The sequence below is a fragment of the Exiguobacterium sp. s64 genome (assembly GCF_018618035.1).
In the GTDB taxonomy this organism is placed as follows: Bacteria; Bacillota; Bacilli; order Exiguobacteriales; family Exiguobacteriaceae; genus Exiguobacterium; species Exiguobacterium mexicanum_A.
Map to the genome: position 1 here is coordinate 55,969 of NZ_JACSLH010000003.1, position 56,181 is coordinate 112,149.

The 56,181-nt window shown below is 53.4% G+C and carries 60 protein-coding genes (2 of these 60 cut by a window edge); 45 read left to right on the forward strand and 15 right to left on the reverse strand.

What is annotated here, in order from left to right:
- The 5 genes in view from KNP64_RS06235 to KNP64_RS06255 are tightly spaced (at most 56 nt apart) and all read right to left on the reverse strand, a layout consistent with a single transcriptional unit that may run on beyond the window.
- On the reverse strand, positions 1–904 hold the 5' portion of the coding sequence (locus KNP64_RS06235; protein WP_214792155.1) for an RNA-guided endonuclease InsQ/TnpB family protein. It extends 173 nt beyond the left edge of the window; only the first 904 of its 1,077 coding nucleotides appear in the window; its start codon is at positions 902–904; the stop codon falls past the left edge of the window.
- Positions 905–908: 4 nt separating this feature from the next.
- Positions 909–1,307, reverse strand: coding sequence for an IS200/IS605 family transposase (tnpA, locus tag KNP64_RS06240; RefSeq protein WP_138858715.1), 399 nt, complete (start codon positions 1,305–1,307; stop codon positions 909–911).
- 25 nt (positions 1,308–1,332) lie between these two features.
- Entirely contained in the window at positions 1,333–1,665 is a 333-nt protein-coding gene (locus KNP64_RS06245; RefSeq protein WP_214792159.1) for a hypothetical protein, read from the reverse strand.
- A gap of 56 nt (positions 1,666–1,721) precedes the next feature.
- Positions 1,722–2,567, reverse strand: a complete 846-nt coding sequence (locus KNP64_RS06250) for a DegV family protein (RefSeq protein ID WP_214792161.1) — start codon at positions 2,565–2,567, stop codon at positions 1,722–1,724.
- A 4-nt stretch (positions 2,568–2,571) separates the two neighbouring features.
- Positions 2,572–3,420 carry a lipoate--protein ligase family protein gene (locus KNP64_RS06255; RefSeq protein WP_214792163.1) on the reverse strand — a complete coding sequence of 283 codons (849 nt, stop codon included), beginning with the start codon at positions 3,418–3,420 and terminating at the stop codon, positions 2,572–2,574.
- A 100-nt stretch (positions 3,421–3,520) separates the two neighbouring features.
- Between KNP64_RS06255 and KNP64_RS06260 the strand changes: the two genes are divergently transcribed.
- The 3 genes from KNP64_RS06260 to KNP64_RS06270 all read left to right on the forward strand — a co-directional run bounded on the left by KNP64_RS06260 (position 3,521) and on the right by KNP64_RS06270 (position 6,870).
- The gene (locus KNP64_RS06260; RefSeq protein WP_214792164.1) at positions 3,521–4,816 is read left to right on the forward strand and encodes an HD domain-containing protein; all 1,296 of its coding nucleotides are present in this window, start codon (positions 3,521–3,523) and stop codon (positions 4,814–4,816) included.
- A gap of 23 nt (positions 4,817–4,839) precedes the next feature.
- A complete protein-coding gene (locus KNP64_RS06265) occupies positions 4,840–6,426 on the forward strand; it encodes a Na/Pi cotransporter family protein (protein ID WP_214711073.1) in 1,587 nt (528 codons plus the stop codon).
- A gap of 132 nt (positions 6,427–6,558) precedes the next feature.
- On the forward strand, positions 6,559–6,870 hold the full coding sequence (locus KNP64_RS06270; protein WP_214792166.1) for a hypothetical protein: 312 nt from the start codon (positions 6,559–6,561) through the stop codon (positions 6,868–6,870).
- Between the two features lie 52 nt (positions 6,871–6,922).
- Here the strand turns inward: KNP64_RS06270 and KNP64_RS06275 are convergent, their stop codons facing one another.
- Positions 6,923–7,111: a 2-hydroxymuconate tautomerase gene (locus KNP64_RS06275; RefSeq protein WP_138858730.1), complete on the reverse strand. Its 189-nt coding sequence runs from the start codon at positions 7,109–7,111 to the stop codon at positions 6,923–6,925.
- A 164-nt stretch (positions 7,112–7,275) separates the two neighbouring features.
- Between KNP64_RS06275 and ypfJ the strand changes: the two genes are divergently transcribed.
- The 9 genes from ypfJ (at position 7,276) to KNP64_RS06320 (ending at position 15,642) form a co-directional block, all read left to right on the forward strand.
- Entirely contained in the window at positions 7,276–8,130 is an 855-nt protein-coding gene (ypfJ, locus tag KNP64_RS06280) for a KPN_02809 family neutral zinc metallopeptidase (RefSeq protein ID WP_138858731.1), read from the forward strand.
- 107 nt (positions 8,131–8,237) lie between these two features.
- A complete protein-coding gene (locus tag KNP64_RS06285) occupies positions 8,238–9,086 on the forward strand; it encodes a MurR/RpiR family transcriptional regulator (protein ID WP_034779356.1) in 849 nt (282 codons plus the stop codon).
- Entirely contained in the window at positions 9,083–9,538 is a 456-nt protein-coding gene (locus tag KNP64_RS06290; protein ID WP_214792168.1) for a GNAT family N-acetyltransferase, read from the forward strand. The genes KNP64_RS06285 and KNP64_RS06290 overlap by 4 nt, the downstream gene beginning before the upstream one ends.
- 144 nt (positions 9,539–9,682) lie before the next feature.
- Positions 9,683–10,576, forward strand: coding sequence for an N-acetylmuramic acid 6-phosphate etherase (gene murQ / locus KNP64_RS06295; RefSeq protein WP_034779351.1), 894 nt, complete (start codon positions 9,683–9,685; stop codon positions 10,574–10,576).
- A gap of 12 nt (positions 10,577–10,588) precedes the next feature.
- Entirely contained in the window at positions 10,589–11,962 is a 1,374-nt protein-coding gene (locus KNP64_RS06300; protein ID WP_214792170.1) for a PTS transporter subunit EIIC, read from the forward strand.
- Positions 11,963–12,016: 54 nt separating this feature from the next.
- Positions 12,017–13,069, forward strand: coding sequence for a DUF871 domain-containing protein (locus tag KNP64_RS06305; RefSeq protein ID WP_138858735.1), 1,053 nt, complete (start codon positions 12,017–12,019; stop codon positions 13,067–13,069).
- 57 nt (positions 13,070–13,126) lie between these two features.
- Complete coding sequence (locus KNP64_RS06310) at positions 13,127–13,630, forward strand: YwhD family protein (protein WP_034779343.1); 504 nt, start codon at positions 13,127–13,129, stop codon at positions 13,628–13,630.
- Between the two features lie 157 nt (positions 13,631–13,787).
- On the forward strand, positions 13,788–15,050 hold the full coding sequence (locus KNP64_RS06315; protein WP_138858736.1) for a dicarboxylate/amino acid:cation symporter: 1,263 nt from the start codon (positions 13,788–13,790) through the stop codon (positions 15,048–15,050).
- Positions 15,051–15,108: 58 nt separating this feature from the next.
- Positions 15,109–15,642: a TVP38/TMEM64 family protein gene (locus KNP64_RS06320; protein ID WP_138858737.1), complete on the forward strand. Its 534-nt coding sequence runs from the start codon at positions 15,109–15,111 to the stop codon at positions 15,640–15,642.
- On the opposite strand, the gene cls is transcribed toward KNP64_RS06320, so the two are convergent.
- On the reverse strand, positions 15,618–17,147 hold the full coding sequence (cls, locus tag KNP64_RS06325; RefSeq protein WP_214792172.1) for a cardiolipin synthase: 1,530 nt from the start codon (positions 17,145–17,147) through the stop codon (positions 15,618–15,620). The genes KNP64_RS06320 and cls overlap by 25 nt on opposite strands.
- A 132-nt stretch (positions 17,148–17,279) precedes the next feature.
- Between cls and KNP64_RS06330 the strand changes: the two genes are divergently transcribed.
- Positions 17,280–17,423 carry a hypothetical protein gene (locus tag KNP64_RS06330; protein ID WP_161787553.1) on the forward strand — a complete coding sequence of 48 codons (144 nt, stop codon included), beginning with the start codon at positions 17,280–17,282 and terminating at the stop codon, positions 17,421–17,423.
- A gap of 39 nt (positions 17,424–17,462) precedes the next feature.
- On the opposite strand, the gene KNP64_RS06335 is transcribed toward KNP64_RS06330, so the two are convergent.
- Positions 17,463–18,383, reverse strand: coding sequence for an EAL domain-containing protein (locus tag KNP64_RS06335; protein ID WP_251126335.1), 921 nt, complete (start codon positions 18,381–18,383; stop codon positions 17,463–17,465).
- 205 nt (positions 18,384–18,588) lie between these two features.
- On the opposite strand from KNP64_RS06335, the gene speE reads away from it, so the two are divergent.
- From speE to KNP64_RS06355, 4 genes are all read left to right on the forward strand, one after another.
- Complete coding sequence (gene speE / locus KNP64_RS06340; protein ID WP_214792174.1) at positions 18,589–19,428, forward strand: polyamine aminopropyltransferase; 840 nt, start codon at positions 18,589–18,591, stop codon at positions 19,426–19,428.
- Positions 19,425–20,306, forward strand: a complete 882-nt coding sequence (speB, locus tag KNP64_RS06345) for an agmatinase (RefSeq protein ID WP_034779331.1) — start codon at positions 19,425–19,427, stop codon at positions 20,304–20,306. Before speE ends, speB begins: the two co-directional genes overlap by 4 nt.
- 2 nt (positions 20,307–20,308) lie before the next feature.
- Positions 20,309–20,677, forward strand: coding sequence for a Na-translocating system protein MpsC family protein (locus KNP64_RS06350; protein ID WP_034779329.1), 369 nt, complete (start codon positions 20,309–20,311; stop codon positions 20,675–20,677).
- A gap of 193 nt (positions 20,678–20,870) precedes the next feature.
- Entirely contained in the window at positions 20,871–21,821 is a 951-nt protein-coding gene (locus KNP64_RS06355; RefSeq protein ID WP_214711079.1) for a sodium-dependent bicarbonate transport family permease, read from the forward strand.
- A gap of 36 nt (positions 21,822–21,857) precedes the next feature.
- Here KNP64_RS06355 and KNP64_RS06360 read toward each other — a convergent pair whose 3' ends face one another.
- On the reverse strand, positions 21,858–22,610 hold the full coding sequence (locus KNP64_RS06360; RefSeq protein WP_034779320.1) for a homing endonuclease associated repeat-containing protein: 753 nt from the start codon (positions 22,608–22,610) through the stop codon (positions 21,858–21,860).
- A 418-nt stretch (positions 22,611–23,028) separates the two neighbouring features.
- Between KNP64_RS06360 and KNP64_RS06365 the strand changes: the two genes are divergently transcribed.
- The 6 genes from KNP64_RS06365 to KNP64_RS06390 are packed head-to-tail and all read left to right on the forward strand — an operon-like array spanning position 23,029 to position 29,276.
- On the forward strand, positions 23,029–24,948 hold the full coding sequence (locus KNP64_RS06365; RefSeq protein ID WP_214764381.1) for a polysaccharide biosynthesis protein: 1,920 nt from the start codon (positions 23,029–23,031) through the stop codon (positions 24,946–24,948).
- Between the two features lie 30 nt (positions 24,949–24,978).
- The gene (locus KNP64_RS06370; protein ID WP_167491737.1) at positions 24,979–25,830 is read left to right on the forward strand and encodes an NAD-dependent epimerase/dehydratase family protein; all 852 of its coding nucleotides are present in this window, start codon (positions 24,979–24,981) and stop codon (positions 25,828–25,830) included.
- A complete protein-coding gene (locus tag KNP64_RS06375; protein WP_214711082.1) occupies positions 25,827–26,969 on the forward strand; it encodes a DegT/DnrJ/EryC1/StrS family aminotransferase in 1,143 nt (380 codons plus the stop codon). The genes KNP64_RS06370 and KNP64_RS06375 overlap by 4 nt, the downstream gene beginning before the upstream one ends.
- A gap of 12 nt (positions 26,970–26,981) precedes the next feature.
- Positions 26,982–27,566 carry a hypothetical protein gene (locus KNP64_RS06380; protein WP_214764378.1) on the forward strand — a complete coding sequence of 195 codons (585 nt, stop codon included), beginning with the start codon at positions 26,982–26,984 and terminating at the stop codon, positions 27,564–27,566.
- Positions 27,567–27,585: 19 nt separating this feature from the next.
- Positions 27,586–28,587 (forward strand): polysaccharide deacetylase family protein, encoded by a 1,002-nt coding sequence (locus KNP64_RS06385; protein WP_138858745.1) that lies wholly within the window; start codon positions 27,586–27,588, stop codon positions 28,585–28,587.
- A gap of 35 nt (positions 28,588–28,622) precedes the next feature.
- Positions 28,623–29,276 carry a hypothetical protein gene (locus KNP64_RS06390; protein ID WP_214792176.1) on the forward strand — a complete coding sequence of 218 codons (654 nt, stop codon included), beginning with the start codon at positions 28,623–28,625 and terminating at the stop codon, positions 29,274–29,276.
- A 26-nt stretch (positions 29,277–29,302) separates the two neighbouring features.
- On the opposite strand, the gene KNP64_RS06395 is transcribed toward KNP64_RS06390, so the two are convergent.
- Positions 29,303–30,067, reverse strand: a complete 765-nt coding sequence (locus tag KNP64_RS06395; protein ID WP_138858747.1) for a MerR family transcriptional regulator — start codon at positions 30,065–30,067, stop codon at positions 29,303–29,305.
- 47 nt (positions 30,068–30,114) lie between these two features.
- On the reverse strand, positions 30,115–30,579 hold the full coding sequence (locus KNP64_RS06400) for a GNAT family N-acetyltransferase (RefSeq protein WP_138858748.1): 465 nt from the start codon (positions 30,577–30,579) through the stop codon (positions 30,115–30,117).
- Between the two features lie 214 nt (positions 30,580–30,793).
- Here KNP64_RS06400 and KNP64_RS06405 point away from each other — a divergent pair, with 214 nt between their 5' ends.
- The 6 genes from KNP64_RS06405 (at position 30,794) to KNP64_RS06430 (ending at position 36,980) form a co-directional block, all read left to right on the forward strand.
- The gene (locus tag KNP64_RS06405) at positions 30,794–32,503 is read left to right on the forward strand and encodes a glycoside hydrolase family 13 protein (protein WP_214792178.1); all 1,710 of its coding nucleotides are present in this window, start codon (positions 30,794–30,796) and stop codon (positions 32,501–32,503) included.
- A 127-nt stretch (positions 32,504–32,630) separates the two neighbouring features.
- The gene (locus tag KNP64_RS06410) at positions 32,631–33,050 is read left to right on the forward strand and encodes a YwiB family protein (RefSeq protein ID WP_138858749.1); all 420 of its coding nucleotides are present in this window, start codon (positions 32,631–32,633) and stop codon (positions 33,048–33,050) included.
- On the forward strand, positions 33,047–33,475 hold the full coding sequence (locus tag KNP64_RS06415; RefSeq protein WP_138858750.1) for a hypothetical protein: 429 nt from the start codon (positions 33,047–33,049) through the stop codon (positions 33,473–33,475). The genes KNP64_RS06410 and KNP64_RS06415 overlap by 4 nt, the downstream gene beginning before the upstream one ends.
- A 46-nt stretch (positions 33,476–33,521) precedes the next feature.
- Positions 33,522–34,037 (forward strand): GNAT family N-acetyltransferase, encoded by a 516-nt coding sequence (locus tag KNP64_RS06420; protein ID WP_138858751.1) that lies wholly within the window; start codon positions 33,522–33,524, stop codon positions 34,035–34,037.
- A 6-nt stretch (positions 34,038–34,043) separates the two neighbouring features.
- The gene (locus KNP64_RS06425; RefSeq protein ID WP_138858752.1) at positions 34,044–34,760 is read left to right on the forward strand and encodes a hypothetical protein; all 717 of its coding nucleotides are present in this window, start codon (positions 34,044–34,046) and stop codon (positions 34,758–34,760) included.
- A 90-nt stretch (positions 34,761–34,850) separates the two neighbouring features.
- Positions 34,851–36,980 (forward strand): (Fe-S)-binding protein, encoded by a 2,130-nt coding sequence (locus tag KNP64_RS06430; RefSeq protein ID WP_214792180.1) that lies wholly within the window; start codon positions 34,851–34,853, stop codon positions 36,978–36,980.
- 41 nt (positions 36,981–37,021) lie between these two features.
- Here the strand turns inward: KNP64_RS06430 and KNP64_RS06435 are convergent, their stop codons facing one another.
- Positions 37,022–38,320: a methyl-accepting chemotaxis protein gene (locus tag KNP64_RS06435; RefSeq protein ID WP_214792182.1), complete on the reverse strand. Its 1,299-nt coding sequence runs from the start codon at positions 38,318–38,320 to the stop codon at positions 37,022–37,024.
- A 171-nt stretch (positions 38,321–38,491) separates the two neighbouring features.
- Here KNP64_RS06435 and KNP64_RS06440 point away from each other — a divergent pair, with 171 nt between their 5' ends.
- From KNP64_RS06440 to KNP64_RS06465, 6 genes are all read left to right on the forward strand, one after another.
- Positions 38,492–39,532, forward strand: a complete 1,041-nt coding sequence (locus KNP64_RS06440; protein ID WP_205729348.1) for a hypothetical protein — start codon at positions 38,492–38,494, stop codon at positions 39,530–39,532.
- Positions 39,508–39,777, forward strand: coding sequence for a hypothetical protein (locus KNP64_RS06445; protein ID WP_205729349.1), 270 nt, complete (start codon positions 39,508–39,510; stop codon positions 39,775–39,777). Before KNP64_RS06440 ends, KNP64_RS06445 begins: the two co-directional genes overlap by 25 nt.
- Before the next feature lie 149 nt (positions 39,778–39,926).
- On the forward strand, positions 39,927–40,406 hold the full coding sequence (rpoE, locus tag KNP64_RS06450) for a DNA-directed RNA polymerase subunit delta (protein ID WP_214708420.1): 480 nt from the start codon (positions 39,927–39,929) through the stop codon (positions 40,404–40,406).
- 235 nt (positions 40,407–40,641) lie between these two features.
- Positions 40,642–42,237, forward strand: a complete 1,596-nt coding sequence (locus KNP64_RS06455) for a CTP synthase (protein WP_034779284.1) — start codon at positions 40,642–40,644, stop codon at positions 42,235–42,237.
- A 138-nt stretch (positions 42,238–42,375) separates the two neighbouring features.
- Positions 42,376–43,206: a TVP38/TMEM64 family protein gene (locus KNP64_RS06460; protein ID WP_214792184.1), complete on the forward strand. Its 831-nt coding sequence runs from the start codon at positions 42,376–42,378 to the stop codon at positions 43,204–43,206.
- A 232-nt stretch (positions 43,207–43,438) separates the two neighbouring features.
- The gene (locus KNP64_RS06465) at positions 43,439–44,773 is read left to right on the forward strand and encodes a polysaccharide deacetylase family protein (RefSeq protein WP_214792186.1); all 1,335 of its coding nucleotides are present in this window, start codon (positions 43,439–43,441) and stop codon (positions 44,771–44,773) included.
- Between the two features lie 35 nt (positions 44,774–44,808).
- Here KNP64_RS06465 and KNP64_RS06470 read toward each other — a convergent pair whose 3' ends face one another.
- Entirely contained in the window at positions 44,809–45,924 is a 1,116-nt protein-coding gene (locus tag KNP64_RS06470; RefSeq protein ID WP_214792188.1) for an NADH-dependent flavin oxidoreductase, read from the reverse strand.
- Between the two features lie 260 nt (positions 45,925–46,184).
- Between KNP64_RS06470 and KNP64_RS06475 the strand changes: the two genes are divergently transcribed.
- Entirely contained in the window at positions 46,185–47,840 is a 1,656-nt protein-coding gene (locus KNP64_RS06475; protein WP_138858759.1) for a glycerol-3-phosphate dehydrogenase/oxidase, read from the forward strand.
- Positions 47,841–47,882: 42 nt separating this feature from the next.
- Here the strand turns inward: KNP64_RS06475 and KNP64_RS06480 are convergent, their stop codons facing one another.
- On the reverse strand, positions 47,883–48,305 hold the full coding sequence (locus KNP64_RS06480; protein WP_214792190.1) for a hypothetical protein: 423 nt from the start codon (positions 48,303–48,305) through the stop codon (positions 47,883–47,885).
- Positions 48,306–48,417: 112 nt separating this feature from the next.
- Here KNP64_RS06480 and KNP64_RS06485 point away from each other — a divergent pair, with 112 nt between their 5' ends.
- From KNP64_RS06485 to KNP64_RS06525, 9 genes are all read left to right on the forward strand, one after another.
- Positions 48,418–48,768 (forward strand): YxeA family protein, encoded by a 351-nt coding sequence (locus KNP64_RS06485; RefSeq protein WP_214764367.1) that lies wholly within the window; start codon positions 48,418–48,420, stop codon positions 48,766–48,768.
- A gap of 80 nt (positions 48,769–48,848) precedes the next feature.
- Positions 48,849–49,208 (forward strand): response regulator, encoded by a 360-nt coding sequence (locus KNP64_RS06490; protein ID WP_034779266.1) that lies wholly within the window; start codon positions 48,849–48,851, stop codon positions 49,206–49,208.
- Between the two features lie 160 nt (positions 49,209–49,368).
- Positions 49,369–50,223, forward strand: coding sequence for a class II fructose-1,6-bisphosphate aldolase (gene fba / locus KNP64_RS06495; protein ID WP_214759561.1), 855 nt, complete (start codon positions 49,369–49,371; stop codon positions 50,221–50,223).
- Positions 50,224–50,320: 97 nt separating this feature from the next.
- The gene (locus KNP64_RS06500; protein ID WP_214792192.1) at positions 50,321–51,151 is read left to right on the forward strand and encodes a hypothetical protein; all 831 of its coding nucleotides are present in this window, start codon (positions 50,321–50,323) and stop codon (positions 51,149–51,151) included.
- Positions 51,152–51,230: 79 nt separating this feature from the next.
- A complete protein-coding gene (gene fsa, locus KNP64_RS06505; protein ID WP_128123504.1) occupies positions 51,231–51,881 on the forward strand; it encodes a fructose-6-phosphate aldolase in 651 nt (216 codons plus the stop codon).
- A 26-nt stretch (positions 51,882–51,907) separates the two neighbouring features.
- Positions 51,908–53,161 carry a UDP-N-acetylglucosamine 1-carboxyvinyltransferase gene (gene murA / locus KNP64_RS06510; protein WP_214792194.1) on the forward strand — a complete coding sequence of 418 codons (1,254 nt, stop codon included), beginning with the start codon at positions 51,908–51,910 and terminating at the stop codon, positions 53,159–53,161.
- Between the two features lie 17 nt (positions 53,162–53,178).
- Entirely contained in the window at positions 53,179–54,147 is a 969-nt protein-coding gene (gene glpX, locus KNP64_RS06515) for a class II fructose-bisphosphatase (protein WP_029594665.1), read from the forward strand.
- A 102-nt stretch (positions 54,148–54,249) separates the two neighbouring features.
- On the forward strand, positions 54,250–55,176 hold the full coding sequence (locus KNP64_RS06520) for an ATP-binding cassette domain-containing protein (protein ID WP_214792197.1): 927 nt from the start codon (positions 54,250–54,252) through the stop codon (positions 55,174–55,176).
- On the forward strand, positions 55,166–55,936 hold the full coding sequence (locus KNP64_RS06525) for an ABC transporter permease (RefSeq protein ID WP_138858765.1): 771 nt from the start codon (positions 55,166–55,168) through the stop codon (positions 55,934–55,936). The genes KNP64_RS06520 and KNP64_RS06525 overlap by 11 nt, the downstream gene beginning before the upstream one ends.
- A gap of 10 nt (positions 55,937–55,946) precedes the next feature.
- On the opposite strand, the gene KNP64_RS06530 is transcribed toward KNP64_RS06525, so the two are convergent.
- Positions 55,947–56,181, reverse strand: partial view of a hypothetical protein gene (locus tag KNP64_RS06530; RefSeq protein ID WP_214792199.1) — the 3' portion only. The gene runs 164 nt beyond the window's last position; the window shows 235 of its 399 coding nt (coding positions 165–399); its start codon lies off the right edge, out of view; it ends in the stop codon at positions 55,947–55,949.

Consider the following 56,181-nt stretch of genomic DNA (forward strand, 5'->3'; position numbering starts at 1 on the left):
CGACCTTGATTCCTTCTAACTTCGCCTTGTATTCGATGAATGTTGCTAAGCGATAGAACGACCAGGTGTGCAGGTTCTTATTGTTTTTACGGCTTGTTCTTGCCGTCTGTCGGATGTTCGCCAGTCTTTCGAGGCGGATGACAGAGATGTGGTTCTCTTTCGCGAAGTCGACGATCCCACGGCTCACCTTGTGATCCTTGTCTCGCATCCAGCGCTGTTCTTTGTTGTCCAGTTTCTTGATCGCCTTCAGTTTCTTGTGTTGACCGAGCTCTTTCCGCTTCGCCCGGAACTTGCGCTTCATGTACTTGTTCTCGCGCCCGTTCCCGAAGAACCGCGCTTTGTCGCAGCCCGTGGACGCGACGGCAGGGACTTTCAGGCCGAGGTCCACCCCGAGCACGTTGGTGCCCGTCTTCTCCGTCGTGCGGATCGTGACGGCGATCTGGGCGATCCATTTGTTCGACTTCTTCGTGATGCGGAGCGTCCCGAGCTTGTTGGCGAGGAGCGTGGCGTTCCGGTTGTCCGGGTCGACCATATCGGCGCGGATGACCGTCTTCTTCACGTTCCCGTCGATGATGATCGGGAGGGAGACCGACTCGAAGTCGAACGAGTAGTTCTGGTTGTTCCAGGTGCAGTACGGTTTCTTCAAGACGGGGATGACCTGGAAGTCCTTCTTCTTTGCCCTCTTGAAGATGCTCTTCGCGTCCTGGATGGCCTGGTTCTTGACGGCGCTCGGCAGGTCCGCCGTGACATGTTTGCTCGTCAGATTCAAGCTCTCCCGGGCCTGCACCATGGCCGCGACGAGCTGGTTCGCCGTGCGGATGTAGGTGTCCATCATCCGCTCCAAGATGGCCTGTTGCGCTTTCGTCGGATGGAGTTTGATGTTCACGGTCAATGTCTGCGACACGGTCTCATCCCCTTGTCTTTTGTTCCTCGACATAACGTTTGATGGTCTCGCTGGAGACGTTTCCCGCCGTCGACACGAAGAAGGATCTCGTCCAGAGGCTCGTGAGATGTGTGAGGTGCGGGAACTCCTCCCTGAGCCGCTTCGACGAGACGCCTTTGATGCGCGCCATGATATCGGACGGGCTGATGGACGGCAATGCGGATAAGAATAGATGTGTGTGGTCCCGGTCGCACTCGATGGCGAGGAGGTGGATGTCGAGCCCTTCGCAGACATCATGGACGATCTCTTTGAACCGTCGCTCGAACAGGTCGTCATCGAACAGTTTTCGGCGATACCTCGGGCAGAACACGAAATGATAATGGAGCATCGACACGGTGGTGTTGGTTCTTCGATAGTTGTTCATACGTTTATCGTATCACTTTGTTTATTTAAGCGATACATTTTCTCGAGATAAGATCACACGTGTTGATTTCTAAAATTCCGACTAGCGGAACTCCGAAATCAAGCTCACGTTCATCCCATCCCTGAAGCAGTGGGCTTTCTCGTTCGCAAATTCTGTAAACGACATGCATGACACCATCGCGTCGTTTGACAAAAAAGTCGTACATGATGTCCGGTTCATCAACTAACGTGACATGGAACATGGTACCGAATTGAGTAATACTGGCATGCGATGAATAAGACGAATCAGAAAGTGCATGATGTTCCTGCAAATAATTCTGAAGAAACCGTCGTTTATTGGCTTCATCGATGTGAAACAACGCATATGCTCCAATAATCAGGAGTAATCCGATCGTGAGCCAAACGCGTCGTTTCGTCATGCTTCAAAATAGCCGACGACGAGCAAGCCTGGGCCTGTGTGCGCCCCGATGGCCGAACCGACGATCGTCTTCGTGACGCTCGCTGGGTTCACATGTTCCCGTAACAACGCCTCGAATTGGTCGGCTTTGACTGGATCATCGCCGTGGCCGATGAAGACGTGCCCACCCTCGACGAGCGGTTTCGACTCGGTCATCCATTCGACGATGCGGCGTAACACTTTCTTGTGACCGCGCACCTTCTCGATTGGGACGAGCTTGCCGTCTTCGACTGTCAAAAGCGGTAGAATCGTCAACAAATCCCCGATGAACGCGCTCGCTTTTGAGACACGACCTCCGCGCATCAAATACTCGAGCGATTCGACCGTGAACAAATGACGGATTTTGCCGACGAGCGACGTCGCGTAGGCGACCGTCTCTTCATACGTATGATCTTGGCCATATTCAGCGACCGTCTTGACGAACAATCCTTGGCCGACGGAGGCGGCACGCGTATCGAGAATATGGAACGTGCTGTTCGGGTATTCTTCTTTAAGTAGGTTTCCGACCATGACGGCCGTCTGATAGGTGCCTGAAAGCTCACCGGAGAAGGCAAGGTACAGGAACGGGATTTCCGATTCGAGATGTTGACGGAAACATTGTTCGAGGCGGGCCGCCTCGATTTGGAACGTCTTCGGCGTCTTCCCGGCACGCATCGCGTCGTACACGTCTTTCGGTTGAATCGTCTCACCGTCTAAAAATTCGTCGTTGTCGATGACGACACCGAGCGGTAGCATTTCGAGACCGTACTCGACGATCTGGTCTTGGGTCAAATCGGCGCCGGTATCGGTTATGATTTTAAACATGCGGTCACTCCTCTATTAATTGTTGTTCAATCTCACGGATCGGTTCATTGCGCTTCCACATCCGGTCGAGCTGGGTCACGAGCGTTGCCTGCTCTTCCGCGTCGAGAGTGCCAGGTATGAGCCGGCTCACGTCACTAAGGACGGTGTAGGCGCGGCGCAACACGTCATCGACGGTGAGCGGGATACCGAGCAAGTCCTCGAGTGACGCCATCGTCTCAGGGACGATGGCCGGGTAGGTGAATTTTGTCGCTTCGCCTTGGATGGCGCGCTCATAAAAATCACGGATGAGGGCGGCGCGTTCGCTCCCGCTCTTGCGGACGCTCAAATAAATTTGGACGGCGACACCGCCACGGACACGGCGCTGTGAGATGCCGGCGAACTTCTTGCCGCCGATGGATAAGTCGAAACTGCCGGGGCAGTAAGACCCAACGATTTCGCCAGCGACAATGTCTGTCGTCACGTCTTGAAACATGAGTTGGATGAGCGACGTCATCGCCTCGTAGCCGCTATCGATTTGAATCCCGTCTTTTTCAGGTAAAATCAGGGATAAGTTCAATATGTCTTCATCCAAGACGACGGCAAGCCCTCCTGAATTTCGCACGACGGGACGGAATCCATGTTTATGTAGAAAACGGATGCCGTCTGACAAGTGAGGCAGGCGGGCGTCTTGAATGCCGAGCACGACCGTGTTTAGATGAACCCAGGCCCTGAGGACGGCACCAGACGTTGCGGTCGACGCACAGAGCGTGTCGTCCGTCGCGAACGATTGCTCGGCTTGAAACGCAGGACCGAGCGAGGACTGATCGATGACACGGTAGGTCGGTTGTTGTAATAATGGATGGGTCATATACATAATTCCTTTTCAATAAATAATTTCCTCCCCATTATAGCATGGGAGGAACAACTCGCTAGAAGTCGAATCCAATCATTAATGAAATGTAGGGGGCAACGTCATGTACACGTCACGAGGTCAATTATCCGGGTCGAAAGTGTTCAAAGATCCGGTTCACCGCTATATATATGTCTATGATCATCTCGTCTGGGAATTGATCAACACGAAAGAGTTTCAACGCTTACGGCGCATCAAACAGCTCGGGACATCATTTCTGACGTTCCATGGTGCCGAACATACCCGGTTCCATCATTCGCTTGGCGTCTATGAGATCGCCCGGCAGCTGATTGACCAATTTCACGAGTATCCAGAGTGGGACGACCGCAACCGGGAGCTGTTGCTCGCAGCGGCGCTCCTGCACGATGTCGGCCACGGTCCGTTCTCACACGCGTTCGAGCACGTCTTCGCCGTTCGTCACGAGGTATGGACCGAACGAATCATCCTCGGCGACACGGAAGTGAACAAAGTGCTGTCGGAGATGGGCGTTGGTTTCCCGGAAGAAGTGGCGGCTATCATCAATAAGACGCACCCGAACCGCTTGCTCGTCAATATACTGAGCTCGCAGCTCGATGTCGACCGGATGGACTATCTGCTTCGCGACGCCCATTTCGCCGGTGTCAGTTATGGGAAGTTCGATCTTGAGCGGATGTTGCGAGTACTGCGTCCCGATGAGGACCAAGTCGTCGTCAAACAGTCGGGGATGCATACGATTGAGGACTATATCATGCGCCGCTATCAAATGTATTGGCAAGTCTACTTGCATCCGGCGACGCGATCGAGCGATTTATTGCTCAAAGCCGTGCTCGAACGGGCGCAAGAACTATACGAATCGGGTTATTCTTTCGAGATGACTCCAAAGCATTTCTTGCCGATTTTTAACCATGAAGACATGACGCTCGAGCATTATTTGAAGCTCGATGAGACGATCGTCTATTTCTATTTCCAGGAATGGATGGATGAGGCGGACCCGATTTTGGCCGACCTTGCGAGCCGCTTCGTCAACCGTCGTTTGTTGAAATATAAGAACTTCCCGGAAGCGAACCGCGTCCGCTATATGGACCGCTTGCGTTCAACGATGGAGGCAATCGGTTTACCGACCCGCTACTACTTGCTCGAGGATCAGCTCAGCCAATTGCCATACGATTTGTATAAAGGGCACGGGACATACGAAGGCATCTATCTCAAGATGAATGAAGGCGACCGCCGGGAAATTTCGGAAGTGTCGATGCTCGTCCAATCGATTTTAAACTCACGACAGTCCGACGAGAAAATCTATTATCCGGAGGACGTACTGCTCAACTTGAAAGATCACGCATCAGAAAAAACATGGATGTTGTCAACGTTACGAGGCGATTGAATCGTTGAAAAGGAAGTGACACCATGGGAATCGGCACATTGGTCGGGGGAGTCGGCATCTTCCTACTCGGGATGATGCTGTTGACGGATACGTTGAAAAGCATGGCCGGGGAACGCCTCCGGCAACGATTGAATCGCTTGGCTGAAGGACCTGTTTCGGGTGCCTTTCTCGGAGCGACGATGACGACGTTGTTTCAGTCCTCGACCGTGACGACGCTCATGACAATCAGTTTTGTCAGTGCCGGCCTGCTGACGTTCACCCAAGCGCTCACACTCGTCATCGGAGCGAACGCGGGTAGCGCGACGACCGGATGGATCGTGGCGCTCTTAGGTTATAACGTCGATATCCGCGAGCTGTTGCTCCCGCTCATCGGGGTCGGCATGGCGCTGCGCTTGGTTGGGCGGCGCGTCAAACGCATCGGCATGCTCATGGTCGGACTTGGCCTCATTTTTGTCGGCATCGGAACGCTCCAAGAGGCGATGCGGGAAGTTGTCACGTTCTCGTTCGCCAGTTGGGAAGCGGACACACCGCTCCACCAACTTGCGCTTCTCGGTACGGGCCTGTTGATGACTGTTTTATTGCAGTCTTCAAGCATCGGTCTCGTCTTGACGATGACGGCGCTCGCGACCGATACGGTCACCCTTGCCCAAGCGTGTCTGCTCGTCTTAGGGCAAAGTGCCGGGACAAGTCTCGTCGTCGCGCTCGGGTCGATCGGAGGTTGGAAGTCGGCCCGCCGCATCGTCTTGGCGCACGTGCTCGTCCACGGCTCGATTTTACTTATCGGCTGGCTAACCTTCCCGCTCTTGTTCGGCGTCGTCAACGGTGTGGCCGACCGTCTCAATTGGAACGAACTGTTGCGGCTCGCCTTGTTCCACACGTCGTTCCATCTGCTTGGTGTGTTCACGTTTTTGCCGTTCCACGAGGCGTTCAGCCGTCGGTTGCTGAAGTGGGTCCCGAGCCGAGCGGAGAAGCTGACCCGGTTCTTGAACCCGAACATGGCCCGCATCCCGACGGTCGCGCTCGAAGCGGCCCGCCGCTCGTTGATTGAAATCGAGCGCTATCTCGCCAAAGAGACGAAACTGTTGCTAGCGGAAGGACGAAAGCGCGACGACGAGCTCCAACTCGTGGAGAAGACGCTCGGGGACGTGCGTGTCTTTTTGAGCACGATTCAATTGGAAGAAGGGCGGGGCCGCAATGACTATGGGCAACACTTGTCGCTGCTTCATACGATTGATCACTTGGAGCGGTGGCTGTTCGTCATGCGTGAAGTCGACCCGGTCGACGCCCTTCGGGATACAGACTTCCTAGTCGCGCGCCAGCTCGTCTTGCATGAACTCGACATGTTGGAGACGCTCAACCATCACACGCCCCCGGAAGAGTCTCGGCAGTGGAAGACGGCCTCGAAACAGCTCGCCGAATATCGAAAAGCGCACCGGGCCGAACTGCTCGAGGAGACGGCGGCCAATCAACTCGAGATGGACCAAACGATTCAAAAGGTGCAAGCTCTCCTCTGGCTCGACCGAATCGGCTATCACATTTGGCGTGCGACGCGTCATCTCATTAAACCGACCGTCCCGAGCGAACGGTTTGAAGTGAATCTGGAAGACTGACCACATTTGTAAAAATGCATCCAACATTTATTATGTAATTGAAAATATATACCAAAAAAATAAAAATCCAAACACTGTTAACATCTATATTTGTATAATGATTGTACATTAGACATTATAGGAGGATTTTTTGTGCCATTTAGAAAACCTGTTTCAACAATGGGCGGATTGAATTTTTGGATTAATGTTCAACAAAATGAGCATTTTGTGATGCAAAAACACAAAACTGGGCTCTGGCCATATAAATTCCGTATTTTAATGAGAGCAACGTCTAAAGAAATTGCCAATGCGAATGATTTAGAAACGATTCAATATGATTGGAGATTCCTTGAGACTAATGCGGTTCCACGGATTGATGAGAGCGGCTTTTTAGAAATCACTAAAGTCGAAACAATCGTAGAAGATTTGATTATGAAAACTATTTCTAATAAAATGCCGTTTTGAGGCAAAAAGAATGCCATGTCCACAACAGGGACATGGCATTCTTTTTACATCATTACTTCTTGTCCGCGTGCATAACGCCGGCTTGACCGTAGTGCGTCGCGTCCATTTCTTCGATGAAGACGGTGATGTTTTCTTTCGGTGCGTTCGTCGTCTCCGAGACGGCTTCCGTCACTTTTTCAATCAACGCACGTTTTTGTTCGACCGTGCGGCCTGGGAGCATTTTAACCGTTACGTATGGCATAACATTTCCTCCTTTTAGTTCGTTCCCTTTCATTCTAGTGAAAGGTGGGGCGGGTGGAAAGCAGAAAATCGATTGAGCGGACAGTACAAAGAAAAAATGCAGGTGCGAAATATGTGAAAACGGGGTAATGAACAAGACAGACTAGACGTAGGAGGAACAGGCTGATGAAATGGAAGGGTAGACAAGCAAGTCGTAACGTTGAAGATCGACGGGGACAACGTGTCGGAGGGAAAGGGATTGCCGGGATTGGCGGAGGCTTCGGTCTCATCTTGGTCATCGTCTTCACGTTGCTGAACGGGGGCAATCCGGCAGACATTGTCAACAACATCGGGATCGGCGAACCACAGTCGTCCGAGACGTACCAAGGGTCGGCACGGGAAGAAGAGATGGCAGACTTCGTGTCGGTCGTGCTAAGGGATACCGAGGAAGTATGGACCGATATATTCGCAGAGAACGGATTGACGTATCGGGAACCGACGCTCGTCTTGTATAAAGACCAGGTTGAATCTGCCTGCGGTATCGCGGGATCGGCTGTCGGACCATTCTACTGTCCCGGTGACCAAAAACTATACATCGATTTAAGTTTCTATGATGAACTCAGTCAACGTTTCAACGCACCGGGTGACTTCGCGATGGCGTATGTCGTCGCCCACGAAGTCGGCCACCACGTCCAGACGTTGCTCGGCACGACCGATGAGATCATGCCGCTCCGTAACGAGATGAGTGAGACGCAATTCAATAAATATTTGGTCCGCTTCGAGCTTCAGGCCGATTATTATGCGGGTGTCTGGGCCCACCACGCCCAAGGCATGGGCTACCTCGAGGCTGGCGACGTCGAAGAGGCGATGAATGCGGCGCACCAAATCGGGGATGACACGCTTCAAAAACAGGCACGCGGCTATGTGACGCCAGACTCGTTCACCCATGGGACGTCCGAACAGCGGAAACGCTGGTTCGACAAAGGGTTCCAAAACGGGACGATTCAAGGCGGCGATACGTTCAATGCCAAAAACTTATAACGATCAGGTCAAGCTTCGGCTTGACCTTTTTCATATCCAAGTTGGCTTGTGCAGAAAGAATCCGCTATCATGGAAACAGAAACTAGAAGTAGGAAGGGGATGACCCGATGGAATCCTTACTCAAAAAAATCGAACTCGCTAAAAGTGAGATGACGTCTGTCGAGAAGAAAATCGCAGACTATATTTTGACCCACTCGACGCTCGTTCCGAACATGACGACGAAAGAACTTGCTCAAAAGACGGATGTGTCAGAGGCGAGTATCGTCCGGTTCGCCCGCGTCGTCGGCATCGACAGCTTCAAGGCGTTCAAGCTCGCCCTCGTCAAAGACTTGGCCATCACCGAGACGACACTCACCGACTTCAACGTGTTACAGCAGAAAGACACACCGTACGATTCGTTTCAAAAAGTCATCCATGTAAACAAGATGGCCATCGAGGCGTGCGCCGAGGCGATGGACAAGCGTGAGCTCGAGCATGCGATCGATACGTTCGCCCGAGCGAATCGGGTCGTGTTTTATGGGGTCGGCGGCTCGTCGACGGCGGCGTACGACGCCCAGTACAAATTCACGAAACTTGGCTATGCGGCCCAGACGTCGCAAGACTTCCATTACATGTTGTCACTCATCCCGCATCTCGGACCGAACGACGTCTTTGTCGCCATCAGCACGTCGGGTCGGACGAAAGATGTGCTCGAACTCGTCCGCTTCGCCAAAAAGAAAGGGGTGCCGGTCGTCGCCATCACGGACCTCGATAAATCTCCGCTCTATCGGGAGGCGGACGTCCGTCTTTGCACGCCGAGCGTCGAACGTGATTTCCGGATCGCGAGCATCGCTTCACGGATGACCCAGTTGACGATCATCGATACGCTCTATATGGGTCTGTTGCACCGAAAAGGCGAAAGTTTGATTGACCGTTACGCCGAGGCGCGTGACGAGATGGTGAAGTTGCGCCGATGATTCACGTTTATGATGCGACGTGGCGCGACAAGGTCGCGACGTTCTTATTGCGGCAGTCGGCGTTCGCGAGCTTGAACGGACAGACGCCTGAAGCGTTTCGAGACGAGAATTTGACCGACTTTGAAGCCGAAGGGACCGTCAGCCTCGTGTTTGAAGAAGGGGGCGTCATCGCGGTCGCTGATTTGTTGAAAGAACATCCAGTCGACGGATCGCTCTGGCTCGGCCTGTTCGTCGTCGACGAGCGATTTCATGGTACCGGTGTCGCGCAACGGCTGTATGAGCAACTTGAACAGGAATATATGCGCCCTTTCCAGACGGTGTTTCGGCTCGGAGTCTTGCCGCACAATGAACGGGCACATCACTTTTGGGAACGACAAGGTTATGTGTACGAAAAAGATTCCGTCACGGCACGGGGCGACCACGTCCACGTGATGAAGAAACTGGTCGAATGAAGGGCTCGGTCCGATATGGGCTGGGCTTTTTCTATGGAATGGGTAACATCCTCATTTCTTTTATGAAATTTTACTTCCTTATTTTTTTAAATAAATTTGACTTTTAATTTCAAGTTAGTACAATAAAATCAGAGAGAAGAAAGGATGGTGGCGATGTTAGACAAATTGGCTACTGAAAGACGGAATGAACGAACGATGCACTTGGACGAGATGGCGGTCGAGGAGTTCCTCGCGGTGATGAACGAGGAAGATCAGTCGGTCCCCCACGTCATTAAAGAAGAGCTATCGGTCATTGCCGAAGTGACGAAGCGTGCCATCGCATCCTTCAAACAAGGCGGGCGTTTGATTTATATCGGCGCAGGGACGAGCGGACGACTCGGTATCTTGGATGCGGCAGAATGTGTGCCGACGTTCGGCGTATCACCGGACATGGTTGTCGGACTCATCGCCGGAGGCGAGCGTGCGCTCATCAAAGCCGTCGAGGGAGCAGAAGACAGCAAGGATTTGGCAGTCAATGATTTGAAAGCGCTTCACTTGAGCGAGAAGGACACGGTCGTCGGAATCGCCGCGAGCGGCCGGACACCGTACGTCATCGGCGGGCTCGATTACGCCCGTGAAGTCGGGGCGACGACAGCTGCGTTATCATGTAACAAAGGATCAAAAATCAGCGACCACGCCGAGTATAAAATCGAGGTCGAGACGGGACCGGAAGTGTTGACCGGTTCGACCCGTTTGAAAGCAGGGACGGCGCAAAAACTCGTCCTCAACATGATTTCGACGGCGTCGATGATTGGAGTAGGGAAAGTGTATCAAAACCTGATGGTCGACGTGCAGCCGACGAACGAGAAGTTGGAAGTGCGGGCCAAACGGATGATTGCGGAAGCGACAGGGGTCGACGAACAGACGGCCGCGCGTTATTTTGATTCATCCGGTGGGCACGTCAAGACGGCGATCGTCATGATTTTAGCCGATGTCCCGCATGCGGAGGCAGTCGAGCGATTAGAGCGTGCGAACGGATTCGTCCGTGACGCACTATAAGGGGGATTCGAGATGAAGAAAGAAGAGGTTCTTGCGCATGCGATACTCGAGCATGTCGGGGGGAAAGACAACATTCGTCAACTCGCGCACTGTATGACACGTGTGCGTTTGGCGCTCAAGGATCCGACGACAGCGGATCTTGCCGCCTTGAAACAAATCGATGGTGTCATGGGTGTCATCGATGATGAGACGTTGCAAATCGTCGTTGGCCCGGGGACGGTCAACCGCGTGGCGGACCATCTCAGTCGTGAGACGGGGCTCGCCATCGGAGAAGAATCGGTCGACGCGAACTTGACTCCGGACGAACGGGCCGCCATCGAACGTCAAAAAGTGAAAGACAAACAGAAGTCGCCGTTCAAGCGCTTCTTGCGTCGCTTAGGGAATATTTTCATTCCGCTCATTCCAGGACTTGTCGCTTCAGGTATCATTAACGGAGGAGCCAACTTCGCGAAGAACGCCGGGGTCGACCCGACGGAAACGTGGATGCAAATCCTCTTGTTGCTCGGTAGCACGGTATTCGCCTACCTCGCCATTCTCGTCGGTTGGAATACGGCAAAAGAGTTCGGCGGGACGCCGGTACTCGGTGCCATCGCCGGGGGGATCCTCTTCAACCCGGTGCTCGCGGACATCACCATTTATGGGGAACCGCTCGTCGTCGGGCGGGGTGGACTGTTCGGGGTCATCTTTGCCGCTTGGCTCATGACGTACATCGAGAAACATGTCCGTCGCTTCATGCCGACAGCGGTTGATATCATTTTCACACCGCTTCTTACGGTACTCGTCGTCGGTTTCACGGCGCTCTATGCGATTATGCCGGTCGCAGGCGTGTTGTCGGACGGTATCATGCAAGGTCTTAACGCCGTGCTCGAAGTCGGTGGACCGGTCGCAGGGGCTGTTCTTGCTGGATTCTTCTTACCGCTCGTCATGGTCGGATTGCACCACGGACTCACACCGATTCACTTGGAGTTGCTCAACACGGTCGGTAACACGGCACTCTTGCCGATCTTGGCGATGGCCGGGGCCGGACAAGTCGGGGCAGCACTTGCTATCTTTGTGAAGACGCGCAACCAACGTCTCCGTAACATCATCAAAGGGGCGATCCCGGTCGGATTCCTTGGCATCGGTGAACCGCTCCTCTACGGGGTCACGCTTCCGCTCGGTCGTCCGTTCTTGACGGCTTGTATGGGGGCCGCGGTCGGCGGTGCCTTCCAAGCGACGATGAAGACGGCAGCACTCGGGATTGGGGTCTCGGGTCTCTCGCTCACACCGCTCATCGACAACGGCATGTACTTGACGTACATCGCAGGTCTTGTCATTTCGTATACGGCTGGCTTCATCTTCACGTATTTCTTCGGCTTCAAAGAAGAGATGGCAGACGGGATTTAACAACCGAGGCGGCTCTTTGGAGTCGCCTTTTCATTTGATGAGGAGGGTTTTCTGATGAAAGGATTATCGGTTTATTTGAGCGAACCGCTCACACCGCAGTTCAAGATATGGATCGGACGCATGCGCGAGATTGGCTTCACCTCGATGTTCACGTCACTGCATATCCCCGAGGACGACACGTCGGTGTATACGGAAAGGCTCCGTGATCTCGGGACGCTCGCACGAAAACTCGACATGGAGCTGTTTGCGGATATCGCACCGATGTCGCTCGCCGCGCTCGGCAAGACGTGGGACGATGCCCATACGCTCACCGAGTGGGGCGTGACGGGGCTGCGCGTCGATTACGGCGTGACCCCAAAACAAGTCGCCGACTTGTCGACCCGGATGACGGTCGCCTTGAACGCGAGCACGCTGTCTGAAGCGGAACTCATAGAGATGAAGCAACACGGCCTCGTGACGGACAACGTCGAGGCGTGGCACAACTTCTATCCGCGCCCAGAGACGGGGCTTGATCGAAACTGGTTCGATGCCAAGAACGATTGGTTGAAACGCCAAGGATTGAGCGTTCAAGCGTTCATCCCGGGAGATGGGTCACTCCGCGGACCGTTGTTTGAACGGTTGCCGACGCTCGAAGACCATCGAACGTTATCGACGTTCGCTTGTTACTTGGACCTCGCCGATTCGGTCGACCGCATTTTAATCGGCGATCCGGGACTTGCCGACGAGACGATCGAACAGTTCGCCTCACACGCGGACGGGATGCTCGTCCTCCGGGCCGAAGCGGAGACGACGATTGAGGCCGCCTTCTATCGCGTCCAGACGAACCGGATGGATCCGGCCCGTGACGTCATCCGCTCGGTCGAGTCTCGGGCTTACGGCCGACCTGGGGACCGCTTGCTTGAACCGATGGATGCGAGACCGCGTCCGCTTGGGACGATCACGGTCGATAATGCGGATTACGGGCGCTATGCCGGCGAGATGCAAATGACGAAACGGGATCTTCCGCCTGATGCACGAGTCAACGTTCTCGGCCGGGTCATCGAGGCAGACCGGCCGCTCATCCGTGCCATCGGACCGGGTACGACGTTTCGGATTGAATGGTGCTGACGTTCCGGATTGCCACATTCCCTCGTCTTTGTGTACAGTAGAGAGGGAGGGAAGTCTATGAAAGAGATTAATTTTAACATCGTCGCTGACGATTCGACCGATGGCCACGGCGGTTTTGGGGTCGGTTCGCTCAGTTTGAACAATATGTCTCCCGTCATCATCGATGTCGAGGCGGGGACCGCGGTCATCGATATGGGGGCCATGCATGCTAAATCGGCGATCGAGAAACGCATCAAGTTTTTGACGGATCCGGAAGCGGTGCCGAACGGCAAACCGTACTGGATCGTCTGGGTCACGGTCGGTCGAAAGCCGGAAGGGTTCTATTATGGCGGTGTCGCGGCCTGTGACATGTCGGTCGACCTTGAGGCACGGCGCGGATACAAGCTGTTGCCGTACCACGTCAACCAGATGGACAAATCGCTCAAAGGCCGTATTCTCATCGATATGATGGACGCTCCGTCACGCAACGTGCTAGCCGCGTTTTTGAAAGAACATCGTCCTGAGATTTGGGAGCAATCGACCGAACTTCAAACCGAACTTGCGCGTCTCGATGCCGAGTGAAAAGATTGGACCGTTTTGGTCTCCAATCTTTTTTGTTTTCGTTCAAGTGAAGATGGGAATATGAACTTGTTATGATGTTGTGATTTCACCGTAATTGTATGAATATTCAGCATTATGCTATACTAAACGCACTGTGCAAAAAAGAAAGGGTGACACGATGAGTGAAACGAAGAAAATTTTAATTGGTCTCGCCTTAGGGGTCCTTGTCGGGCTAGGGCTCGCCGGTCTGTCCGGTAACGTATATGACATCGTCAATACGTATATCCTTTCCCCAGTCGGTACTGTATTTTTGAACTTGATTAAAATGCTGGTCGTTCCGATCGTCTTCTTCTCGATCATTCTCGGCGTCATGGGTCTCGGGGACCCGAAAGAGCTCGGGCGGGTCGGATCGAAGGCGCTCCTCTTCTTCTTGACGACGACAGCGCTCGCCATCATCTTGGCGATGGGTGTCGCTTCGGTCATCAAACCGGGAGAACGTGGTGACTTCCAAACGGCAAACCTTGAATTCGAATCGGGTGCGGCTGAAGAGTCGTCAAACATCGTGCAGACATTCGTCAACATGATTCCGACGAACCCGATTCAAGCGCTCGCTGAAGGCAACATGCTTCAAATCATCGTCTTTGCGGCTCTCATCGGATTTGCGATGATCGCTCTCGGCGAACGGGCCAAAACGTGGCGCCGTTTCGTCAAACAAGGCGACCGCATCATGATGCACTTGATTCACTTGGTCATGAAGCTCGCCCCATACGGCGCGTTCGCTTTGATCGCCTCGGCCATCGGAGGGATCGGTTTCGATGCTGTCAAAGCGATGGCGTGGTATATGTTCGCGGTCGTCTTGACGCTATTTTTACACTCGGTACTCGTCTACGGCGGGGCGCTCGTCCTGCTCGGGAAGATGAGTCCGGTCTTCTTCTTTAAAAACTTCTACGAAGCGATCACGCTCGCGTTTTCGACGTCGTCTTCGAACGCGACGCTCCCTGTATCGATGGAACTCGCCCAGAAGAAACTCGGCGTGCCGCGTTCCATTTCCTCATTCGTTCAGCCGCTCGGCGCGACGGTGAACATGGACGGGACGGCGATCATGCAAGGGGTCGCGACGATTTTCATCGCCCAAGTATTCGCGGCTGATTTGACGATGACCGAACTCGTGACGGTCGTCATCACAGCGGTACTCGCCTCAATCGGGACGGCGGGTGTACCTGGTGTCGGGCTCATCATGCTCGCGCTCGTCTTGCAGTCGGTCAACTTACCGGTCGAAGGGATTGCCCTGATCATCGGTGTCGACCGTATTCTCGACATGCTCCGGACGTCGGTCAACATTACCGGCGACGCGACATGCGCGGTCGTTGTCTCGAAACTTGAAGAGAAACACCTTCCACCTGTCGACGAAGACGCGTGGGATGAAGTCGAAGCAAAATAAACAAAAGGCTGACCCGTCGTTGACGGGCCAGCCTTTTCACATGAAGTGAGGTTTTTATATGGAATGGGCAGCTTTGCCGATCCCGTTGTTTGTTGTGATCAGTATCTTGTTGAATATGCTCATCGCCGTCGCCGGTATATTACCGAGCGCATTTTTGACGGCACTGAACGTGCAACTGCTAGGATTTGGACCGGGCGTCGCCGTCTCTATCGTCGGCGAGGCCGTGGGTGCTGTGCTCAGTTTTATTCTTTATCGCAAAGCGCTCCACCGGTTCACGTCACCGGATGGGGAGCGTTTGAAACGGCTCCGCGAAGCAGGTGGTATTGAGGCATGGTTTCTTGTCCTCGGGCTGAGGCTGATGCCGTTCGTCCCGTCCGGACTCGTCACGCTGTCGGCCGCGTTCAGCCGAATGTCGCTCCCGTCCTTCGCCGTAGCGAGCATGATTGGGAAAGTGCCGGCATTGTTGATCGAGGCGCTCGCGGTCGCGGCGGTCTTACACGTGGCCGCGGGTTGGCAACTCGGTCTCATCGCGTTGCTCATCGTCCTGTATGCGGTTTGGCGTGTGTCTCAAAGGAGTGGCGAGAAGATATGACAGAACGCTTCGATGAAACGTTTGCCGCTCGATTTCTTGCGAAGCATTGACCAGTCGATGAGAATCGACTCATCAAAGTCTTTCAAGAACGCTTCTTGCAGCTGTTGGATGGACGACGTCTCATACTGGGCGATTGTCATCTCGTGGTTCAAATACATGCTCCTAAAATCAAAGTTAGCCGTCCCGACGAGCGCAATCTTGCCATCGATGAGGACGGTTTTTGCATGGATGAAATGGCGATTGTATTTATAAATCCGAATGTTCCGTTTGAGCAGTTGTTCGAAATAATATTCGGTCGCATGGAAGCTGAACCATTCGTCTCCTTTTCCGGGGACGACGATTCGCACATCGATGCCACGCCGGCCGGCGACTTCTAACAGCGCGAGCAACTCGGGAGGCGGAATTAAATATGGTGTCGTGATCCAAATCGACTCCTTCGCCTCCATCAAAAGCGTAATGAGCCCGTCTCGGATTGTGACATCTTTTCCAGGAGACGTGACGAGTAGCTGGGTCGCCCCGTTATCCGGTTGCGGGTCGTCGATGAAGTATTCTGGCAAATGTTTGCTGTCGGCGAACAAGTCCCAGCGTTCTGTATCGTCTTCATGACCGGCATACAGCCAATTCTCGACGAACAAACGCTGAAGTTCCCGGACGAGCGGTCCTTCGAGGCGCAGATGGGTATCACGCCAAAATCCAAGCTTTTTATGTTTCCCGAGATATTCATCCCCGACGTTCAGTCCGCCGGTGTAAGCGATTCGCCCATCGATGACGATCAACTTTTGATGGTTGCGGAAGTTGGCGTTAAAGACGAGGAGCGGGTGGACGACCGGGTCGAACGCCTCTACGTGGACACGGGACTCGCGGAGCGGTTCGAGAAACGATTCGCTAATCTCTTGACTGCCGAGGCCGTCATACAAAAAGCGGACGGTGACATTCTCATTTGATCGTTTAATGAGAGCGTCACGAATCTTGAGCGAGATTTCATCGGTCCGGAATAGATAATATTGGACGTGGATATGATGGGTCGCTTGCTCGATATCTTTAATCACCGCATCGAATTTTTCCTCGCCGTTGACGAGCAGTTTCGTCGACGTGTGACCATCCGCACCGGTCGCGCCGAGCTTCTCGAGTGTGCGCGTGAGAGGAAAGCGATCCGACACGTCGTTTGCCGTCTCGATCCGTTCGGCCTCGATTGCTTGCCGGAACATCCGAATCTCGGTCGAGGTCCGTTTGATGCGTCGGTGTCGTCGAGGTGTTCGGCCGAACAGTACCCAGGCGAGGGCACCGAGGAACGGAATGAACAAGACGGCGAGCAGCCAGGCGAGCTTGGCCTGCGGTTGGACATGGTCAAATAAGATATGCCAGCCGACGATGAGCGGAATGAGAATGGCGGCCTCAATTAGGAACGGGATGAGCCCATCGATCGAGTAAAGCAAACCAAGAAGGAAGATGCCGAGTACAATCATGATGAGGAGTTGCCAGACGCGTCGTTTCAACAAGTACACCTTCTTTCTGTTCAGTTGTCATCACTAGATTCATTCCACCGTTTACATGTTCTTAACCTAAAAAACGTTTCAGCATGAAGCGCGAGGGAATTAACCGTACTGTACGACACAACGTAAAAAGGGGTGTTCATGATGAAAAAGAAAGGTGCATTGGCTGCGTCGCTGTTGGCGACGGGCATCATCCTCGGGGCTTGCGGGGGAGCAGAGGAAGAACCGATGAACAACGAAGATACCGAGATGCAAGAAGATATGGACGAAGAGGAAGACGAGGATTAAAAAAACGGCCTAGAGCGGGTGCTCTAGGCCTTCATTGCGTCAAAGCACATAAGGAGACGGTTTACCGAAGTAATAGCCTTGGGCGAGGTCGAACCCGAGTTCGCGACAGACGTCGACTTCTTCGGGGCGTTCGATGCCCTCGGCGAGGATGGTGATGCCCATTGAGCGTGTCAATTGACGTACGTTTTTCAAGAACGCTCGTTTCTCGGCGTCTTGGTCGCAGAAGGAGATGTACGACCGGTCGATTTTGACATAGTCGGGCTCAAGTCGCTTCAACATATCGAGCGTCGAGAAGCCAGCGCCGACATCATCGAGGGCGACTTTCATACCACGCTTCTTATATGTAGAGAACACATGTTGCAAATGGGCGACATCTTGGACTTTCTCCGTCTCAACGACCTCGAAGATGAAACGATCGGGACTGAGTCCGTACCGGTCGATAAGCTCGAACGTGTGTTGGAGACAATAGTCTGGGTTATAAATCGTCGAGGGCAAGAAGTTGATGAACGTCTTCTCGTGCGGCTCGACGGCGTGATACGTCGCTTTGATCGCTTCGGCGCGAGCACGTTGATCTAGCTTCGAGTGAAGTCCGAATCGGTTCGCGGCCCGGAACAGTTCGCCCGGTGAGACGTTGTTCTGGCTTCTGAGAAGAGCCTCGTAGCCGAACCGTTCTCCGGTGTCGAGATGGATGATCGGTTGCAAGTGGCTCTCGAGGTCACCGTGTTGAATCAATTCGATCATGTCGCGGTTGGCGATTTGTTCGAGCAGGTCGCTCGCCGAGACGACGGCGGTCTGGCGTTTTGTGGTCGGGTCGACACAGTACACGTCTTCCTCGACGGCGGCGAGGTGTTCCGTCAATTCGTCAAACGAGTCGTACGGGTGGGGCTTGTCATTGACGACGACGAGGCCCCGTTCAAAAAATGGGATGGTCGTGGAGCAGGCGGTACAAGGAGACCACATAGGATCCCTCCTTTCAAATAATCGAAATACTCTTTAATCAGTTTATCGGACAAAACTCACCTAAAACTCACACATCGAGGTAAATAAATAAAAAAATCGTGCAAAATGGGTACAGTTTTTGTATACTTCCTATCGTATGAATAAGAAGCGCCTCAAAACGCCACTCGCATACGAACAACTTTTTGAACAGAAAGGGGTTCTATCGATGGACCAAAAATTAAAATTATGGTTTACGGAGCACCAAACAGAAGATTACGGAATCACGTTCCGTGTAAACCACGTTTATGAGAGCGAACAAACGGAGTTTCAACGACTAGAAATGGTCGAAACGGACGAGTTCGGAACAATGTTGTTGCTTGACGGAATGGTCATGACGACGGATAAGGACGAATTCGTCTATCACGAGATGGTGGCTCACGTCCCACTCTTCACACACCCGAATCCGAAGCATGTGCTCGTTGTCGGTGGCGGAGACGGTGGCGTCATTCGTGAGATTATGAAACACCCATCAGTCGAAAAAGCAGTTCTCGTCGACATCGACGGGAAAGTCATTGAATATTCGAAGAAATACTTACCAAATATCGCAGGTGAACTCGACAACCCGCGTGTTGAAGTCATCGTCGGTGACGGCTTCATGCATATCGCCGAATCAGAGAACGAGTATGACGTCATCATGGTCGACTCGACAGAACCGGTCGGCCCAGCGGCCAACTTGTTCACAAAAGGATTCTACGCCGGCATCTCGAGAGCGCTCAAAGACGACGGCATTTTCGTCGCGCAGACGGACAACCCATGGTTCACGCCAGAGCTCATCCAAACGGTTCAACGTGACGTGAAAGAGATTTTCCCAATCACGAAGCTCTACACGGCCAACGTACCGACGTATCCGAGCGGCATGTGGACGTTCACGATCGGCTCGAAGCAGTACGACCCAGAACAAGTGCCGGCCGAGCGTTTCCATGCTATCGAGACGAAGTACTATACGCCGAAGCTTCACAATGCGGCCTTCGTCCTTCCGAAATTTGTGGAGGACTTGACGAAATGATTAAACGTTTCGATGAAGCCTACTCAGGCAAAGTGTTTATCGCGAGCTTGCCGGAAGTGACGGACGCGAAGACGGTCCTTTATGGGATGCCGATGGACTGGACGGTCAGTTTCCGTCCAGGCTCACGTTTCGGTCCGAACCGAATCCGTGAAGTCTCGATCGGACTCGAAGAATATAGCCCTTATCTTGATGGTGATTTGACGGAAGCAGCCGTCTATGACGCTGGCGATATCCCGCTCCCGTTCGGGAATGCCCAGAAGTCACTCGACATGATCGAGTCGTTCGTCAAAGACATCATCAAAGAAGGCAAGTTCCCACTCGGTATGGGGGGAGAACACCTCGTCACATGGCCGGTCATCAAGGCGATGCATGATGCGTACGGGGATGATTTCGTCATCTTGCACCTCGATGCGCACACGGACCTCCGTGACGACTATGAAGGTGAGCCGCTCTCGCACTCGACACCGCTCAAAAAAGCGGCCGAACTCATCGGACCGTCGAACTGCTACTCGTTCGGAATTCGTTCTGGGATGAAAGAAGAGTTCGACTGGGTCAAAGAAGTCGGCTATAACATGTATAAATATGAAGTGATTGAACCGCTCAAACGCGTGTTGCCGACGCTCGCCGGGAAGAAAGTGTACGTCACGATCGACATCGACGTCCTCGACCCGTCGGCGGCCCCGGGAACGGGTACGCAAGAAATCGGCGGCATCACGACGAAAGAGTTGCTCGAAGCAGTGCACGCCATCGCGAACGCCGACATCGACATCATCGGTGCCGATCTCGTCGAAGTGTCACCAGCATATGACCAATCGGACATGACGGCCATCGCCGCCGCGAAGATTCTTCGCGAGATGATGATCGGATTCGTGAAGTAACGATGCCGAAAAAAGGTCAGCTCGAAATGGAACTGAGTGCTCGGATCACACAATGGGAGAAAGAGTATCTCGGGCGCGGCTCTTTGACGTGTAAAGCAGACCTGCTCCGCGACTTGGCCATCGTGACGCTTCAGGGCGTCTTGACCCCGGCCGAGTATGAACTGGCCGCCAAATCGGCCGGTCGTGAGCAATTGAAGAAATATCGCAATAACCTCGTCGAATCAGGGCGGGCCCAACTCGAGGCGATTTTACATGACGTGCTCGGTCGGCGTCTCGTCTCGCTTCACACGGATATCAGCACGAAGACAGGGGAACGCCTCATCGTCTTTCGACTTGATGCACCATGGGATGGCGGGATTGACAAGCCGTGACGACATTTTTACACTAGAAGCAGAGACGGTTCAGGATTGGGAAGTGTCCGTGCGATATTCCCGTCGTCCTGTCCCGGAGCTGCCGAACTAAATACCCGACAGTTGTCGGCTAGACGGAGCGAACGTGTTCGAGCCGTCGGCATGCAGCGCACACCTCTCTTTGGTGTGCGCTTTTGTCGTCCAGGAGGAAAAGATGGAACAATTGATGTTTTTATTGACGAGTGCCCCGGTGCTCCTATTCGTGACAGGTGTGATTGCCGCTCTCGGCAAATCGAATTTGAAGATTCCTGAGTCACTCAGCATCACGCTCAACCTATACTTACTGCTTGCTATCGGATTGAAAGGAGGGATGGGGCTCGCCTCGGTATCGATGGACGAGTTGGCGTTCCCGCTCGCCGTCACGCTCGTGCTTGGTCTCGTACTTCCGCTCGTCGCGTTCGGCCTTGGAGCGTTCTTGAAGTTCACGTTTCCGGAGCGTATTGCCATGGCCGCGACGTTCGGTTCGGTCTCGCTCGTGACGTATGTCGCTGCGACGGCGCAGCTCGAACGTCTCGGCATCAGTTATGAGCCGTTCATGACAACACTCGTCGTCGTCCTCGAAATTCCGGGTCTCGTCGTCGCACTGTTGTTATACAATCAAAGCCGCGTCCTCGGCATCACGGCGGCACCGACTCAATCACTCACCGTCATCCGTGACAGTCTGCTCTCGAAAAGCATCTTGCTGCTTTTGGCTGGTCTCATCGTCGGGCTGGTCACCCCGGATACGTCGGCATTAACCCCGTTTTTTGTCGATTTGTTCCCAGGCGTGTTGCTGTTGTTCTTGCTCAGCCTCGGCGTAAAGGTCGGTCATCAGCTGAAGACGCTACCGTCGTACGGGATGAAGTTTTTAGTCGTCGGGATGACGTTTCCGCTCGTCGGCGCGGCCATCGGTTTTCTCGCTGCCGGAATGGCTGGACTGTCTGATGGGGGAACGATTCTGCTTATGACGCTCGCGGCGAGCGGGTCGTACATCGCCGCACCGGCTATGCTCCAAGCATCGGTCCCGGAGGCGGAGCCGTCGTTTTATTTGACGCTCGCCCTCGCCGTCACGTTCCCGTTCAACTTGCTCATCGGCATCCCGCTATTCATTTCGATCGTCACTTGAACAAAAGCCCTGTCTCACGATGAGACAGGGCTTTTGTTATTGGGTGATCGTCTGTTCTTCCATGCATTTTAATGCGGCCGTCCAACTGCCGAAGAGGGCGTTGATGGTCGACGTGCTCGGCACGTTTCGTCCTTCGGCCCATTTCCGGTAATGCAGAATACTGAAGTGGGACAATTCATGTTTCGCGACGCGGAGGGCTTCGATGACATCTTCTTCGTCCCATTTCCGTTTCGGCGGGGCGATGTCGAGGACGAACAAGGCGTAGCTCCAAGATCCATATTTCCGGGCGATCGTCGCGACTGTCGGATAACCGCGTTCTTGGGCCCAGATGGCGTAGTGCTGGGACGTGAGACGTTCGAGTTCTTCGGACGCTTCAATCAAGGCTTGGATGATGCGCTCTTCATTGTTTTTCGCGGCGGTCGTCTGAAGTTTCGCTTCCCGGAGCGCGTTCGACCAAGAGCCGAAACGGCTGCTGATCAACGTGAGCGACGGGGAGCGCGTCACTTTCGACCATTCCCGATACGTTTGGCTCGTGAAGAGCGGTAACTCCTCGGCAGCTTGATTCAACGCGCGGAGGATGTCTTCATCCGAGTAGTAATGGAACGACATTTGGATTTGGGCAGCGGCGAGCGCCTCGCGCCAAGACCCGAACTGATGGATGACGGTGGAAAGGGACGGGACATTTTTGGTTTGCGACCATACACTATACCGTTTCGAATCGAGCTCGGCATGTTCTTGAGCAGCTAACTGCAACGCTTGTACGATTTGAGGGCGTGTCCATTTTTTCATCTTGGTGTCTCTCCTTTGGAGGGAGACGCAGCGAGCGTCTCGGAAGGTCTCTTGGTGTGAATGAACAGCATGTATTGGTTGAAGAGTCAACGAGCTAGTCAAAAAGGATGCTTATGATCGATTTCTACCTCCTTATGTGGCGTTTTAGCTAAGTTCAAAATAATGTAAACGATACCCAATTCGGGTTATATGTATTTCCATTTCCCGTTTGTCCGACAATTATTCATTATGTGAATGAAATCATGATAATAATTTCGTGAACTCCTTTTTCGCATCTATGTCGTTAATGAGAAAAAGCTCGTTTTATCTTTAAACTTGTTGAGGATAGTCGGGTAGTTTACTAGCATCGACGCATCTTTTGCGCATTCCAACTTACACCACGAACGAACAACTCAGACTCTTGGAGGTGCGAACTACCATGGCAACACTTGTGAACGTCTATCGGAAGAATCAACGCAATTTGCTCTTTTTATGTCTCGATATCTTGATCGTCTCGTTTGTATTGTACGCGACGTTTGAACTGATGTTCTCCACGATCACGTCGTACGCGGCACTCGAATCGAGCGAGATGTTGATGATGGTCGCCATTAAAATCGTCAGCTTCAGTCTCGTCGGAAGCGTCTTGAAGATTCATCGCATCGACTGGCGTTACGCTTCGGTCCATGAGATGAAACAAGTCGCCATCGCCTTACTGAGCAGTGACTTGGTGTTGTACGCCTACAACCAGTTCCACTTCGGGGCTGGCCTTGGGATGATCATCGCCGTACAAGGGTTGCTCGCATTCAACCTCATCTTGTTCACCCGCTTCTTAGCCCGCAACCATGTGTTTGACGTGTTCAAACCCCATTCGAACCATCCGGGACGAAAAGCACTCATCATCGGAGCCGGGGATTCCGGACAGTTGATTGTCCGCGAGTTGAAGGAGCATCGGACGACCGTCCTCTGCGTCGTCGGTCTGCTCGACGACAACCCGCAACTGCAGACACTCTACGTCCACGGCGTCCCGGTCCTCGGGATGACGGACGATTTGGAACGCATCATTCAAGAACATGGTATCGAAGTGGTTATTTTGGCCATTCCAAGCTTGCCTTATACACGGCGTCTCGCCTTGCTGAAACGAATCGAGAAGACAGGAGCCGAATCCCACGCCTTGCCGATGATTTCGGAACTGGCGACCGGAAAAGTCTCCATCAACGAGATTCGCGAAGTGAAAATCGAGGATTTGCTAGGACGTGAGCCGGTTCAATTGGATATATCTGGAATATCTCGCCATGTCGAAGGCGCGACTGTGCTCGTCACTGGCGCCGGTGGATCAATCGGCTCGGAGTTGTGTCGCCAATTGATCAAATTCGCCCCGGCAGAAATGATTCTCCTCGGTCATGGGGAGAACAGCATTTACTTGATTGAGCGAGAGTTGCGTGGGCTCGGCACGGAGACGATCCTGCATCCGGTCATCGGGGATGTGCAAGACGAAGCTCGGCTCGAAGATGTGTTCCGTACGTACCAGCCGGACATCGTCTATCATGCCGCCGCTCACAAACATGTGCCACTCATGGAAGACAATCCGCTCGAAGCCGTCAAAAACAATATTTACGGGACAAAACATATGGTCGATGTCGCGGCCCGGCATAACGTGAGCCGCTTCATCATGGTCTCGACCGACAAGGCGGTCAATCCGACGAACGTGATGGGCTCGACAAAACGAATCGCCGAGATGGTCGTCCAAGAGAAAGCCCGAACGAGCGAGACGATCTTCGCAGTCGTACGCTTCGGAAATGTCTTAGGCAGTCGCGGCTCGGTCGTACCGCTCTTTAAAGAACAGATTCTCCGGGGCGGACCGGTCACCGTCACCGATCCTGAGATGACCCGCTACTTCATGACCATCCCGGAAGCGAGCCGGCTTGTCATCCAAGCGAGCGTCTTGTCCAGAGGGGGAGAGATTTTCGTGCTCGACATGGGCGAGCCGGTCAAAATCATTGACTTGGCGAAGAAAATGATCGAGTTGAGCGGTTTTACGACCGAACAGATCGACATTGAAGTCACCGGCATTCGTCCGGGTGAGAAGTTATATGAAGAATTGCTCGCCGCGAGCGAACTCGGTCCAGAAGCGAACGTCTTCCCCAAAATCTTTGTCGGCCGGACCCGTCCCTTCACGACCGTCGCTTCCGTGCTGCACCTGATTGAGACGTTACGAGACGACCAAGAGGCCCTGATCTACCTGCTGCTTTTTATCGCCAATAGTGACGACCTCGACCGAGACATCGATCGTCTCTTTACACATGGCGTGAAGCGAATGCGTCCTCATATCGCCGGGACACGCCTCGCTGACGGAAATTGAAGGTCATAACGAGTGAAGAGGGGGAGAATGATGGTCGATCAAACGGTTCTTATTGTCGGGGTAGCCAGTTTCCAAGGGTTTCATATCGCACGTCGGCTATTGCAGGAAGGGTTTGATGTCGTCGGGATTGACGATGAAGGGCGGCACAAGACGCGAATCGCCAAACAGCGGCTCTACGTTCTCACCCACCCGCAGTTCCATTTGATCCGTTCAACGCTCGCGAACAAGACAGTCATGCGCAGCGTTTTGAATCGACACGAACCGAGACACATCATCTTATGTTCGACCCGTCGCCATAACGGAAGTGAAGAGCCGCTGGAACGTTACGAGTTGATGAAACGCTACATCGCCATCCAAACGAAACGGGTCCCGGTTGAATCGTTCATCACGTTCGACTTGCCTGTGAAACAGGAGGACGGGGAACGTCCGGTGATCCATCTGTTCACAGAAGACGTCTTCGGACCTTGGGACGATGCCTCGACGCTAGTGTCAAAGGCCATTGTCGCCGTCGACCGCGGTGTCCGACTCTCAGGGTATTACGCGACGGATATCATCAACGTCTCTTATATCGATGATGTCGTCGAATCGGTCGTCCGCTTGCTTCGCTTGATTCAAACCGGGATGTCGCCAGTCGGATATTTCCAAATCCCGGCCTCCGACTACGTGAACGTCCAAACGTTACTGTCCGACATCGGACATATCCTCAACAAATCGGCGAAGACGTCGTTGCCGATGCGCGAGTCGGTACTTCGGCAGTCGGCCGTTCCGACGCTCGACACGCTGATCGGCTTCAGCCCGAGCACATCGCTGTTTGAAGGACTCGAGCAAGTCGTCGATTGGTATATCTCGTATAAAACCATGATGAAGGAGGGCATCAAATGAACATCCTATTATCGAAGCCCCATATGTCGGGCCGTGAGATGGCCTACATCGAAGAGGCGTTCGCGAGCAATTGGATCGCCCCGCTTGGGCCAAACGTCAACGCGTTTGAGGCGGAAGTCGCCGCTTACGCAGACCATCCGTACGCCTTGGCGACAAGCTCAGGGACGGCTGCCCTCCATTTGGCGCTACTTACGCTCGGCGTCGGGACAGGGGACACGGTCTTCTGTCAGTCACTCACGTTCGTCGCATCGGTCAATCCAATCCGTTACGTCGGCGCCATTCCGGTCTTTATCGACTCGGAAACGACGACGTGGAATATGTCGCCAGACGCGCTTCGGAAAGCGCTCGTCCAAGCCGCGACGAAAGGAAAGCTTCCGAAAGCGGTCATCGTCGTCCATCTGTACGGCGTCGTCGCGAAAATCGGTGAGATTCGCCACATCTGTCGTGAGTTCGGTGTCCCATTGATCGAGGACGCGGCCGAATCACTCGGCTCGACGTGGCACGGGCAAATGACGGGAACCATCGGGGACATCGGGTTTTATTCGTTCAACGGCAATAAAATCATCACGACATCAGGCGGCGGCATGCTCATGGTACCGAATGAGGAAACGAGACAGTTGGCGCTCAAGTTGGCCACGCAAGCTCGGGAAGACGCGCCGCATTATGAGCACGAACAAGTCGGCTATAACTATCGATTGAGCAACGTCTCGGCCGGGATTGGTCGGGGACAGCTCGAAGTGATTGAGCAGCGCGTTCAAGCACGACGTCGCGTGTTCGCCCGCTATGAGCATATGTTCCGTCAGCTCGGGACGACATATCAGCAAGAAGTCCCGCACTCACGGGCCAATCGTTGGCTGACCGCCATGCAGTTGGATCAGACAGACTTGCACCGTGACACGGTGATGGAGCGACTTGCCAGTGCCGGCATCGAATCTCGTCCTGTCTGGAAACCGATGCATCTGCAACCGGTGTATCGCGATGCCGAATATGTGACGGTCGATGGAGAAGATGTCAGTCGGCGTCTGTTCGAGAATGGGATTTGCCTTCCATCGGGATCCGACTTGACCCTCGGGGAACAACAGCAAGTCATCCAGACCGTGCTCGATACGCGCTCGATCGTCACGGAACAAAGTGTCTGAGGAGGAAGAACGATGAACCGGGAAGCAGAGATCATTCAAGCGCTTCGAGCCGCTGCATCTCTGACTCCGACCCTCACGGTTAAACAATATCAGCTCTGGAGCCGAGACCGGGACGTCCCGACATTTCTCGACGTTCTCAATTTTTACGGGTCATGGACCGGCGCCTTGAAAGCAGCCGGCCTCTTAGAAGCCCGAAAGCACTATACCCAACAAGAACTCGTTGCAGCACTTCGGCTCGCACTTGAACAGGAAGGGAAGTTGACGAGCACCCATTACCAACAATGGGTCAAAGATCATCCCGGTCCTTCCCTAGGTGATATTATTTCCCATTTCGGGTCTTGGAGTCTGGCCGTGAAAACGGTAGAGCGTTTAGAGGAGCTCCATTTTACCGTCCAGCCAGAACGTGAAAAAGCAGAAATCGTTCAATCGTTGCTAGAAGCAAGTCGGGTCGTCGTGCCATTCAACGCGATCACCTATCAAAAATGGGCGAAACAACATAAACGACCAAGTGTCGCCAAAGTATCCCGTCGGTACGGCTCCTGGAAACGGGCGCTCGCCGAACTAGAGCTTCGTGAGTCGTGTGAAGGAAAGAAGTGAAGACAGAGGAGGGGTCTCGATGAACGGAGCGTTTGTCATCTCACTAGATTTTGAATTGAACTGGGGCACGTTTGACGGTACGACGATTGAGGCGTATGGCGATAATTTACTCGGGGTCCGGCAAGTCGTACCGAGCTTGCTCGACTTGTTTGCCGCGCACCAGATTCATGCGACTTGGGCGACGGTCGGATTCCTGTTCTATGAGACGAAAGCAGAGCTATTGAAAGACTTGCCGACGATTCAACCGGCGTATCGGCATCCCGAATATTCTTCATACAATTGGATGCAGCACGTCGGGGCGGACGAGGCGGTCGACCCGTATCACTTCGGGAAATCACTCGTCGATCAAATCGCGGCGACACCTGGTCAAACCATCGGGACGCATACGTATTGTCATCTGTCTTGTTTAGAAGAAGGAGTGACCATCGAGGCGTTCAAGGCCGATCTCGAGGCGGCGAAGCGGGTGGCCGCACGTCGCGACTTATCCATTCAGAGCATCGTCTATCCGCGCAATCAATCGAGCCCGGCGCATTTCCAAGCGGCACAAGAAGTCGGAATCGATGTCTATCGCGGCAATGAGACCCATTACATTTATCGGGCCGATGCGAGAAGGGATGAGGGATTAGGACGACGGGCTCTTCGTCTGCTTGATGCCTACGTCAATTTGACGGGCCACCACACGGTCTCGTGGGCAGCCATTCGGCAATCATCTCCTTATAACGTCCCATCGAGCCGATTCCTGCGACCTTACGTGCCGGCGCTTCGCTTCCTAGACCGACTCAAAGTGCGGCGCATCAAACGGAGCATGACGCATGCGGCAAAACGGGGGGAAGTGTTCCATCTTTGGTGGCACCCGCACAACTTCGGCAAACATGTATCCGAAAACATGGCCTTGTTGGGTGAAATCATCGCCCATTATGAAACGTTGCATCAAACGTATCAATTTGAAAGTTTATCGATGGAAGAAGTGGCGGACCGTTGCCGCCCGGCCGTCGTCTCGACGCAGGAGCGACACGGATGAGAGGCGTTCGGAGGAAGAGAAAGGGGAGGGACAAAATGGGCCGACCGATCGTACTACTCATTGGAGAACACCGGACATCTGCCTACGTCTATCATGCGATCCGCAACTTAGGGGTAACCCATGTCGTTCAGGAAGATGGGCCGAGCGAGCATCGTCCGGAATCCATCAAGCATTGGCTGACGCATGTATACGTCCGGCTGACGTCGCCTGTCATGCGCCTTTCGAGCCGGACGCGGATCCGAGAACTGAAAGGTCGCTATCCATTGAACGATGAGCCGATTCCGTTCCACCACATTCTACGTGTCACCTCATTGAACGATACGAAGACGACGATGTGGCTCGATCGTCTCGACCCGCAGCTCATCGTCACCCATGAGACGGGGCCGATTGACCCGAGCGTCCTCGCCCGCTTCGACTGCCCGGTATTGACGGTCGCACCGACGATGGCAGAAGGACAACTCCAAGCGTACTGGGCGTTCCGGGCCAAACCGGACGTCTGTGAGGCACGAATCGAACAGTGGACCGAGCGGGGCTGGTCTGTGGTCGACCGGGCCGTGCTCTACATCGGCGGGACGGATGATTTTGCCACGTATCCGTACTTGCAGCTCACGACGGCGCTCCCGCTCTTGAGACGTCAAATCGAGTTATTGCTAAAGGAAGATGTGTATGACCGTCGAACGGCAAAATAACGGCCAAAGCGCGATGCTTTGGCCGTTTAGCTTTGGGTGATGCAATAGTGTTGGATGGCGTCATTATAATAGACGGCCAGTCCTGGCGCGTACTTGTCATAGAACGCGGTGAAACGCTCGTCCGTGACGTACATCTGACCGAGTCCGCTGAACATGTCGAGCGAGCAGTCATAAAACTGGTCATTGATGAACAGGTGGTTCGCCCGGACGGCCGCTTGGACACGAGGGTCTTCGACCGGGACGCCGGCAGTGAACAAGTCGACGAGCGGCTTGACGAGATCGACTTGTTGTTGACTGAGCGCTTCCCAGTCTTCTTTCGATCGCTTGTCGGCGCGCGCACGTGACGTCTTGTACGCCTCACTCTCGCCCCAACGTTCTTCTGTCTCCGCCTCGTGCTTCGCTTCATGGGCTTTCAGTTCGTCAAACGATAATCCCTTGAACAACGATTTGTCTTCCATTGGAATTCCTCCTCTCAGTGAGGTGAGCGTCGATTCCGCCGTCTCGGCGAGTGTCGCAAAATAGGCGGCTTTCGCGCGCAGGGCGGTCACTTGCTCCTCGAGGGCACGGGTCCGATCGAACGGTTCGGCTTCGAGTAAGCCTTGAATCGTCTCGAGCGGGAAGTCGAGCGAACGATACAGCAGAATCGTCTGCAACCGCTCGGCATCATGCAACGAGTAGCGCCGATAGCCGTTGACGTCACGTTCCGGGACGAGCAGACCGACGGCGTCATAATGACGCAACGTCCTTGTGGTCGTGCCAGAGAGCGTCGCGAGTTGTTGAATCGTGTACATGTCCTCACCTCCTTGAAGTCAGCGTACACGTTGACGTCGCGTCAAGGTCAAGCCTCTTTTTCGAACAAAGAGAATCCATCTCGTTCGCCGACATAATTGAAGCCGAAGCGAGGATAATAGGCGTTCAAGAAGTGATTCGTGGCGACGCAGTCGAGACGGATGCGATTCGACGTCGCTGCAAGCGCATAACGCATCAACTGTTCACCGACTTGTCGGCCTTTCATCCGGTCATCGACGACGAGGCGATGTAAATAGACGGCCGCGTCAGGATCGTCCCACAAGTTCTCGTCCCAAGACGTCGGCGGGATCAAGCTGACCGACCCGGCGATGTCTCCGTTCGCTTCGTATACATAGACGGTTCCGTTCGTGACGTCATGGGTCACAAAATCGGTCCGACTCGGCTCTAAATATTTTTGCCATTGCGTTTTTCCAGCGGCCCGAAACGATTGCGCTTTCGTTAAAATCAGTTGATCGATTGCCGAGAGATCGGCCTGTGTGGCCAAACGGATCATGTAAGTCGCCTCACTTTCATTTCATTTCAAATTCGTGTAGGGTACACGATGAGTAAGCTGTTGAAAACATCTTTGTGTCGTGGAATGATTTTTGGTAAGATAAACTTACTGCAATCGTGCAAACGATTGCGCTAACGAGATAAAGAGACAACAGCACTAATATTAGTATATAGGATGCGCAGTGAGTTTAGGGACAAGGGAGTATCATTGACACATGCAACTTTTACAACGTGACCAACACACACAAACGAAAACACTAAAACGAAACTGGTGGAAAGAAGCTGTCGCTTATCAAATCTACCCGCGCAGTTTTTATGATGCGAACGGGGACGGGATTGGCGATATTCAAGGCATCATCGACAAACTCGATTACTTGAAAGACCTCGGCGTCGACGTCATCTGGATTTGTCCGATGTACAAATCGCCGAATGATGACAACGGCTATGACATTAGCGACTATCAGGACATCATGGACGAGTTCGGGACGATGGAAGATTTCGACCGTCTGTTGACGGAAGTCCATGCGCGCGGCATGAAATTGCTGTTAGACCTCGTCGTCAACCATACGTCGGATGAGCACCCATGGTTCATCGAATCGAAGAGCTCAAAAGACAATCCGAAGCGTGACTGGTACATTTGGCGTGACGGCAAACCCGACGGCTCGAAACCGAACAACTGGGAGTCCATTTTTGGCGGGTCGGCTTGGGAGTTTGACGAGACGACGGAACAATACTTCTTGCACGTCTTCTCGAAGAAACAGCCGGACCTGAACTGGGAGAACGCCGAGATGCGCCAGACGGTGTACAACATGATCAACTGGTGGCTCGACAAGGGGATTGACGGTTTCCGTGTCGATGCAATCAGCCATATCCGCAAACACCCGTCGTTCGGCGACTTGCCGAACCCGGAAGGTCTCGACTTCGTGCCATCGTTCGAAATGCATATGAACGTCGACGGGATTCACGGTTATTTGGAAGAACTTCGCGACGAGACGTTCAACAAGCACGATATCATGACTGTCGGCGAAGCGAACGGCGTCTCACCTGACGATGCCCACCTTTGGGTCGGCGAGAAGGAAGGCAAGATGAACATGGTGTTCCAATTCGAACACATGGGTCTCTGGCGTGAAGACGCCGAGTCGAAGCTCGACGTCGTCCATTTGAAGAACGTCCTCACGAAATGGCAAAAAGGCCTCGAAGCAGACGGCTGGAACGCCCTTTACGTCGAGAACCATGACCAAACGCGGACCGTGTCATCATGGGGTGATGACGAGCGCTATTGGAAAGAGAGCGCGAAATCGATTGCGATGATGTATTTCCTCATGCAAGGGACGCCGTTCATCTATCAAGGCCAAGAGATCGGCATGACGAACGTGAAGTTCGACTCGATTGACCAGTACGATGATATCGCGACGCGCAACCGGTATTACATCGGTCTCGAGAACGGCAAGAGCCATGACGAGATGATGGACATCACGTGGAACTCGTCACGTGATAACACGCGCACACCAATGCAGTGGAGCGACGCCCCGAACGCGGGCTTCACGTTCGCGGAGACGCCGTGGTTCGGCATCAACCCGAACTACACGGACATCAACGTCGGCGCCCAGCTCGAAGACGACGACTCGATTCTCAACTTCTATAAAGAGATGATTCGTCTTCGCAAGCAAGATGAGACATTCGTCTATGGGACGTATGACATCGTCTTGCCGGAGCACCCAGAGATTTACGCGTACACACGCACGCTCGGTGACTCGCAATACCTCGTCATGACGAATTTGACAGGGAAAGAAGCCATCTTTGCGACGGAGATCACGCTTCGCTCAGAAGACGTCGTCTTGAAAAACATGCCGCTCGAGCCGCATGACGAGACGACACTGCTTCATTTGAAGCCGTTCGAAGGTCGCGTCTATAAGCTAAGTTGATTCAAAGACAGGGGGAACCCTGTCTTTTTTGTAGTGTGAACGGTCCGCGAACCGGGAAAGAAAAAGTTACCGATTCCGGACCGTTCGCGTGATATGGTACGATGGGACAGCGGAAAGGGGAATCACCATGGCAATTGAACCGAAACGCGTACGTGTGCGCCAAAAGACAATGATCAGTGAAATCGAGGAGCCGATTGAGCTGCAAGCCGACGGGCTCTATTATGAATTGAAGACCGGCTTCGTCTTGACGTTCGATCAAGAACGAGAAGACGGCGTCGTGCCGACAACGATCAAATATACGACGGGCCGGCTCGCGCTCATCTGTAAAGGACCGATTGAGATGAATCATTCCTTTATTGAAGGGCGCTTGACCCAAAGCCTATATAAAAACCCATACATGTCGATGACGATGGCGACGACGACGGAGCGGCTCGCTGTCGCGGACGGACGTTGCCGCTTCGCCTACGAGTTGTCGATGAACGATGACTTGGCAGGTAACTATGTAGTCGACGTCACGTGGACGTTCGAAGGAGGAGAGTTCGCATGAATTTTGCAGAACGCGTGAGAAAGATTGAAGAGATGTTGAACGAGGATTGGTTCGAGATGCTCGAGACGAATGAGGACGAATATGAAGAGTGGCGCGGCCGCCTCGAGGACCACGCCGAACAGGTCGTCGGGCACTACGATAACGAGACCGGCGTCGATATGGACTCGGTCGATAAATTGCTTCAATTGAACGATGAGTTCCCGCTTCTTTACGGGGAAGACACGGTCCGGCTTTACGTCGCCTTGATCGAGGCGCGACCGGAAGATAGATCGGTATACGACCGCTACATCGACTACTTGGCCGCCATCGGTGACGCGACGCACGAGGAGTTTTTACGGTTCCATACGCTCGTCGAAGCGGGCCGTCTTGACGAGGCACGTGAGCTCGCCCCGCAGATGCCAAAACGATTAGGACTCGAAGATTAAGGCCGCTTTGCGGTCTTTTCTATACATAAAAATAGGGGGAAGCGTTATGTTGCGACTAGTGAAGACATCCATGGAGCAGGAAGCGAACGTGCTCGATTTTTTAAAGGAATGGCGGGAACGCTCCGAGACGATCGTCCCGAACGCCGTCGACCGTGACGCGTCCGACTTTGCGTCGTACGTTAAACAGATTCGTGATAAAGAAGTACGGGTGAACAACGTCAGTTGGGTGCCGAGCACGACGTATTGGCTGACGGATGGGGACGAGTTGCTCGGGGCGACGAATATCCGTCACGAATTGAATGACAACCTCCTCAACTTAGGGGGACATATCGGGTACGGCATCAAGCCGAGTGCCCGCGGACGTGGTCTCGCTACGAAACAACTCGAGCTCGCACTCGAGAAAGCGAAAGAACTCGGGATCGAGCGGGCGTTGATTACGTGCGACCGGACGAACGAAGCGTCACGCCGAGTCATTTTGAACAATGGCGGCGTGCCGGACACGCCGTTCACAGCGGAAGGCGGGAAAATTGTCGAGCGGTTTTGGATTGAACTAAAGGGGTGACATGAGATGGCGAACTGGATCGTGGTCTATTTAGCGCTCATCAATTTTTTCGGAATTTATCTGTTTCCGCGAGACCGGGTGCCGTCTCAAAAATGGTTCTCGTTTTCGAGCGGGATCGCCATTACATACTTTTTCATGTATCTCTTGCCGTCCTTGAACAAGCGGCAAGACACGCTTCAAGTGGATTGGCTCAACCTGGCCTTGCCGTCGGAGATTTATGTCATCAGCCTGCTCGGTTTCACCGTCTTTTACGGGACGATGCGTGTCGTCCGGACGCCCCATTTCAAAGACGAAACGATTGAACAGAACGTGTCGTACTGGCTCCAAGTGACGCTGTTGACGGCATATATGTCGTTCTCGGCTTACGTCGTCACAGCGTCATCCGTCACGTTCGTCGCACGCAGCTTCTACGCGACGGCGCTCGGCGTACACTTCCTCGCCGTCGGCCACGACTTGTATCGCCATTACGGGGAACGGTACATCCGGCAAGGGCGTTATTTGTTGAGCGGCGGGATTCTTGCTGGCGGTTTCTTCTCCCGCTTGATCGACCTCGCCTCGCACGTCGAGGCCATCTTGTTCGCGTTCGTCGCCGGGGCGATGATTCTGAACATCGTCAAGTTCGAGCTCCCGGCCGACCGCAACCTTCACTTCCGGACGTTCGTCCTCGCCGTCGTCGGGTATGGCGGCATCCTCTTATTCTTGAAGCATGTGCTCAATTTTTGACCCCTTCGATAAAAATGAATGACTGTTCATTCATTGTTTGATATACTGAACTCAAGATTGAATCCGTTTTCATAAGGGGGAGTTTTGGGGATGTCTACATTTTTAATCGTCAACTGGATTCTATTCTTGCTCGTCCTCGGCTATGGACTATATTTGTTCGCATCGTTGGTGTACCAGCGCTATACGTTCATCAAGCTCGGGAAAAAGGCAGAGTGGAGCCAAACGAATAAGGAACGGCTTGAACAGGTCATGATCAACGTGTTCGGGCAAAAGAAACTGTTGAAAGACAAGAAGAGCGGCATCATTCACGTCATGATGTTCTATGGGTTCATCCTCGTCCAGTTCGGGGCCATCGACTTCATCTGGAAAGGACTTGCTGTCGGGACGCGTTTCCCGCACATTCCGCTCGGTCCGCTCTATCCGATTTTCACGTTCATGCAAGAAATCGTCATGCTCATGATTCTCGTCGCGGTCGTTTGGGGATTCTACCGCCGTTACGTCGAGAAACTCGTGCGTTTAAAACGAAACTTTCTGGCCGGTCTCGCCCTCATCTTCATCGGTGGGTTGATGGTATCGGTCTTGTTCGGGAACGGGTTCTACCTCGTCTATAAAGAAGAACTCCCGATGTGGGGCGAACCGGTCGCGACACTCATCGGTTCGGCGTTCGCTTGGGTACCGGGAGGGGTCGCCTTCGCCTTGTTCGTCGTCTTTTGGTGGCTTCACCTCTTGTTCTTGCTCAGCTTCATGATCTATATCCCGCAAGGCAAGCACGCCCATTTGATTGCCGGGACGCTCAACGTCTGGCTCGGACGGACGCACCAAGTTGGTCGTCTCGCACCGGTCGACTTCTCAGCGATGGAAGAGGCGGAGGAGTCGGATGAAGAAATCGTCTTCGGCGTCAATAAGATTGAAGACTTCAACCAAAAACAACTCGTTGACTTGTATGCCTGTGTCGAATGCGGACGCTGTACGAACGTCTGCCCGGCGACCGGGACTGGTAAAATGTTGTCGCCGATGGACCTCATCGTCAAACTGCGCGACCACATGAACATGAAAGGGGCCGCCATCACGCGTAAATCGCCGTGGGCACCGGCGCTCATGTTCCAAAACACGCAAGGGGCCGAGATTGCGGCCGCGGCTCAAGACGGGCATATGCTCGTCGCCGACGAGTTGATTGGCAACGTCATCACCGAAGAAGAGATTTGGGCATGTACGACATGTCGCAACTGTGAGGACCAATGCCCGGTCATGAACGAGCACGTCGACAAGATCATCGACCTTCGCCGTTACCTCGTCATGATGGAAGGCAAGATGGATCCTGAGGCGCAACGTACGGTCGCCAACATCGAACGTCAAGGCAACCCGTGGGGGATGAACCGGAAAGAGCGCGAGAATTGGCGCAAAGACCGGGAAGAACTTGTCATTCCGACGGCGAAAGAGAAGAAGAAGGCCGGTGAAGAGTTCGAATTCCTCTTCTGGGTCGGGGCGATGGGCTCATACGATAGCCGCAGCCAAAAAGTCGCGCAAAGCTTTGCGAGCGTCTTGAACAAGGCCGGTGTCTCGTTCGCCATCCTCGGGAACGAAGAGAAGAACTCAGGGGACACGCCACGCCGCATTGGGAATGAGCTGTTGTTCCAAGAGCTTGCCGAAGCGAACATCAAACTGTTCGAAAAGTATGGGGTCACGAAAATCGTCACGGTCGACCCGCACGCGTACAACACGTTCAAAAACGAGTATCCAGACTTCGGACTGAGCGGTGTGAAAGTATATCACCATACCGAGCTCCTTGCCGAGCTGCTCGATACGGGCCGGGTCAAGCCGGACTTCTCCGTGAACGAGCGTGTCGTCTATCACGATTCGTGCTACCTCGGGCGCTATAACGGCATTTATGACGCCCCACGCTTCGTCTTGGAACGCATCCCGGGTGTCGAACTCGTCGAGGCGGACCGGAACCGTGAGAACGGCATGTGCTGCGGTGCCGGCGGCGGTCTCATGTGGCAAGAAGAGAAAGTCGGGACGCGCGTCAACGTGGCTCGGACTGAGCAGCTGCTCGAGACGAAGCCGACCGTCATCGGCTCGGCGTGTCCGTACTGCTTGACGATGCTCTCGGACGGGACGAAAGCGAAAGAAGTCGATGAGACGGTCGGCACGTTCGACGTCGTCGAATTGCTTGATCGCTCGCTTGCCCCACTTGAAGTACCAGAACCGGTCATTCAATAAAAAAACAAGGCACGGTCCTCGGACCGTGCCTTGCTTTGTCGTCAGTGCATTTCGGACGTAGCTAGTAAAGAAGACGTCAAGTGCGATAAGCCTTGCGTCGTCTCGTTGATGGCGGAGATCGTCTCGACCATTTGGCCGAGGTCTTGCTTGTTCCGTTCGAACGACAGGACGTAATTGCCCATCTCGTCTTTGACGGTCGAGAAGCCTGCTTTGACAGCACCGAGTTGACGCATCGCCTCGTCGTTCGTCTGATGCATCTGTCCCATCTGGTCGAGCAGGGCGGCGATGTTCGTCTCGTTCTCATGGATGAGGACATTGATTTGACTGCTCAACTGCTTCGCGTTCTCGGCGAGCGTGCGCACCTCGGTGGCGACGACGGCGAAGCCTTTACCGTGCTCACCGGCCCGGGCCGCTTCAATCGATGCGTTCAAGGCGAGCAAGTTCGTCTGATTGGCGATCTGTTCGATGCTCCGGGTCATGCTGACGATGTCTTGTGAACCGTCCTTGAGGGCGGTGATCCGTTCGAGCGAGGCATCGACGTACGTCGCCGATTGCTTGAACTCGGTCTCCATCTGTTCGATTTGTTCGCCGTTCGTATGCGTCAAGTTCATCAAGTGGCGGCTCATCTTCTCCGTCTGTTCGGTTTCGGACAAGACTTGATGGGCCCGCTTGCTCGTCTCGGACATGGCGTGACCGGTCTGTTCCATCGTCGTCGCGACTTCGGTGCTGACGCGGCTCACGTCATGAAGTAGCGTCGCCCGAGCGACGTTCGCCGATTCGATTTCATCGAGGCGGGCGTCGACATATTGTTCGGTGACGATTTGAGCGTCCAAGTTCATCGCGTGAGACAAAGCGAGGAGCGACTCAGTCATCGTGGCCGGGTCGTGTTGATACGCCTCGACGATTTTGGGGATGAGCAACGTGTTGAAGGCGGAATACGTCGCGAGGAACCAGACGACCGGTACGGCATAGTGGTGATGCGTCTGGCCCATCCGTTTACGCATCGCAAGGAACTTTTCATCGATGTTTCCGGTCAACAAGCTCCGGAAGTAGTCAGCGAACACTTTTTTAAGCCGCTCACGTGTCGACGAGGCGTTGGCGATTTGGACCATCTCAGGCTGCAACATCAAGTGGTCGAGGACGTTTTCGAGGACATCGTCTAACACGGACTCGACGAGCGGTTCCATGTCTTGGAGTCGCTTCACTTGCGATGCCGTATAACCCATATAATGGGTGCGCCCGTTCAAATTTGGATCGGTCGGTCGTGCGGTCTTAGCCACATCAGGGAAGCCGATCGACGCGGTGTAAGCGGTAGGTTTTGATTTACGGAACAGTGCCATGTTTCATTCTCCTTTTTCTCGTACAGCTAAAATAGCGTTCTATTCTATATCGGCAAACATGTGAAAAAACTGAGGAGCTGATGTGTGATTCGAGAGGTTCTCGAATGGAAGGGGGCGGGAAAGAAGGAAAGGAGAGCGATTCAATCATTTTCTAGAAATGAGGTATCTTTAATGAAAAACACGGTCGTGTTATTGACGATTGTCAGTGCCCTCAGCAGTCAAATCTTGCCTCAAATTTTATTTTTGTCCATCATGGCGGTCGAAGACGGCGTTGGACGATTAATCCCGTTCATGATTTTTTACGTGGCGAGTATGTCGGGACTGCTTCTATGGGTGTACATCATTGGTCGCCTTGGCTCGAAACAGACATTCTTACTGGCGCTGACCGTCTTGGTGACCGGACTCATCTGCTTTTTGCTGCCGTTTGGCTGGGCGATCGAATTGAGCGCTTTTCTTGTCGGTGTCGGATCGATCGGTGTCGGGTCGATTATGACGACGATTTTGTCACAGCTGAAGGAACTGTCCACCACAGACGAGTCGGCGGATCAGAAAGGGAGTTCGCTCCCGCTCGTACTCGCACTCGTTGCCTGGATCGTCATTTTCTCTTATGTGCTGACTCGATCATATGACGAGGCTGTCATCCTCTTCCTCGTCAGTCTGATCCTGCCTTGGCTGTTCGTGAGAAAGTTGCCGCTCGAGAAAACGGCGACGTGGGCATGGGCGACAGGGAAGTTCGTGCTTGCCTTCATCACCGTCACCGTGTTCACGTTGGTGAGCCGTCTCCTCAGCCTGTTGGAAGAGGCGAGCGGGTACGTGGAAATCTTTTTATTGATGATTATTTTGCTCGGCTACGTCGGGTGGGTATTGTTCCAGGAGCGGACGAGAACGTACGTCAGTGCCACCAAAACATGGCAAGTCCAGTTGCTCTCGTTCGTCGTCGGGTTATTTGGCGGTTGGACGTTGATTGGCGCCGTATTCGTCAGTCTGGCCCTATACTCGTTTCAAGTGCTCTTATTCTACGTGTTCATGCCGTTCTTGGCGGGCGTCATCGGCTGGATATTATTGAACCGTGTGTTCGACGTGGCACGCCATCCGTACTACGTCCTGCTCGTCACGTCGCTGCTATTCTTCCTCGGTTTCTTGGAGCCACTTCGCTGCTATTCTTCCTCGGTTTCTTGGAGCCGCTCGTGTTTATTCCGGTCCTGTTTGTGAGTGGGTACGTCCAGACGATGTACGCGAGTGCGGGTCACGTCTATCTATATGCATCGTATGGGGACAACAAAGAGTTCGCCTCGCTGCTCTTGCAACTATGGAAACGGATCGGGATGGTCGTCGCTTATTCCGCGCTCATGATTGGATTGCTCGGCTACGGCCTATATACTGGCCAGTCCGTCAATGCAGAGTTGTCCTTCAAAGTCCCGCGCGGTTGGATGCTCGGGGTGCTCGGTTTGACGTGAATCTTCAACGTCGGATTGATTACGCTCTATTGGTTAAGCATCCAAAAAACCGTTGAAACTTCAAAATAATTTCCTCTAGCTTTTTCATATCGGTTTTGTTTATAATGAGGAGTGATGTTTAACTAGTGACGGAAAAGGAGTGTCCTTTAATGAATAAATCGTTGATCGATTTCGTTTACGAAATTCTTCAAAAGACTGGCGAGCAACCAGTGTCATTTGATGAGATCCGTGAGCTGATCAGACAAAACTATACGTTCGCAAGTGAAGAGGAAGAGCTCGAGAAAATCGCGCAACTCTACACGGACATGAACATCGACGGACTATTCGTCAACTTGGGAGCTAACCGTTGGGCGCTTCGTGTTTGGTATCCGTTCGATAAGTCAGACGAAGATCTCGTCATCGAAGCACGCCAACGCGGTGAGCTCGATGAGTTCGAAGAAGGGATCGATGAGACAGATGAAGGCATCGTCGACATTGAAGACGACCTTGACGTCTTTGCAAAAGGTGAAGATTTTGACGCATCTGAGTTCGATGCCGAGGATGAAGCCGAAAAAGTGGAAGGCCTTGACGAGTTCGAGGACGAAGACTTGGACGACGACCTCGACCTTGAAGACGAGGATGATTTATAAGAGACCGCAAAAAGCCGGGCATTTGTCCCGGCTAGGCGTGTCTCTTTTTCTTTTTTGATAGTTGAAAAAAAGAAAAAATAATGACTTGACGACTGCATCGTCTCTGACGTAAATTAGTCATGGGCTAGTTTAGCACGTAACGATGCAGCAAAAGTGTCCTCCATTTCAGTGGGGGCACTTTTGCTTTTTTTGTTTTTTCGTTTCCCGTTGTGGCATTCAAGAGAGGAGAATGATGATGACAAAGTATATTTTCGTAACAGGTGGGGTAGTATCTTCACTCGGTAAAGGGATCACAGCCGCTTCGCTCGCACGTCTACTCAAAAACCGAGGTTTGAACGTGACGATTCAAAAGTTTGACCCATATATCAATATCGACCCAGGGACGATGAGCCCGTACCAGCACGGCGAGGTGTTCGTCACAGATGACGGCGCCGAGACGGACCTTGACCTCGGTCACTACGAGCGCTTCATCGACATCAACTTGTCGCAAAACGCCAACGTGACGTCAGGTCGCATCTACTCGACGGTCTTGAAAAAAGAACGCCGTGGCGATTATAACGGGGGTACGGTCCAAGTCATCCCGCACATCACGAACGAGATTAAAGACCGTGTCTTCCGCGCCGGTCGCGAGACGAACGCAGATGTCGTCATCACAGAGATTGGTGGAACAGTCGGGGACATCGAGTCGCTTCCGTTCATTGAGGCCATTCGTCAAGTGAAGAACGACATCGGCAAAGAGAACGTCATGTACGTCCACTGTACGCTCGTCCCTTACCTTCGCGCTGCCGGTGAGATGAAGACGAAACCGACGCAGCACAGCGTCAAAGAGCTTCGTAGTTACGGGATTCAACCGGATATCATCGTCCTCCGTACCGAGCATGACATTCCGGAAGATATGCGTGAAAAGATCGCCTTGTTCTGTGACACGCGCAAAGAAGCGGTCATCGAAGCACAAGACGCATCAACCCTTTATGAAGTACCGCTCAACCTTCAAAAACAAGGGATGGACCAACTCGTCAACGACTACTTCGGCTTCAACACGCCAGCTGCGGATATGACGGCTTGGAAAGAGCTCGTGCACACGGTCACGCACCTCGAGAAGAAAGTGAAAATCGCCCTCGTCGGGAAATACGTTGAACTTCGTGACGCGTACATCTCGGTCGCGGAATCTCTCAAACACGCCGGTTACGCCTTCAACGCGGACATCGATATCGATTGGGTCAACGCAGAAGACGTGACGGCGGAAAACGTCGAGACGATTCTCGGGGATGCTGATGGGATTCTCGTCCCAGGCGGATTCGGAGAACGCGGAATCGAAGGGAAAATCGAAGCGACACGTTATGCCCGTGAGAACAACGTCCCATTCTTCGGGATTTGTCTCGGCATGCAGCTTGCGACGGTCGAGTTCGCCCGCAACGTCTTGAAGCTCGATGGCGCCCATTCGGCGGAGATCGATCCGACGACGGACTACCCGATCATCGACCTTCTCCCAGAGCAAAAAGATATCGAGGACCTCGGTGGCACGCTCCGTCTCGGCCTCTATCCATGTAAGCTCGAGCCAGGAACGAAAGCGCACGCCGCTTACAATCAAGAGCTCGTCTATGAGCGCCATCGTCACCGTTACGAGTTCAACAACGAGTACCGTGAGGCGTTCGAAGCGGAAGGGTTCAAGTTCTCAGGAACGAGCCCGGACGGCCGTCTCGTCGAAATCATCGAGATTCCAGAGCACAAGTGGTTCGTCGCGTCACAGTTCCATCCAGAACTCATTTCGCGTCCGGAGCGTCCACAACGCTTGTTCCACGATTTCATCCAAGCTTCACTCGGCGAGTGAGTGTTAGGTCACAGTCTCTCATCAGACTGTGGCCTTTTTTCTCGGGCAAAAGGCTGATACATTCCGTAGCCCCAGATGGATACATCGAGGCAGGAATCCGGGTACACTAAGAGTAGAACGGGGAGAGGGCGATGCGACATGAAGAAACGAATGATGGTGTATATCGGATACGGAGGCGCGCTCGTAGCGCTCAGCCTGTTGCCGTTCGTCGTCTTGCCGACGCTATTGCTCCCTTATCAACTTGGATGGACCGGGATCGTGTTGCTCGCACTCTCAATCGGTCTATTGCGATCGATTCGTGAAGGGTCGAATACGTACTTGAAACAGATGTTGAAAGTGACGTTTACACTATTTCTTTTGTTTGTCTTCTTATATTACGTTTCATTTGGACTCGTCCTGTACGATTCATATGGACTTGAACGATTGCTCGAACAGTATGGGGAGCAGGCCATGTGGGTGTTCGCCGCATTCAGTTTTTTACAACCGATTGCACTCCCTGTACCAGAGGCGGTTAGTATCCCGATTGGGAGCGTCGCACTCGGTCCGCTTCGAGCGGCTTTGATCGGTAGTATCGCCACGACGCTCGGTATTCTCGTCATGTACGGGATCGCGCGCTTCGGTCGAGAGCGAATGATGCGGCTTATCGATGCCGACAAACTTGCGACGTATGATCGGTACGTCGATCAATATGGGCTCGGTGTCCTGCTCGTCTTGTTCGTCATTCCGATTTTGCCTGATGAAGTGATTTGTCTCGCTGCCGGATTTAGCCGGGTTCCATTTCCACGCTTTGCATTGATCGCAATCGGGGCGAAACTTGTCACGTCGTTCGGGCTCGCTTACTCGGTCGCACTAGGCGAGTTATTCCTCACCGGGGCAAGCCCGTTCGCGATCATTTCCGTGATGGCGAGTCTCATTCTTGTTATCCTTGCTTTTATCTGGCGTCAACGCAGGAAAGGGAACTCCAACTGATGGTTATAAAATGGATGTGGAGCGAGAACGCGATTCAAAACGCAACGTCTCAATTGGAGGCGTTGCGTTTTTTCTGATTTGGAATAGTGACGTAAGCGTCTTTCCTTCCATAATTGAACCACATTGATCGTAGCGCATTGAATGAATAATTGATGCCAGATTGATAATTTTTCTAGAATTGGATTTGGTAAACTCATAACGTCTAGATGATCTGTGAATAGGAGAGAGAACGATGAAACGCAATAGGTGGATTATGCTCGCGTTTTTATTGATTAGTGCGGGCACATGGTATTACATGGCAGATGCTGCCCCGACAACGAAAAAAATTCAGACGCCATCCTTTACAGGGAACTATCCTGGTCTCTATTTGACCGTCGAAAGCGTTCAGACAAAAGCGTATACGATGGCAATGTCGGTTCCAAGAACTGACCATGATGCAGTGAACGAGAAACTTGATGCTTTTATAGCAGAAAAACGAGCACTATTTGAAGCAGAACTAGTAGAACACGATAAGCGTCAAGGGCATTTGAATATTCAAACCGACACGGTTCGAGTGAGTGAGACGGTCTACGCACTCGTCGTCCATACATATGCATTCACTGGAGGTGCAAACGGCACGGCAACGGTGAACGTATTTCGATTTGACGTTGCGACAGGGGAATGGATCGGATGGGACGACGTATTTCAAACAGGGAATGAATCGAAAGACTGGTTCAAAAAAGTGGTGTCCGAAGAAGCTCAAAAAAATGACTACGTATTCGAAGAGCTCTTAGACGAAGCACTTAGAACACCCGAAACGACGAACTGGTTGCTCACGTCGTCTGGACTGACGGTCTGGTTTGATGAGTACGAAGTAGCAGCTGGGGCGGCTGGGGCCATCGAAGTGAACATCCCGTTCGAGGTCGTCAAACCGTATGTTACGATGGATGTGGATGAGGAAAAGAATGATCGAGAAGATGTGGTGACGCCATATCCGGATCGGAAACCGCTTGACCCAGATGGAAAGTATGTCGCTTTAACGTTTGACGATGGTCCGCATCCGACGGTGACGCCACAGGTGCTCGCTGCGTTAAAACAGTATGACGCTCGGGCGACGTTCTTCATGCTCGGTAGTCAAATGGCATTTTATCCAGATGTGGCAAAAGCAGTCGCTGCGGCAGGACATGAATTGGCGAACCATACGGACCATCACCCAAACTTGGCACAACTATCAGCCGATGCGATCGATGTCGAACTTACTGCTGTCGACACTCAAATCGAGGCGATCATCGGTGAGCCGGCTCATCTCGTCCGTCCACCATATGGTTCAAAAAATGAGGTGGTGGAACGAACGATCGAGTCGAGAGGACAGACGCTCGCCTTGTGGACTGTCGACTCGCTTGACTGGAGTCATCGTGACGCTTCACAGATGCATGAGTTGATCATGGGAGGGATCCATCCGAACGCAGTCGTACTCATGCATGATATTCATGAGTCGACAGCAGAAGGGCTCCCGCGTGTTCTTGCTTCCTTGCAAGAGGAGGGATATGAATTTGTCACGATGAGTGAACTGTTGACGATCAAATGACAGGAGAAAACCCGCTCGTTGGCGGGTTTTCTTGTTTACTTCACTTCTTGGTCTTTGATTGGGAACCAGCCGGCGCGTGTCGTGATGGCGTTCCAGAGCGGAGCCGGTACGGCGAGTTCGGCTTGCTTGTTCAAGTCGAGTTCGGTCTCGATTTCGTCTTCTCGGTCGTCTTTCACTTTCTCGAGCCAATCCGGGTCGATGATGAGTTCGCGGCCTAGCGCGGCGAGGTCGATGACGTTCAGTGCGTCTTCGACTTGACCTGGGCGCTGGAGCTGTCCGACTCCGATGAGCGGGATGGCACCGTTGATGCGTTTGGCGATGCGATCAATCGACCGCTCCGTCACGTTCTCGTTCCGCATTGAACCGATGTTGAAGTTCCAGAGCGAGGCGTGGAGGTAATCGAGGTTTTCTTCGAGCAACATATCGATTAATACGTCCGTATCGTCGAGCGTGATACCCGGCTCCTCGACTTCTTCCGGTGAGAAGCGGTAACCGATCAAGAAGTCGTCTGTGCCTTCGGCCGCACGTTTCACCGAGCGGATGACTTCACGCGGGAATGTGAGACGTGCGTTCACGTCGCCGCCGAAGCGGTCGTCGCGTCGGTTCGAGTGGGGTGAGAAGAACTGCTGAATCAAGTATGTGTTCGCCCCATGAATCTCGACGCCGTCAAAGCCGGCCTCGATGGCACGACGTGTCGCATCGCCGAACGCCTCGATGATGGCTTCGACTTCCTCGGTCTCGAGGGCACGTGGAGTGGCGGCCCCTTCACGGACCGGTGCGACGGCACTTGCGCTTACCGGTTGTTCGTTCGGTACGAGTTCCGGAGGAGACATGCGTCCCGCATGGAAGATTTGGAGAATCGCTTTCGCGCCTTCCGCTTTTAGACTTTCGGCGAGCTGGCGCAGCCCTGGAATGAACTTGTCGTCGTTCACACCGAAAGCGTTCGGGAATCCTTTGCCGTCCTCGGTCACGTAAGCACATGCCGTGATGGCGAGTCCGACGTTCTTGGCCCGCTTCCGGTAGTAGGCGAGTTCGTGCTCTGACACTTCACCCGTCGGTTCAGACGAATAGTGCGTCATCGGCGCGAGGACGAGCCGGTTGTGGAGCTCGACGCCGTTTTTAAATTGGAAAGGTTGTAACATGCGTTTCATAAAAACTCCTCCTTGTTGGTGATACCTTGAAGTCTAGTCGTCTCTTTTCGAAATTGCGAGCAGGACGCTTTCTGAGGAGCACGTTGCACACTTGGTGAGCGGGTCGATGGTTGAAGACGTGAGAATAGGGTATAATACAGGAGAAAAGTTGATAACCGGTTGGAGACTATAGAGAGACCACGACATGGGGGGCGAAGCCTTGTTTTGTTGTGGTCTCTTTTCATATACATCTGACCGGATTCATTATAGGAGGGGACAAGATGGAAATTAGAAATTTCTCAGCGAAAGAACGTGCCAAACGATACGAACAATTGACGGGGGAACGCCATGATATTCTCGTCGTCGGCGGAGGCATTACTGGTGCCGGGATTGCGCTCGATGCCGCATCCCGTGGGATGAAGACGGCCGTACTCGAGATGCAAGACTTCGCGGCCGGAACGTCGAGCCGCTCGACGAAACTCGTCCACGGAGGTTTACGTTATTTGAAACAGTTCGAAGTCGCACTCGTCGCCGAAGTCGGTAAAGAGCGGGCAATCGTCTATGAGAACGGGCCACACGTCACGACACCGGAGCGCATGCTGTTGCCGATGCATAAGGGCGGCACGTTCGGACCACTTTCGACCGCGGTCGGCTTGATGGTGTACGACTTCTTGGCCGGCGTCAAACGCGCAGAGCGCCGCGTGATGTTGAAACCGGATGAAGTCATTCAAAAAGCACCACTCGTAAAAAAAGACGGTCTTGTCGGTGGCGGATATTACGTCGAATATCGGACGGATGACGCTCGGATGACGATTGAAGTTGCGAAAGAGGCGGCCAATCACGGTGCCCTCTTAATGAACTACTCGAAAGTGACCGGTCTCATCTATGAGCAAGGCAAAGTCGTCGGCGTGCACGTCGAGGACCAAATCGACGGCAAGACGTATGAGGTGTATGCGAAGAAAGTCATCAATGCGACCGGACCTTGGGTCGACGTGCTCCGCGAGCAGGACGGCTCGAACAAAGGGAAGATGCTCCGCTTGACGAAAGGGATTCACCTCGTCATCGACCAATCGAAATTCCCGCTCAAGCAAGCGATTTACTTCGATACACCGGACGGACGGATGGTATTCGCGATTCCACGTGACGGCAAGGCGTACGTCGGGACGACGGACACGTTCTTCGATAAGGATAAGGCTCACCCACGTATGACGACCGAGGATCGCGACTATATTTTAGAGGCGATTCACTATATGTTCCCAGATGTCAATGTGACGGCAGACGACGTCGAGTCGAGCTGGGCCGGGATTCGTCCGCTCATCTATGAAGAAGGCAAAGACCCGTCTGAGATTTCACGTAAAGATGAGGTCTGGCAGTCAGAGAGCGGTTTGATTACGATTGCCGGCGGGAAGTTGACGGGTTACCGCAAGATGTCAGAGACAGTCGTCGATTTAGTGGCGAAACTGCTCAAACAAGAAGAAGGTATCGTCTTCCTCGCCTCGCGTACGAAGCATATGCCGATGTCGGGCGGCCATGTCGGTGGCTCGAAAGGGTTCGATGACTTCTTGACGAAGAAGAAGGCTGAACTGAAAAACCTTGGTCTCGATGACGTCAAAGCCGAGCAGCTCGTTCGTCTATACGGATCGAACATCGATCGTGTCATCGAGCGGATGGACTCGAACGCGTACGACCTTCCAGAGTACGTCTATGCACAACTCATGTACGGCATCGAAGAAGAGTCGGTCGTTCGGGCCATCGACTTCCTCGTCCGCCGGACCGGGGCGATGTTCTTCGACATCGATTTCGTCCGCGACCATAAAGATGGCGTGCTCCGTTGCATGGCTGACGTCTTCAAATGGTCGGATGCTCGTCTCGCTGAAGAGCGGGCCGAAGTCGAGAAAGAGATTGACCTCGCCGTTGTCCCCGTGACGGTTGAATAATGAAATGAACCAAAAGGAACCTCGCCGCGGCGAGGTTCCTTTTCATATGCCCAGTTCTTCATAATACGCCATGATGCGTTCGTCGAGCGCCTTGACGACGTCTGGTTCACCGAACAAATAGAGATAAAGATACGTACCGTCCTCACGGTACACTTCTGTCTCGAGTATCAGCGTGGTCGGACGTCCCTCGAAGATGACATCGATGGTGCCGAGCGCGTGCACGTTCGCTTCATCGAGATTCGGGTTGGACGCTAGCGTTTTTATGCGGGCGATGTCACCGTCTGCGATAGGTTCATCGAACGTCTCGGACAATACGGCGAACGTCTCCGGCAATTCCTCGAGATCGGTCTCGATGGCCGCGGCGAGCGGTGTCTCTTCTTGGTCTTCCCCGAAGACGTTCACCACAAGTGCGACCATGCTTCCAAGCGCCAAGACGAACAACACGTATAACAAATATTGTTTCATGATTTAGCTCCTATTCGAGTCATGTGTTCAGTATATCAACGTACCGGGTGTTTAGAAATAGGTAGACAATGGTATTGAAAAAGATGGAAATGGGAAAGGCGGGAGAGTTACGATGAAACGAGTATTTGCAATCGGTGGTGTCGTTTTCGTCTTGATTCTCGGATGGCGGTTTATCGATACAGACCGGCTGTTCGCCGACGTCTACTATGCAAAAGTGCCGAGCGCAAACGTCACCGATCAAGGGAAGACACATAAGTATGACACGATTGGCTATAATAAAGACGGCAAGAAACGACCAATCACGTTCGAGGCACCGGTCCGATTGGCTGAAGGCGATTTTTTGAAACTGTACGTGAAAGATGAGCGGATGGTTACCGCCTACGATTCGGTGTCTGAGTCGGAAGTGCCGGTCCAGTTAAAGGACGAACAAACCGAGCAACCGGTATCGATTCCGTTGCCTTGATTTCAAAATAGGTCCGTCGCCAAACGAAATTGGATTTGATATGGTTAGACTAGTGCAAACTATGGAGAGAAGGTAGATGGATGTCACGGATGTTGATTGCAGACGACCAAGACGGGATTCGGTTGATGTTGGCGCAAGTGTTCCAAAACCTCGGCATCGAGGTCGACACGGCGAATGACGGACTGAGCGCTTGGGAAAAGCTTGAACAGAACGGATATGATTTAGTATTGCTCGATATGAACATGCCGCGCATGTTCGGCCATGAGGTGCTTCGAAACATGCGTCAACGAGACATTGATACCCCGGTCATGATCATGACCGCGTTCGGCGAGAAATCGACACTCGAAGAAGTGCAACGCCTGGGCATCACCGCGCAATTTGAAAAGCCGTTCGATATTTATGGTATGATTGAAAAAGTGAAAGAAGTCCTAAAAATCTAGTGATTCGTCACGAAGATGACATATGTAAACGCTTGCGCAGAGCCATTTCTATGCTCGAATAGCATAGGCACACGTTTCGACGTGTGTTATAATGGGAACGAATTGCACGGGAGCACTTTTCCCATAGTGCACAATAGCGAACAGACAGGAGGATGTCATTATGCCATTAGTATCAATGACAGAAATGCTTAACAAAGCATTCGAAGGCAAGTATGCAGTCGGCCAATTCAACATCAACAACCTCGAGTGGACGCAAGCGATTCTTCGCGCTGCGGAAGACGAGAAATCACCAGTTATCCTCGGTGTATCAGAAGGTGCAGCGAAGTACATGGGTGGCTTCACAACAGTTGTTAAAATGACTGAAGGTCTCATGCACGACTACAACATCACTGTTCCAGTTGCAATCCACCTCGACCACGGTTCATCTTTCGACAAGTGTAAAGCAGCGATCGACGCTGGTTTCACGTCTGTTATGATCGACGGTTCACACCACCCGATCGAAGAGAACATCGAAATGACGAAACAAGTCGTTGAATATGCACACGCTAAAGGCGCTTCAGTTGAAGCGGAAGTCGGCACAGTCGGCGGCGAAGAAGACGGCGTTGTCGGCGGCGTACAATACGCTGACCTCGACGAGTGTGTACGTCTCGTTAAAGAAGCGAAAGTTGACGCTCTTGCGGCAGCACTCGGTTCTGTACACGGAGAATACCAAGGCGAGCCAAAACTCGGCTTCAAAGAGATGGAAGAAATCGCAGAAGCGACTAAAACTCCACTCGTTCTTCACGGCGGTTCAGGTATTCCTGAGCACCAAATCAAAAAAGCAATCGAGCTCGGTCACAGCAAAATCAACGTTAACACAGAGTGCCAACAAGAATGGACTCGTGCCGTACGTGAGAAGCTCAACACGGACTCGAAAGTATATGACCCACGTAAAGTCATCGGCCCTGGTGTCGAAGCGATCTACAACGTCGTTACTGGCAAAATGCGTGAGTTCGGTTCAAGCAACCAAGCATAATCCTGTCACACCAGTCGGTTCTCCCTGTGAGAACCGGCTTTTTTTGTTGAAACATACAGGAGTAGGGGAACGTATACATATGAAAAGGGGGAGTTTTATGGTTTATCAAGAACGTCAAACGGAATTGTTTTGGCGCGCATTTTATGTGTATGGAGCGATTGTATTGATTGGCCTTTCTTTAGCGTTGGCGGTGGCTCCGCTCGCCTTGATTTATTATTATCCGGTCGCCTGGCTCATCCCGTTGTTGGTGTTTGTGGCTATCGGTGGGTTTGGGGTGTACTGGTTCACGAATACGTTTCGTCGCTTATTTTGGAAGGAACGACATCATTCTCGATACGAAGTGACCGCGACACACATTGAAGGCGTGACATATCGGCACGAGCCAGGCGAGTCGGTCGAGCAAGTCTTTCCGCTAGCTACCATCCAACAAGTCGTCTTCTTCCCGGCCATCGTCCGGAAGACGCAGCCGTCGCCGACGGTGCGAATCGGGCGACCGACAGTGGAGTATACGCCTATGCTCGCCATCATGACCGAAACGGATTCGATGGAAATCTTGTTCGATCAACACGATCTTGCCGCGTTCGAACAGTGGATTCAGTATTTTGATGAACGTGATGTCCCGCTCTTCTACACGCCGAAACGGCTCTACTGGATAGGTGCGAACATCTCGACACGGCGCGAGCGGTTCGAACGATTGTCTCGGTCGGAAGAAATCATCCCTTTCACATACACGGGCGATCTCGTGGCAGATGAACAGACGGCAGCCACGGATTGGGTCGAGACACACGGCTCAGAGCGCTTGAACGAAGGGCCGCACGAGGCGTACTACGTGAAGCAGCGCAAGATCATGAAGTGGACGTTCTTCGGGACGATTGCTGGGATTGCACTCCTCGTCGGCTCGATGCTCGCTATTGCCGCCTTCACGTAAAGGGTGTAGCAATTCCATGACAATTTCCTCATAATAAGAAGTGTAAGCGATCACAACACCATTCGAGGAGGAATTGTACATGCGTTTTTTCATTGACACGGCAAACGTGGAAGACATCAAGAAAGCTCATCAGATGGGCGTCATCGGGGGCGTGACGACGAATCCATCGCTCGTCGCCAAAGAAGGCGTCGATTTCCATACACGGCTACGCGAAATCTGTGAGATCGTCGGGGATCTCTCAGTCAGCGCGGAAGTTATTGCGCTTGACGCAGCGGGTATGGTGGAAGAAGGAAAGGAACTTGCGGCCATCGCGCCGAATATTACTGTCAAGGTACCGATGACGCCAGCAGGGATGGAAGCGGTCAATACGTTTTCACAGCTCGGCATCAAGACGAACGTGACGCTCATCTTTAACGCCAACCAAGCGCTACTCGCGGCTCGGGCCGGCGCGTCATACGTCTCGCCATTCATCGGTCGCCTCGACGATATCGGTCAAGATGGCCTCGACCTTGTCGAGACGATTGCCAATATCTTTGCCATTCATGGGATCGAGACGGAAATCATCGCGGCTTCCGTTCGCCATCCGGTTCACGTGACGAAGGCGGCCCTCCTTGGAGCCGACATCGCCACGGTACCATATAAAGTCATCGAACAGATGATGAAACATCCGCTCACTGACAAAGGGATCGAGCAATTCTTAGCGGATTGGAACAACGCTCAATCCAAATAAGTTTGTCGCAGAAAGGTTTGATCATCGTGGAAATTCTCCATATCGTAGGACAGCAAAAGCTTGAAGGAACAGTTGACATTAGCGGTGCCAAACAGAGCGCTTTGCCTTGTCTCGTCGCAGCACTGTTGACGGAAGAACCGGTGACGATTGAAAACGTCCCCGTGATCGAGGACGTCGAAGTGATGCTCAGTCTATTACAAGAACTCGGGGTCGCGATTGAACGGGACGGGGAGCGGATGACGCTTCATGCGAAAGACGCTGTCGCCATGCCGCTACTCGGCTCAGAAACGCGTAAAGTCCGAGCCGCTGTCTATTTGCTCGGGGTGTTTGCGGCTCGTTTTGGGAAAGGGGCCGTCGGGCTTCCCGGTGGATATGCGATTGGTCCACGACCGATCGATTTACATTTGAAAGCACTCGAACGTCTCGGGATTAAAGTCGAGAACGAATCGGGACTCTATCATGTGAACGCTGAAAAGTTAGAAGGGAATCGGATTTATCTCGACCTTCGTTCGTTCGGGGCGACGGTGAGCGCCATGCTCGCGGCCGTGCTCGCAGACGGGACGACCGTCATCGAAAACGCGGCCATCGATCCGGAAATTGTCGACGTCGCGACGATGCTCACTTCGATGGGGGCACATGTCATCGGGGCAGGGACCGACGAGATTCGCATTAAAGGGGTCGACAAATTACACGGCTGCACGCACACGCTCATTCCTGACCGCTTAGAGGCCGGGACATTTATGATTTATGGCGCGGTCGCGGGCGAAGTGACGGTACGAAACGTCATCCCGACCCACTTAGAAGGCGTCATCCAAAAGTTGATGGATTACGGGGCTGAAGTCGAAGTGGACGAAGAATCGATCACGGTGCGGGCGAACGCCTTCCGTCCGATCGATATTCGCGTCTTCCACTATTCGGGATATCCGACCGACCTGCAACCGATCATGTCGGCCGCGCTCCTAAAGGCGAACGGAACGAGTGTCGTCACGGATAAACTGTACGCCCAACGCTTCCGCCATATCGCGGAAATGCGACGGATGAACGCACAGATCACGCTCGAGGACGCTTCGGCCGTCATCCGTGGTGGGTCGACGCTCGCCAATGCGGAGATGGAATGTGCGGACGCGAGGAGCGGGGCGGCACTCGTCTTGGCAGGACTTCAGGCGAGTGGCGAATCCGCGGTGATCCATGCGGAAAAATTGAACGATTCTTATGTCGATTTCGTCGGCAAACTAAAACAACTCGGCGCCCTCGCCTGGGTCGATGAGGTGTCCGAGTAACAAAGGGGAGAATTCGGGTGGAACGTAGTTTATCAATGGAATTGGTCCGAGTCACAGAAGCGGCAGCGCTATCTTCGGCTCGCTGGATGGGTAAAGGCTTGAAAGAAGAAGCGGACGACGCGGCGACGACCGCGATGCGTGAAGTGTTCGATACGATCCCGATGAAAGGGGTCGTCGTCATCGGTGAAGGTGAGATGGATGAGGCGCCGATGCTCTACATCGGTGAGAAAGTCGGGAACGGTTATGGCTCACGTCTCGACGTCGCCGTCGACCCGCTCGAAGGGACGAGCATCGTCGCGACGGGGACGTGGGGAGCGCTCGCCGTCCTCGCTGTCGCCGATGCCGGTGATTTGCTGCACGCGCCGGACATGTATATGGACAAGATTGCTGTAGGTCCGGAAGCGGCCGGATTGATTAGTCTCGATAATTCGATTGAAGAAAATATCGCCATCGTCGCCAAGGCGAAGAACAAGAACGTCGAAGACGTCGTCGTCACGATTTTACATCGTGACCGTCACGAAGAGATGATTCAACGCGTCCGGGCGACGGGTGCTCGCATCAAATTGATTCCAGACGGTGACGTGGCCGCGGCCATCAACACGGCGTTCCCGAAAACGGGGGTCGATTTATTGCTCGGTTCGGGTGGTGCGCCGGAAGGCGTTATCGCGGCCGTCGCGATGAAGTGTCTCGGCGGTGACTTCCAAGGCCGTCTGCTTCCTGAAGACGAAGCCCAAGAGAAGCGTTGCCAAGACATGGGCATCGCCGACACGGGCCGGATTTTGCTTCTAGACGACCTCGTCAAAGGTGAAGACTGCATCTTCGCGGCGACGGGCGTGACGGACGGGGAGTTGCTCCGCGGCGTTCAGTTCACCGGACAGGGCGGTCAGACACATTCAGTCGTCATGCGTGCCAAGTCGGGGACGGTCCGCTTCGTTGAAGGCATCCACTCCTTGAAGAAAAAACCGAAAATGGTCATGAAACCTTAATTCTCTCGAGTCGCGGACGTGATGTCCGCGGCTTTTTTGATGTGTTCCTACATATTTACAATGCACGCAGAACGGGAAAGGAAGGGCAGGAGGTGTGTGAGGATGATTGAAGTGGAGTCACTCGTCAAGACGTTCGGAGATGTCCCTGCCGTCGATGGCATCTCGTTCTCGGTCCAGGAAGGGGAAATCTTCGCATTTTTAGGGCCGAACGGGGCCGGGAAGTCGACGACCGTGCAAATGTTGACGACGCTCGTCCGGCCGACCGAAGGGAAGGCGCGGGTGAACGGATTCGATGTCGTCAAACAAGAGAAAGACGTCCGGTTGTCCATCGGTGTCGCCCTGCAAGAGACCGGAATCGATAAAGTAATGACCGGGTGGGAACTGCTTGTCCTGCAAGGGCGGTTGTTCAAGATGACCAAACAAGAGGCGGAGATGCGCGCCGAGGAACTGCTTCGTGTCGTCTCGCTCACCGAAGCGGCCGACCGGAGAAGCGGCACATATTCGGGCGGGATGCGGCGCCGTCTCGATTTAGCGCTCACGCTCGTCCATCGTCCGACCGTCTTGTTTTTAGATGAACCGACGACGGGTCTTGACCCCGCGAGCCGCATCGAGATTTGGAACGAGGTGCGACGGCTCAACGAGGAGTTCGGCACAACGATTTTTTTGACGACCCAGTACTTAGAAGAGGCGGACGAATTGGCCGACCGGATCGCCATCATCCATCATGGGAAAATCGTCAGTGAAGGGACAGCGAAAGCGTTGAAACGACTCGTCGGCGGCGAGACGATTGCGATGACGTTTCACAGCAATCAAGAGGCGGCCGCAGCCGCTGCGCTGTTCGGTCATGCGGCGACCGGGCAACACGTGGCGTTCGAGCTCGTCGATCATACGCTGATGGAAGTCGTGCGCCAACTCGATGAGCGTTCGCTTCAACCGGAACGTTTGACCGTGAAACAGCCGTCACTCGACGACGTCTTTTTGAAAGTGACCGGGGAATCATACGAAGGTGGCGTGCCCGATGTGGACTGAGACATGGCTCTTCACGAAACGGAGTCTCGTCACGACGATTCGAAATCCGTTCTCGTTCATCCCGAACTTGATCATCTCTGTCTTCTTCTTACTGGTTTACACGAGCGGACTGTCGAGTGTCGCTTCGCTTCCTCAGTTTGATGGGAGCGCCTATTTGAACTTCATCTTGCCCGTCTCCATCGTCTCAGGGGCGGTCGGTGGGGCCGGTGGGACGGGACAAGCGCTCGTCCGTGATATCGAGAGCGGGTACTTCGCCCGGTTGCTCCTCACGCCAGCGACGCGGACGGCGATTGTGCTCGGACCGATGATTGCCGGCATGTTGCAACTGCTCGTTCAGACACTCCTCATTTTCGGCGTCGCGTTCTTGCTCGGCTTGTCGATTCCGGTCGGTCTGCCTGGCTTCTTGTTCACGGTGTTGCTCGCCATCGGGTTCGGTCTTGGCTTTGCCGGGTATTCGGTCGGTGTCGCGCTGAAAACACGGAACGCTCAGGCCGCGCAGGCGGGGACGTTACTCTTCTTCCCGCTTATCTTCTTGTCGACGACGTTCGTCCCGAAAGAGTTGATTGAGGCCGAGTGGCTGAAAGTAGCGGCGACGTTCAATCCGACGACGTATATTTTTGAAGGGATGCGTGCCGTCTTGACGCAACCGACAATCGATTGGAGCGCGTTATCGGCTGGACTCGCCGTCGCCGGAGCGATGAGCGTCATCATGGTCGTGTTCGCGGCGACGAATGCGCGCGGCGCCTTAAAACAAAAATGACGAGCAGGATTTAACCCCGCTCGTCCTGGTCGATCATAAACGTGACAATCAAAAAGAGAATGAAACTGATCAATGAGACTGTGCCCCCGACGATGAAGTAGACAAGGGTGACGGTCTCATTCCATTGGAACGGGTTCATCGTATAGAGCCACATCCCGCTCGTCAATCCAATCGATCCGAGCACGGCCGTCCAACCGTGAATCGTCACGAGCAGTTGGTTTTGGACCGAATAGACACGATAGAAC

What these genes read in the sequence shown, in the direction of transcription:
- tnpA (WP_138858715.1), bottom strand. Translation starts at nt 1,307, where the DNA reads ATGAACAACTATCGAAGAACCAACACCACCGTGTCGATGCTCCATTAT.
- KNP64_RS06250 (WP_214792161.1), bottom strand. Translation starts at nt 2,567, where the DNA reads ATGTTTAAAATCATAACCGATACCGGCGCCGATTTGACCCAAGACCAG.
- KNP64_RS06255 (WP_214792163.1), bottom strand. Translation starts at nt 3,420, where the DNA reads ATGTATATGACCCATCCATTATTACAACAACCGACCTACCGTGTCATC.
- KNP64_RS06260 (WP_214792164.1), top strand. Translation starts at nt 3,521, where the DNA reads ATGTACACGTCACGAGGTCAATTATCCGGGTCGAAAGTGTTCAAAGAT.
- KNP64_RS06265 (WP_214711073.1), top strand. Translation starts at nt 4,840, where the DNA reads ATGGGAATCGGCACATTGGTCGGGGGAGTCGGCATCTTCCTACTCGGG.
- KNP64_RS06275 (WP_138858730.1), bottom strand. Translation starts at nt 7,111, where the DNA reads ATGCCATACGTAACGGTTAAAATGCTCCCAGGCCGCACGGTCGAACAA.
- ypfJ (WP_138858731.1), top strand. Translation starts at nt 7,276, where the DNA reads ATGAAATGGAAGGGTAGACAAGCAAGTCGTAACGTTGAAGATCGACGG.
- KNP64_RS06285 (WP_034779356.1), top strand. Translation starts at nt 8,238, where the DNA reads ATGGAATCCTTACTCAAAAAAATCGAACTCGCTAAAAGTGAGATGACG.
- KNP64_RS06290 (WP_214792168.1), top strand. Translation starts at nt 9,083, where the DNA reads ATGATTCACGTTTATGATGCGACGTGGCGCGACAAGGTCGCGACGTTC.
- murQ (WP_034779351.1), top strand. Translation starts at nt 9,683, where the DNA reads ATGGTGGCGATGTTAGACAAATTGGCTACTGAAAGACGGAATGAACGA.
- KNP64_RS06300 (WP_214792170.1), top strand. Translation starts at nt 10,589, where the DNA reads ATGAAGAAAGAAGAGGTTCTTGCGCATGCGATACTCGAGCATGTCGGG.
- KNP64_RS06305 (WP_138858735.1), top strand. Translation starts at nt 12,017, where the DNA reads ATGAAAGGATTATCGGTTTATTTGAGCGAACCGCTCACACCGCAGTTC.
- KNP64_RS06310 (WP_034779343.1), top strand. Translation starts at nt 13,127, where the DNA reads ATGAAAGAGATTAATTTTAACATCGTCGCTGACGATTCGACCGATGGC.
- KNP64_RS06315 (WP_138858736.1), top strand. Translation starts at nt 13,788, where the DNA reads ATGAGTGAAACGAAGAAAATTTTAATTGGTCTCGCCTTAGGGGTCCTT.
- KNP64_RS06320 (WP_138858737.1), top strand. Translation starts at nt 15,109, where the DNA reads ATGGAATGGGCAGCTTTGCCGATCCCGTTGTTTGTTGTGATCAGTATC.
- KNP64_RS06330 (WP_161787553.1), top strand. Translation starts at nt 17,280, where the DNA reads ATGAAAAAGAAAGGTGCATTGGCTGCGTCGCTGTTGGCGACGGGCATC.
- KNP64_RS06335 (WP_251126335.1), bottom strand. Translation starts at nt 18,383, where the DNA reads ATGTGGTCTCCTTGTACCGCCTGCTCCACGACCATCCCATTTTTTGAA.
- speE (WP_214792174.1), top strand. Translation starts at nt 18,589, where the DNA reads ATGGACCAAAAATTAAAATTATGGTTTACGGAGCACCAAACAGAAGAT.
- speB (WP_034779331.1), top strand. Translation starts at nt 19,425, where the DNA reads ATGATTAAACGTTTCGATGAAGCCTACTCAGGCAAAGTGTTTATCGCG.
- KNP64_RS06350 (WP_034779329.1), top strand. Translation starts at nt 20,309, where the DNA reads ATGCCGAAAAAAGGTCAGCTCGAAATGGAACTGAGTGCTCGGATCACA.
- KNP64_RS06355 (WP_214711079.1), top strand. Translation starts at nt 20,871, where the DNA reads ATGGAACAATTGATGTTTTTATTGACGAGTGCCCCGGTGCTCCTATTC.
- KNP64_RS06360 (WP_034779320.1), bottom strand. Translation starts at nt 22,610, where the DNA reads ATGAAAAAATGGACACGCCCTCAAATCGTACAAGCGTTGCAGTTAGCT.
- KNP64_RS06365 (WP_214764381.1), top strand. Translation starts at nt 23,029, where the DNA reads ATGGCAACACTTGTGAACGTCTATCGGAAGAATCAACGCAATTTGCTC.
- KNP64_RS06370 (WP_167491737.1), top strand. Translation starts at nt 24,979, where the DNA reads ATGGTCGATCAAACGGTTCTTATTGTCGGGGTAGCCAGTTTCCAAGGG.
- KNP64_RS06375 (WP_214711082.1), top strand. Translation starts at nt 25,827, where the DNA reads ATGAACATCCTATTATCGAAGCCCCATATGTCGGGCCGTGAGATGGCC.
- KNP64_RS06380 (WP_214764378.1), top strand. Translation starts at nt 26,982, where the DNA reads ATGAACCGGGAAGCAGAGATCATTCAAGCGCTTCGAGCCGCTGCATCT.
- KNP64_RS06385 (WP_138858745.1), top strand. Translation starts at nt 27,586, where the DNA reads ATGAACGGAGCGTTTGTCATCTCACTAGATTTTGAATTGAACTGGGGC.
- KNP64_RS06390 (WP_214792176.1), top strand. Translation starts at nt 28,623, where the DNA reads ATGGGCCGACCGATCGTACTACTCATTGGAGAACACCGGACATCTGCC.
- KNP64_RS06395 (WP_138858747.1), bottom strand. Translation starts at nt 30,067, where the DNA reads ATGTACACGATTCAACAACTCGCGACGCTCTCTGGCACGACCACAAGG.
- KNP64_RS06400 (WP_138858748.1), bottom strand. Translation starts at nt 30,579, where the DNA reads ATGATCCGTTTGGCCACACAGGCCGATCTCTCGGCAATCGATCAACTG.
- KNP64_RS06405 (WP_214792178.1), top strand. Translation starts at nt 30,794, where the DNA reads ATGCAACTTTTACAACGTGACCAACACACACAAACGAAAACACTAAAA.
- KNP64_RS06410 (WP_138858749.1), top strand. Translation starts at nt 32,631, where the DNA reads ATGGCAATTGAACCGAAACGCGTACGTGTGCGCCAAAAGACAATGATC.
- KNP64_RS06415 (WP_138858750.1), top strand. Translation starts at nt 33,047, where the DNA reads ATGAATTTTGCAGAACGCGTGAGAAAGATTGAAGAGATGTTGAACGAG.
- KNP64_RS06420 (WP_138858751.1), top strand. Translation starts at nt 33,522, where the DNA reads ATGTTGCGACTAGTGAAGACATCCATGGAGCAGGAAGCGAACGTGCTC.
- KNP64_RS06425 (WP_138858752.1), top strand. Translation starts at nt 34,044, where the DNA reads ATGGCGAACTGGATCGTGGTCTATTTAGCGCTCATCAATTTTTTCGGA.
- KNP64_RS06430 (WP_214792180.1), top strand. Translation starts at nt 34,851, where the DNA reads ATGTCTACATTTTTAATCGTCAACTGGATTCTATTCTTGCTCGTCCTC.
- KNP64_RS06435 (WP_214792182.1), bottom strand. Translation starts at nt 38,320, where the DNA reads ATGGCACTGTTCCGTAAATCAAAACCTACCGCTTACACCGCGTCGATC.
- KNP64_RS06440 (WP_205729348.1), top strand. Translation starts at nt 38,492, where the DNA reads ATGAAAAACACGGTCGTGTTATTGACGATTGTCAGTGCCCTCAGCAGT.
- rpoE (WP_214708420.1), top strand. Translation starts at nt 39,927, where the DNA reads ATGAATAAATCGTTGATCGATTTCGTTTACGAAATTCTTCAAAAGACT.
- KNP64_RS06455 (WP_034779284.1), top strand. Translation starts at nt 40,642, where the DNA reads ATGACAAAGTATATTTTCGTAACAGGTGGGGTAGTATCTTCACTCGGT.
- KNP64_RS06460 (WP_214792184.1), top strand. Translation starts at nt 42,376, where the DNA reads ATGAAGAAACGAATGATGGTGTATATCGGATACGGAGGCGCGCTCGTA.
- KNP64_RS06465 (WP_214792186.1), top strand. Translation starts at nt 43,439, where the DNA reads ATGAAACGCAATAGGTGGATTATGCTCGCGTTTTTATTGATTAGTGCG.
- KNP64_RS06470 (WP_214792188.1), bottom strand. Translation starts at nt 45,924, where the DNA reads ATGAAACGCATGTTACAACCTTTCCAATTTAAAAACGGCGTCGAGCTC.
- KNP64_RS06475 (WP_138858759.1), top strand. Translation starts at nt 46,185, where the DNA reads ATGGAAATTAGAAATTTCTCAGCGAAAGAACGTGCCAAACGATACGAA.
- KNP64_RS06480 (WP_214792190.1), bottom strand. Translation starts at nt 48,305, where the DNA reads ATGAAACAATATTTGTTATACGTGTTGTTCGTCTTGGCGCTTGGAAGC.
- KNP64_RS06485 (WP_214764367.1), top strand. Translation starts at nt 48,418, where the DNA reads ATGAAACGAGTATTTGCAATCGGTGGTGTCGTTTTCGTCTTGATTCTC.
- KNP64_RS06490 (WP_034779266.1), top strand. Translation starts at nt 48,849, where the DNA reads ATGTCACGGATGTTGATTGCAGACGACCAAGACGGGATTCGGTTGATG.
- fba (WP_214759561.1), top strand. Translation starts at nt 49,369, where the DNA reads ATGCCATTAGTATCAATGACAGAAATGCTTAACAAAGCATTCGAAGGC.
- KNP64_RS06500 (WP_214792192.1), top strand. Translation starts at nt 50,321, where the DNA reads ATGGTTTATCAAGAACGTCAAACGGAATTGTTTTGGCGCGCATTTTAT.
- fsa (WP_128123504.1), top strand. Translation starts at nt 51,231, where the DNA reads ATGCGTTTTTTCATTGACACGGCAAACGTGGAAGACATCAAGAAAGCT.
- KNP64_RS06520 (WP_214792197.1), top strand. Translation starts at nt 54,250, where the DNA reads ATGATTGAAGTGGAGTCACTCGTCAAGACGTTCGGAGATGTCCCTGCC.
- KNP64_RS06525 (WP_138858765.1), top strand. Translation starts at nt 55,166, where the DNA reads ATGTGGACTGAGACATGGCTCTTCACGAAACGGAGTCTCGTCACGACG.